Source organism: Pseudomonas sp. NPDC089401 (assembly GCF_044749485.1).
GTDB lineage: Bacteria > Pseudomonadota > Gammaproteobacteria > Pseudomonadales > Pseudomonadaceae > Aquipseudomonas.
Window position 1 is genome coordinate 57413 of the sequence record NZ_JBIVIA010000013.1, and the last position, 57671, is coordinate 115083.

Here is a 57671-nt window from a genome sequence, read left to right on the forward strand (position 1 = left end):
CTGTGCCCGCGCTGGCCGACAAGAACGGCGTGGTGGTGATCACTCGCGATGTGCAGACCCGCACCGCTTTCCGTGCCCCGCTCGCACCCGACCCGAACCCGACCACCGTCAATACCAACCCTTCCGCGCAGGTGCTCAAGCAGACCAACGAACTGAGTGATGGCGATTTCGCCAGCATCAGCAGCGGCGCAGGGATTTCCAACCTGGTCACCCAGCAGACCAACGGCATCGGCAGCAACATCAGCAACCAGACCCAGTTGCCCAACCTGGCCGCCGGCCGCGGTTCGGGCTCCGGCAACGGCATCTCGAACATGGTCAACTCCAGCGTGCAGCGCGGCCTGGCGCCCCTGCAGATCCTGACCGGAGGCCAATGAGATGAGGCAGACCCTGCTGATCCTGGCCTCGCTGTGCTGTGCCTCGGCCTTTGCCCAGTCCCCCATCATCGATAACGCCACCATCGACAGCTCAGGTGCCAACTATCAAGGCAACGTGGGCGTCAACCAGGCCGCCGGCGACCTGCAGCAGCAGAGCAACGCCCGCGCCCTGGCCACCGGCCGCGACGCCAACGCCATCACCGAGATCCGCCAACGCATGGGCGGCCAGGTCGATGGCGCGCGTGATACCCGGGCCAGCATCCAAGGCGATGCATTCAGCAACGGCAATGGCGCACTGGGCGTGAACCAGACCGCCGGCGCCGCCAACCAGCAGGCCAACGCACTGCGCATCAGCATCAGTGCCCAGCCGCAAAGTCTCGACGACAGCGTCCTCATGCAACAGAACGTGGCGCTGGTCAATACCTCCGATGCAACTGGCTCCGACACCGGCTATCGCCAGGTCAACACGAGTGACCAGGCCTTCACCGGTAGCCGTGGGGTGATCCAGTTGAATCAGAGCGCCGGGGTGGGAAACCGCATGGCCAACACCTTCAGCGTGCACGTTGCACAGTGATCCAAACAGGTAAGAACAACACTTAACCTAAAAGACGGAGAAACACCATGAAACCCTCGATGGCAATCAAGCCTCTGGTTTTCGCAATTGCTGCGATCATGGCTGTTGCAGCCCAAGCTGGCCAAAACGATCGTCGTGGCAACGACCATCACCACAATGGCAACCACAACCCGCCAGAGCGGATGGTACCGATCAATGCCACTGCCACGGCTACCGACCGGCAAACCAGCACCAACAACTTCATCCGCAACGAAGGCACCATCAACGAAGCTGAAATGAGCAGCTCCGCCACCGGCGCCAGCGGCAACGTGGGTGTCAACGTGGCAGCCGGTTCCGGCAACCAGCAGGACAACGCCGCCGCCATCGCCAACGCCGCTGCCGATGCTTCCGCCATCGACAACAGCTTCGTGTTCGGCACCGCCAGCGCCACTGCCCGGGTCAACCAGCAGAGCACCAACAACAAGGTGCTGAACTACGGCACCACCGCGTCGGCCAACATGAGCGGCTCGGGTAACGCCGGCAGCGGCAACATGGGCATCAACATTGCTGGTGGCGACCTCAACCAGCAGAAAAACACCATGGCCATCGCCAATGCTAACGCTGGGCTGGGCAACTCCACCGCCACCGCTTCGGCCAACCAGAGCGGCCCAGGCCTGACCGTGATCAACAGTGCCGACCGCACCTACCGTGTCGATACCCTGACGCTCACCACGACCCAGAGCGGATCGGCGTCGCGCAGCGGCCAGTTCGACTCGTCCGATGACAGAAGCGCGTCGTCGAGCTGGAGCAAGGCCGGTGCGCAAGCGGCAGCCAACAGCGGTTCGAGCAGCTGGAACTCGAGTGGTTCGAGCAGCTCGAGCGCCAGTGGCTCCAGCACCTCGAACGTCAACGGCAGCAACAGCTGGAACGCCAACGGCTCTGCCAGCGGCAACCACAGCTCGTCGAGCAACACCACCCTCAGCGCCTCGCTGGACGCCTCGGTGGAAGCCTCGCGCAGCCAGACCTTCGGCAACCGTACTCGCAGCCAGAGTGCCGACGCCTCGCTCAGCGCATCGCTCGATGCGTCGATCGACAAGTCGCACGAGAGCGCCTACGACTCTTCGTTCGAAAAAGCGTTTGATTCTTCCTTCGACAAGACTCGCAGCTCCTCCTATGACAAGTCTCGCGACTCGTCCTACGAGAAGGCTCACGAATCTGCCTACGAGAATGCTTCCGCCTCTGCGTACCAGAAATCGGGTGAGCAAGCCTCGGAATCTTCGCACGACGTGTCGAAGGGCTACAGTGAAAGCAGCTCTTACGACCTGAGCAACTCCGTGTCGTTCCAAGTGCTGACCCCGACCGGCTGGGCCAACCCTGTCACCAACACCGCAACCCTCAGTGGTTCGGTCAACGGCGGCAGCGGCAACCTCGGCGTCAACGTGGCAGCCGGTGTGGGCAACCAGCAAAGCAACTCGCTGGCCATCTCCAACACCTCGTTCTGACCGCTGGACTGAAGGCCCCCCTCGGGGGGCCTTTTCTTCCACATAACAAGAAGGCGCCCGATCATGCGCATTACCGCCTTGGCGTTGTTGCTGTGCCTCGCCAGCGTGAGCGAAGCTGCCCAGATGCCACTGTCCGTGATACCCGGCGGTGGTGTTGTGTTCAAACCGCTCCAGAGCGTGCGTGAACGCAAGTTCGCCGACCTGGTGCAACAGAAGACCGATTTCAGTTGCGGCGCTGCGGCGCTGGCAACCATTCTGCGCCAGGCCTACTGGCTGGACGTGGATGAAAACCACATCATCGAAGGCATGCTCGAGAACGCCGACCAGGACCTGGTCCGTACCCAGGGCTTCTCCATGCTCGACATGAAACGCTACGTCGAAAGCCTCGGCATGCGTGCCCGCGGTTACCGGGTCGCCCCGGAAACCCTGGAGAGCGTGCGCATCCCGGTGGTGGTGCTGATGGATATCCGCGGCTACAAGCACTTCGTGGTGCTGCAGCGGGTGGACAAAGGCTGGGTGTACATCGGTGACCCGGTACTGGGCCACAAGCGCTACAAGGTCGACGACTTCGTCAAAGGCTGGAACGGCATCATCTTCGCCGTGATCGGCCAGGGCTACGACAAGAACAACGTCTTGCTCGACCCACCCCTGCCGCTGACCGCCAAGAACCGCATCAACAGCTTCACGCCGGTCAAGGACGCGGAGCTGATGGACTTCGGGTTCATCCGCAGTGACTTCTTCTAATACCCTTGCTAGGGTCCGGGAGCATGCAATGAAGACTCCATTCTGGTTAGTCGCGGCGTGCATGGCCGCCAGCCTGCCAATCCAGGCCGAGACATTCAAACCGATCGAACTCAAGGACCACGAACTGGCCAACCTGCGCGGGCGTTTCGTGATGCCGGGCAGGATCGTCAGCTTCGGTGTGGTCATGAGCAGTACCTGGCAGAACGCCCAGGGCGAACTGATCGGCGCGACGACCGCGATGCAAGTGCAGCAGAACACCATCAAGCCGCAGTTCTACGTATCGATGATCGACGAGAAAGGCACCCCCACTCCCGCGCCGTCGACGCCAGCCCCCGCCCAGGGCACTGGCAGCGTCACCGGCGGCAATGGCCTGAACAGCACCCAGGGCGTCACCCAGGCGGTGCGCGCAGCGGGTGACTACAATACCGCCTACAACAACGTCGACATCAATGTGACCAAGGGCAATTCGGCCCCCGACACCCAGCCGCAAGGCCAACTGCTGGCCCCCGGCGCCACCCTCACCGGCGCCAACGGCGCGGGCTCGCTGAGCGTGTCCTCGAGCGGGACCGGCGGCGTGCAACTGAACATCGTCGCCAACAACAATCAGGGCAGCAGCCTGCAGCGCCTGGCCCAGGGTGGCCTGCTGCAGAACACCACACTGCTCGGCGGCGGCAACGATGTGCGCAACATCACCGCCCTCAATGTGGTCATGCGCGACAGAGCGCCCGCCGCCACCGCCATCAACAACCTCGATCAACTCAAAGGCCTACGCGGTTTCGGATACTGATCTACGCTCAGTCTCATCAAATAAGTAGTCAGAAGGGACGGCTATTCCATGCATCGATCGTTGACGTTCAGAGCAGTGGTTTGTCTGAGTACCTTGGCGCCAGCATCATTGCTGTATGCAGCAGACCCACAGGTCGAAGCGTTGAAACAGGAGCTGGTCCAGCTCAAGCAACGCTATGAAGCGCAGCAGAATGCCCTGATGGTGCTGGAACAACGCCTTCGTCAGGTCGAAGAAGCCCCTGCGGCACCTGCGCCCCGGCGCCTGACCAAGTCGCCGGCAGAGCCGGTCAAAGGTGGCCAGACCGTGGCCGCTGGCGCACCGGGTACCTCGGGCAGCTCCTACGGCCAGTCGCTGAAGGACGACTCGGAACCGGCGCAGAGCGTGTCCAACCTGTACGACGAAGCCAGTGGCTTCTTCGGCGGCGGCAAATTCAGTGTCGAAACCGGCCTGACCTATACCCACTACGACACCCGCGCCCTGGTGCTCAACGGTTTCCTGGCGCTGGACTCGATCTTCCTCGGCAACATCAACGTCGACCGTGTAAAGGCCGACAACTGGACCCTCGACCTCACGGCGCGCTACAACCTGGCGCAGCGTTGGCAGTTCGACATCAACGTGCCGATCATCTACCGCGAGTCCACCTACTCTTCCGGTGGCGCCGGTGGCGCCGGCCCGACCGTGTCCGATGCCACCGTCACCCGTGACCCGGAAATCGGCGACATCAACGTCGGCGTCGCCTACAAGTTCCTCGACGAGTCGGAAAACTGGCCCGATGCGGTCGCCACCCTGCGGGTCAAGGCCCCCACCGGCAAGGACCCGTACGGCATCAAGCTGCGCGAAGTCGCGGGCAACGACAACCTCTCCGTGCCTGAAGACCTGCCGACCGGCAACGGTGTCTGGTCGATCACGCCCGGCATCTCGCTGGTCAAGACCTTCGACCCGGCGGTGTTGTTCGGCAGCCTGTCCTACACCTACAACATGCAGGACTCGTTCAGCGATATCAGCCCGCAGGTCAACTCGAAGGTGCCGGGAGATGTGAAACTCGGCGATTCCTGGCAGATCGGCGGGGGCATCGCCTTTGCCTTGAACGAACGCATGAGCATGTCGTTCTCGGTGACCGACCAATTCGCCCGCAAGAGCAAGATCAAGCCCGATGGCGGCGACTGGCAGTCGATCAGCAACAGCGACTACAACGCCGCCAACTTCAACGTCGGCCTGACCTTTGCCGCCACCGACAACCTGACCATCGTCCCCAACCTGTCCATCGGACTCACCGAAGACGCCCCGGACTTCTCCTTCAGCCTGAAATTCCCGTACTACTTCTGATGAAGCAAGGGGCTGCCCGGCAGCCCCGCCAATTGGTAACCAGCCTTGTACCACGCCACTTTCCTGACGCCCAGCCTGATATCATCGAGCACAACTCTGTGACATCTTGATGGCAATAAGGAAATTTTCGTGATGAAGCTGCCTGGTCCTCCACGCACCCGGCTCCTCGCCCTGGCGACCCTGGTCATGGTGCTCCCCATGGCTGCGCGCGCCCTGCTGGGATGGTCCAACCCGCTCGGCTACCTGTCGGACCTCGCCCTCGGCAGCCTGCTGGTGCTGCTCCTGCATCGCCGCCCGTGGTGGCTCGCCCTGCCGCTGCTGCTGGCCTGGGGCGGGCTGTGGATCGCCTCGGCCGAGCTGGTCAGCGCAGTCGGCCGGCTACCGGTGGCGGCCGACCTGGGCTACCTGTTCGACCCGCAGTTCATGGAGAACTCCACCGGCGGCGGCTTTGCCCACGCCTGGCTGGGGCTGTCGCTGGGTGCCGGGCTGCTCGTCTGGGCACTGAGCCGCTGGCGCGCACGTGGTCAGCGGCAAGCACGGTTGCCGTACAAGGCCTGGGCTATCCCCGCCGTGCTGTTCGGCGCGCACTGGTGCAGCCAGCAGCTGGCCCCGAGCGATGCCGAGCAATGGCGCCAGTACAACCTGCCCCACCAGGCACTGTCCGCCGGCGTCGGTGAACTGCAACGGCGCGCCGAAGGCTGGCTGGGCCAGCCGGCGGCGCCCACACCGCTGCCCACCGCCGGGCTCACCCAGCACGACCTGACCGGCCAGCGCCTGCTGGCGGCGCCAGGCAAGGCGCGCAACCTGCTGGTCATCACCCTCGAGGGCATCCCCGGTGCCTACCTGCGGCCCAATCGCCAGGCCCTGCACAGCCGCTTCGACGACGACCCCATGCCCAACCTCGGCCGCTGGGCCGAGCGCGGCATGAACACCCCGGACTACGTGCTGCACACCCACCAGACCATCCGCGGCCTGTACGCCATGCTTTGTGGCGACTACGACAAACTGGCCAACGGCACGCCCAAGGGCATGGAACTGCTGACCCAGCAGCAGCGCAACCAGGCATGCCTGCCCGCGCAGTTGCGCCAGGCCGGGTTCACCACCCACTACCTGCAAGGCGCCGGCCTGCGCTTCATGGCCAAGGACCGCATCATGCCGCACATCGGCTTCGAGTCGGTGCACGGGCTGGAGTGGTTCAAGCAGGACAATTACCTGGCGTTCCCCTGGGGCAAGGATGACCGGGCCTTCTTCGAAGGCGCCCTGGACTACGTGGGCCAGCTGCAACAGCAGGACCGCCCGTGGATGCTCACCCTGTTGACGGTGGGCACCCACCAGCCCTACTCGGCGCCCGCCGATTACCTGGCGCGCCACGCCACCGCCAAGCAGGCGGCGGTGGCCTACCTGGATGACGCGATCGGTGCGTTTCTCGACAACCTCGAACGCCAGGGGGTGCTCAAGGACACCTTGGTGGTGGTCACCTCCGACGAGTCCCATGGCATCGACGGGGTGCGGCTGGCCTCTTCCTGGGGCTTCAACCTGACGCTCGCGCCGGATCAGGCGCAATTGCCGCACATCAAGCAAGGCACCTACGGCCACATCGACCTGGCCACCTCGCTGCTGGACTACTTCAACCTGCCAATTCCCGTGGCACTGGGCGGCCGCTCGCTGTTTCGCACCTATGACAGTGGCCGCGAGATGATTTCCTACACCAACGGCATGTTGCGCTACCACGATGGCCAGGGCGTGTTCACCGAGTGCGACTTTCAGCAGCGCTGCCGGCGCTATGCCAGCCAAGGCTTCATCGCCGACCGGGCCAAGTACCTCGGGCCCGCCGACAGCAGCCTGGGGCAGCAGATCGACACCCTGGCCACCACCCTCGATCAATCCTTGCTGCACACGCCGCTCAATCTGCGCTACCAGTTCGGCGGGCCTTCCGCGATCCAGTTGCAGGCGCGCATCAACGACGACTGGGCCGACAACCTGATCGGCGCGCAATACCTGGAAATGCCAGAGGGTTCGCGCACCCGCGTGCGGGTCAAGGTGCGGGCGCTCGACCCGCAGCACGCCGCCTATATCCGGCTGATCGCCAAGGAACGGGAGCAGGATGTGCCACTGGGCCTGCCGGAGGAGATCCGGGTCACGGCGGCCGAACCCCTGGAAATGGAGTTCGGCTTCGACAACCCGACGGTGCGCAAGGCGTTTTCCTTCCACCTTCTCGGCTATGGTGGCGGCGAAGTGGAAGTCAGCGATTTCAGCGTGATCACCGCATTGCCAGGCGAGGAAGAGCCGCTGGAGGACTTCGCCGACAGCCAGGCCGAGCAATCCAGCTGAACGCAGCCTTCAGCGAATCTGGTGCTTGTGCAGCAAGCGGTAGAAGGTCGGCCGCGAGACCCCGAGCACCTTGGCGGCGATACTCATGTTGTTGCTGTGGCGGTCCAGCACATCGCACAGCGCCTGGCGCTCGGCCCGGTGCTTGTAGTCTTCCAGGGTGCCCAGCGGCTGCTCTTCGGGTTCCAGGCCCAGCAGGCCAAGGTCCTGGGCCTCGATCTGACGGCCCTCGGCCAGCACCAGGCCGCGCCGCACCCGGTTGGCCAGTTCGCGCACGTTGCCGGGCCAATGGTGCCGGCCCATCGCGGCCAGCGCATGTTCGCTGAAGGACCGTGGCCTGCGCCCGGTTTCCAGGCTGTAGAAGTGTGAAAAATGGTTGGCCAGCATCGACAGGTCGCCATGCCGGTCGCGCAGTGGCGCCGTGACCACTTGCAGTACGTTCAGGCGGTAGTACAGGTCTTCCCGAAAGCGCCCTTGCTCGATGGCTTTCTCCAGGTCCACGTGGGTTGCCGCCAGCACCCGGACATCCACGGGAATCGGCTGGCTGCCACCGACCCGCTCGATGTGCTTTTCCTGCAGGAAACGCAGCAGGTTGGCCTGCAGCTCCAGTGGCAGGTCGCCAATTTCATCGAGGAACAAGGTTCCACCGTGGGCGGCCTCGATGCGCCCGACCTTGCGCTGGTGAGCCCCCGTGAACGCACCTTTCTCGTGGCCGAACAGCTCCGACTGAATCAGGTGTTCGGGGATCGCTCCGCAGTTGATGGCGATAAAGGGCATCTCGCAGCGTTGCGACTGCCGATGCAACGTGCGCGCCACCAGTTCCTTGCCGGTGCCGCTCTCACCACGGATCAGCACCGGGGATTCGGTCGGCGCCAGCTTGCCCAGCAGCTTGCGCAGCTCCAGGATGGGCCGGCTGTCGCCCAGCAGCTCGTGCTCCAGGCCGTCGACCCGCACCGCGCCCTTGCCGCGCAAACGCGCCATGCCAAACGCCCGGCCCAGAGTCACCAGTACCCGTGAGACGTCGAACGGCAAGGTGTGGAAGTCAAAAAACCATTCGCAGACAAAATCGCCAACGTTCTGCATGCGCAATTGTTCGGCACTGAGCACTGCAATCCATTCGGTATTGCTGCGCTTGATCATGTCCTTGACCGCATCTGGATGGCGCAGGTGCGATTCCTGCAGGCGCAGCAGGCCGACATCGCAGCGGTGCTCCAGGGCCAGGTCCAGGCTGCAACTGTGCACATCCCAGCCGGCAGGCTCCAGTCCCGGCAGCAAACGGTGGCAATCGTCGCAGGGGTCGACGATCAGCAAGCGACGAAGGGTGGCGGTATCATGCATGACCGTTCCTTGGCGCCAATTTGTGGTTTTTTACGTGAAAACAGTAAGTTGCGGCGCCTGATTAACAGTAGCAACGAACTTGACGCTGCCCACTACCGTCTGTCTGCTGGTGTTTGCCGCGTCAATGTGCCGCGGGAATTTTTCTTTTTTCATGGCGTCACAGGCGGCGCAGGAAAGATAAAACAGTGACCTGAAAAAAATTTACAAGCGCTGTGTGACTCCATGGCCAACTTGGAGCATCAGTACGAGTAACCCCGCACTGCAACGCGTGATAAACCTGAAGCGCCCTTGCAGTTACGCGGACCTTATTTCGATGTTTGGGACCATAGAGAGACCGAACCATGAATGCTCCGCTCCGTGTCAACGAAGCACTGCTGATCGCCGACCACGCTTTCGAGCCCTTCCAGTGCGTAGCCTGGGACGCACCCAACGGCACCGGCGAACTGAGCTTGGCAGTGATCGACCGGACCAGCACCCGCATCGGCAGCAAGCAAGTGTCCTCGCGCATCTATTCCGACCCTGCGCAATGGGCCAGCCTGATCGAGGAAGTGCGCGCCGAACTGTTCCAGAAAGGTTATGACCTGCAACCCTGGTCGATGCCCGAGTAATACAGATGCTCGTTGCAAGTGCGTGCCGGGCACGCACTTGAGTAACTTTCCCGATGCCGGACGGCACACTTTCTTATTGCGACAAAGTGTCGCGCAAGTACGCCCTGGGGTTGCTCAATCCTTTATCTTGAACTGCGCCAGGTGCTGATAATCGGCCTGTAGCTGCATGGCCAGTTGCCGCGCACGGCCCAGGCGTACTGGCGCCAATTCCATGTCTATCAACAGCGTCGCGCACGGCATCGGCTGCACGGCGTTCCAGCGCTGCAGGCGGCCGTCGGTCAATACCAGGCAGCGCTGGGGCTCGTGGGGATGGGCTTGCTGGCGTGCCTGCAGCCACCGGCGAGCTTGCTCCAGTGCGGCGATCAGCGGTGTTCCACCACCCGCCCCCAATGCCTTCAGCCAAGGCTGCAGCGCGGCGGACGCTTTGAGACCATGGCGCTGCCACTGCGGCACCCCGCCGCTGGCAGTCACCAGCGCCAGGCGGGCACGTTGCCGGTAGGCCTGGTCGAACAGTTCCGCCAGCAAACCCTTGGCCTGGGCCAACGCCTGATGGCGGCGGGTGGAGGCCGAGGCATCGACGATGACCAGCCACAACTCCGTGGCCTGGGCCTGGCGCTGCTGCCAGCAGAGGTCCTGGCGCTGCCGTGGCCGTCCTTTGAGCAAGGTCGGCAGCCACGCCACGCGGCCAGACGCCGCCGCGCGCGCGCGGCCACGGCTGGCACCTGCCAGCTTGCCGATACGTGGCGTGGCATCCGCCCTCCTGCTGCCGGGTTGGCGGATGCTCAGGGCTTTTTTGCCCAGTTCGGCACCTCGCGCCGGGTACCGTTGGCCACCGGCTGCGCGGGCAACGCCCCCCAATCACCCTGCCCGCCCTGGCTTTGCGTATCGCGACCCGCGCCGTCGGGCGGCGTCGATGGCGGCGCGGTTTCAGGCGCCGCGCGGCGACGGTGACGCAAGGCGAACTCGGCCACGGCCTCGACATCCACCTCCTCGATCGCCGCTGCGCCACGCCAGGCACAATGGGCACGGGCGGCGCGCAACCAGACCAGGTCGGCGCGCAGGCCATCGACCCCGGCGGCAAAGCAGCGTTCGGTGATCCAGGCCAGGGCCTGGTCGTCCAGGGCAATCGCGACCAGGGCCTGGCGCGCAGCCTGGCAGCGTGCCCGTAACTGGGCCTGGGCGTCAGCCCACTGGGCGCAAAAAGCCTGGGGGTCGCTGTCGAACGCCAGCCGACGGCGGATGATCTGCTGGCGCGCCTCGGGCGCCGGCAAACCGTCGAGCAGCACATTGAGCCCAAAGCGATCGAGCAGTTGCGGACGCAGCTCGCCTTCTTCAGGGTTCATGGTGCCGATCAGCACGAAACGGGCACTGTGACGGTGGGAAATGCCGTCGCGCTCGATGCGGTTTGTGCCGCTGGCGGCCACATCCAGCAGCAAGTCGACCAGGGTGTCTGGCAACAGGTTGACTTCATCGACGTACAGCACGCCGCCATCGGCCTGGGCCAGCACACCCGGAGAAAACTGCGCCTTGCCCTGCCCCAGCGCCGCGTCCAGGTCCAGCGTGCCGACCAGGCGCTCCTCACTGGCGCCCAGGGGCAAGGTGACGAACGGCCCTTCGCCGAGCAGGTCGGCCAGGCCGCGGGCCAGCGTGCTCTTGGCCATGCCGCGTGGCCCCTCGATCAGCACGCCGCCGATCTTGGGGTCGATGGCGGTCAGGCACAGGGCCAGCTTGAGATCGTCGGCGCCGACCACGGCCGCCAGCGGAAATTGCACGGGTTCACTCATTTCAAGCCTGTTCCTCGCCGTCGAGCAGTTGTTCCTCGAGCGCTTCGCGGTAGTCGCCGGGCTGCTCCCAAAGGCCGCGTTGCTGGGCCTCCAGCAAACGCTCGGTCAAGTCGCGCAAAGCCTGCGGATTGTGCTCGCGGATAAAATCGCGGGTCGCCGGATCGAGCACATAGGCATCGGCCAGCGCCTGGTAATGATGATCGTCGATCAAGTGCGTGGTGGCATCGAAGGCGAACAGGTTGTCGACTGTCGCCGCGATCTCGAAGGCACCTTTATAGCCGTGGCGCTTGACCCCGTCGATCCACTTGGGGTTCAGGGCACGGGCACGGATGACGCGGTTGAGCTCTTCTTTCAGGGTGCGGATGCGCGGCCGGTCTGCCTGGCTGTGGTCGCCGTGATAGCTGGCCACTGCGGCACCGGACAAGGTCTCCGACGCCGCCAGCATGCCGCCCTGGAACTGATAGTAGTCATTGGAGTCGAGCAGGTCGTGCTCGTGGTTGTCCTGGTTCTGCAGCACCGCCTGCACCTGGCTCAGGCGCTGGGCGAAGCGGGCGCGCGCCGGGGTACCTTCGTCGCGGCCACCGTAGGCGTAGCCGCCATGGTTGAGGTAGACCTCGGCAAGGTCGTCGCGGCTGTGCCACAGGTGCCCGTCGATGGCGTTCTGCACACCTGCGCCGTAGGCGCCCGGCTTGGCACCGAATACCCGCCAACCGGCCTGGCGTGCCGCTTCGTCCGCTGCCAGCCCCTGCCCTTCGAGTGCTTCACGCTCACTGCGCACCCGCGCCGCCAGGGGGTTGAAGTCTGCCGGCTCGTCCAGCGCCGCCACCGCCTGCACCGCGGCATCGAACAGGCGGATCAGGTTGCCGAAGGCGTCGCGGAAGAAGCCAGAGACACGCAGGGTCACATCCACCCGCGGGCGGTCGAGCAGGCTCAGGGGCAGGATTTCGAAATCGTCGACCCGCTGGCTGCCGTTGGCCCACACCGGGCGCACGCCCATCAGGGCCATGGCCTGGGCGATGTCGTCACCGCCCGTGCGCATGGTGGCCGTGCCCCACACCGACAGGCCGAGCTGACGCAGGTGGTCGCCATGGTCCTGCAGATGCCGTTCGAGGATCAGGTTGGCCGAGGCGAACCCGAGGCGCCAGGCGGTGGCAGTCGGCAGGTTGCGCACATCCACGGTGTAGAAGTTGCGGCCCGTGGGCAGCACGTCGAGGCGCCCGCGGCTGGGTGCGCCACTGGGGCCGGCAGGCACGAAGCGGCCAGCCAGGGCCGCCAGCAGGCCATTGATTTCGGCCGGGCCGCAGGCGTCCAGGTCGGGCGCGACCTGCTCGCGCAGGGCACGCAGCACCTCGTGGACCGCTTGCCACTGCGTCTCGTCAGGTACCTGCAGGCTGCCGTCCAGCGCCTGCTCGATCAGCTGCAAGGCCAGCAGTTCGAGGCGTTCGCGGGTGTCGCCGCAGGTGCGCCAGGCTTGCGCGCTCAGGCCCTGCAGCGCCGCCGGGCGCTGCCCGTCCCAGGCCTGGCCGAGGTCGCAATCGAGCGGGTCGAACCCTGGCACCAGCGCCTTGGCCAGCGCCCGCAGCAAGCTGGCGTTGCCACCACGGCCGTCGCCACGCTCGACCCGCAGCAACGCCAGCAGCGTGTCGCTACGCAGGCGCGCTTGCGGCGACTGGCCGAACACATGCAGGCCATCGCGGATCTGCGACTCCTTGAGGTCGCACAGGTAGGTGTCCAGGCGTGGCAGCCACACTGCCGCGTCGTCCAGCTGCCCTTCGAGCTGCAGTTCGCGGTCGATATGGTTGGCCTTCAGCAGTTCGAGGATGTCGCGCTGCAGTTCGCGGGCACGCCGCGGGTCGAGCAGTTGCGCCTCGTAGAATTCATCGGCCAGTTGCTCCAGGTGGCGCAGCGGGCCGTAGGTTTCGGCACGGGTCAGCGGCGGCATCAGGTGATCGATGATCACCGCCTGGGTACGCCGCTTGGCCTGGGCACCTTCGCCGGGGTCGTTGACGATGAACGGATAGATGTTCGGCAGCGGGCCAAGCAGGGCATCTGGCCAGCAACGCTCTGACAGGCCGACACCCTTGCCGGGCAGCCATTCCAGGTTGCCATGCTTGCCGACATGGATCAGCGCATCGGCTGCGTAGGTGTGACGCAGCCAGAAATGAAACGCCAGGTAGCCATGGGGGGGCACCAGGTCCGGGTCGTGGTACACCGCACTGGGATCGACCTGGTAGCCACGCGCCGGCTGGATGCCGACGAACGTCTGGCCGTAGCGCAGGCCAGCCACCATCAGCCGGCCGCTGCGATACATCGGGTCCTGCTCGGCTGAGCCCCAGCGCTCGAGCACGGCCTGGCGGTTGGCTTCGGGCAACCGGGCGAAGGCAGCGTGGTAATCCTCGAGGCTCAGGCTCTGGGCGCAGGGGCGTTGATCCAGGTGATCGAGGTCGTTGGTCACGCCACCGAGCAACTGCTGGATCAGCGCCGTGCCGCTGTCGGGCAGCCCGGCAACCGCGTAGCCCTCGGCCTGCAAGGCGTTGAGAATGTTCAAGGCCGCCGCCGGGGTGTCGAGGCCGACGCCGTTGCCGATACGCCCATCGCGGGTCGGGTAGTTCGCCAGCACCAGTGCCACGCGTTTCTGCCCGTTGGGCAGACGCGCCAGCTCGACCCAGCGCCGCGCCAGTTCGGCGACGAAGTCCATGCGCTCGGGGTGGGCGCGGTAGCAGACCACGTCGGACTGGCTGCGCTCACTGCGCCAGGCCATGTCCTTGAAGCTCACCGGGCGCGTGATGATGCGCCCGTCGAGCTCCGGCAGGACGATGTGCATGGCCAGGTCACGGGCCCCCAGGCCCTGCTCGCTGGCCTCCCAGCCCGGCTGGTTGTCCTGCGCGCAGATTGCCTGCAATACCGGGATGTCGCGGCGGAACGGGCGCAGATTGGGGCGCTCGGGGCTGGAAAGGGCAAAACCGGTGGTGTTGACCAATACCTCGGCCCCCACCTCGTCCAGCCAGCGTTCGACCTGTTCCAGGCAGGCGCTTTCCTTCAGGCTGGCCACGGCGATGGGCAGCGGGTTGAGCCCGGCCGCCTGCAAGCGCTGGCAGAACACATCGATGAAGGCTGTGTTGGCGGCCTGCAAGTGCGAGCGATAGAACAGCAACGGTGCCACCGGCTGCTGCGGGTCCCACTGGCCATACCAGTCCTCGAGCACGGCGCCGGGCTTGCCGGGGTGATACACCGACGTGCGCGGCAACGGCTGCGGTTCGTCCCAGGCGTAATCGCGGCCCAGCCACTGGCTGGCGAGGCAATTGAACAGGTTGACGGCGTTGGCCTTGCCGCCCTGACGCAGGTAGTGCCAAAGGCGCTCGGCCGGCGCGCCGGTGACGTTGCCCAGGCCGGTCAGTTCCGGATCCGGTCGGTCGTCGCCCGGCACCAGGATCAGTTGCACGCCACGCGCTGCCAGTTCGACAAGCTGCTCGACGCCGTAGCGCCAGTAGCCGACGCCGCCATGCAGCGACACCAGGATCACCTTGGCATGGCGCAGCACCTCATCGACGTAGAGGTCGACCGAGGCGTGGTTCTGCACCTGCATCGGGTTGGCCAGGCGCAGGCTGGGGTAGTCGTCCGGCAGTAGCTCGGCGGTTTCGGCGAGCAACGCCAGGTGCGAGTCGCCGCTGCAGAGAATCACCAGCTCGGCGGGTGTCTGGCCGAGGTCGGCGATGCTGTCGTCCGGCACGAAGCCGCCGGGCTGGGTCCGCAGCAGGTGCATGGATCAGGCGCCCAGGGTCTGGCGCAGGCGCGCCTCCAGCTGTGCAGCGTCGAGGTCCTGGCCGATCAGCACCAGGCGGGTGATGCGCGGCTCGTCGGCGCGCCAGGCGCGGTCGAAGTGCTTGTCGAAACGGCTGCCCACCCCTTGCACCAGCAGGCGCATCGGCTTGCCGGGGATGGCGGCGAAGCCCTTGGCACGGAGGATGCCGAATTCGCTCACCAGCTGGGTCAGGGCGTCGAGCAACAGGCTTTCTTCGGCCTCAGGCAGGTCGATCGAGATGGAGTCGAAGGCGTCGTGATCATGGTCATCGTGATCGTCGCCGTCGTGGTGGGAATCATGGTGGGTACGGCGGCCATCGATATGCGCCTCGGACTCGGCGCCCACGCCCAGCAGCACCTCCAGCGGCAGGCGGCCACTGCTGGCCTCGATCACCTTGACCGCCGGCGGCAGTTCTTCGGCGACTTCGCTGCGGACCTTGGCCAGGCCCGCGGCATCGATCAGGTCGGCCTTGTTCAGCACCACCAGGTCAGCACTGGCCAGTTGGTCGGCGAACAGCTCGTGCAGCGGCGATTCGTGGTCCAGGTTGGGGTCGAGCTTGCGTTGCGCGTCGACCTGCTCCGGGTAGGCGGCGAAGGTGCCGGCGGCCACGGCCGGGCTGTCGACCACGGTGATCACCGCGTCAACCGTGCAGGCATTGCGGATTTCCGGCCACTGGAAGGCTTGCACCAGGGGTTTGGGCAGGGCCAGGCCGCTGGTTTCGATGAGGATGTGGTCGAGGTCGCCACGGCGGGCCACCAGCTCGCGCATGACCGGGAAGAACTCTTCCTGCACGGTGCAGCACAGGCAGCCGTTGGCCAACTCGTAGACGCGGCCGCTGGCTTCTTCCTCGGTGCAGCCGATGCTGCACTGCTTGAGGATCTCGCCATCGATGCCCAGTTCGCCGAACTCGTTGACGATGACCGCGATGCGGCGGCCCTGGGCGTTGTCGAGCATGTGGCGGAGCAAGGTGGTCTTGCCCGAGCCGAGGAAGCCGGTAACGATGGTGACGGGGAGCTTGGCCAGTGTTTTCATGTCGCGTTGCCCTTGGCAGGTTGGCGCGGGCATGCGGGACGAGAGCCGCAGGCCTTGCCAGCCGGGCTCGTTCGCCACCGGATCACCCCGCCCGGTTGAAAGTCGAAAGCGTGACGAGGCAGGTCTCCTGGCTTGCACCGTTCCAGCGCCGCTGTCCGGGACAGGGCCTGGCGGGATGACGCCTTCCCGCGCCTTGGCGCAGTGGCTGTGTCGATCCGTTGCCGGTGCCTACAGTTGCGGGGGCAGCCGCGGCTTGAACCGCGTTCCCGTCTTAGCTTCGGCGTGGCCGAAGAACCTCGAAGCGGCAAGGCTACGCGGGGGGGCGCGGGTGGTCAACTGGCGGATGGGCGTGAGAGCTGCCAGAGGTCCGTCACCCTTGCAGCAACCAATTGACGCCTCCCCCGCCCCGTGCTCTCCTTACGCCTTGCGTCCAGGTGCCCCCATCGGGGGTGAAACGGGAAACCGGTGCGCCGCAGGCCCTCTCCAAGGGCCGGGCCAATCCGGTGCTGCCCCCGCAACGGTAAGCGAGCGAAGCGTCAAGACCACTGTGCCACGTCGTCCGGCATGGGAAGGTGACGCTTGCCAAGGAGCCCTGCTCTTCCTCGCAAGCCCGGAGACCGGCCTGACGTTCATGAACACCCCGCGGTGGGCGGGCGCTGTCGCATTCCCTCGGGCGCATTGCGCCCGGGAATGTCGCGCCTGTCCGTTGCCATCACACAACAAAGCAGAGGATCGCGTCATGCCCGTCACCAGTGCCAAACACAGCATCGCCACCCCCGTCACCCTCAGCCAGCGCCTGGTCATCGCCGTCGGCGCCAGCCTGCTCGGCCTTTGCCTGGTGTACTTCGCCGGCTTCTCGCACATCGAGGCGGTGCACAACGCCGCCCACGATACCCGTCACAGCGCCGCGTTCCCCTGCCACTGAGGCCTGCCATGATCACCCGTATCGCCCGCACTGCCGGGTTCAGCGGCCTGCTCGCCGCGCTGCTGTTGACCCTGCTGCAGAGCTTCTGGGTCGCGCCGCTTATCCTCCAGGCAGAAACCTACGAATCGGCCGCGCCTGCCGCCGAGCACCACGACCATGCCGGCGAAGCCGGCGCCGCCCATGAGCACAGCGCCGAAGCCTGGTCGCCGGAAGACGGCTGGCAGCGCGTCCTCTCGACCACGGGCGGGAACCTGGTCGTCGCCGTCGGTTTCGCCCTGATCCTCGCCGCCCTCTACAGCCTGCGCGAACCCGGCCGAGTCAGCACCGGCGCGCTCTGGGGCCTGGCGGGCTTCGCCGTGTTCTGCCTGGCGCCGACCCTGGGCTTGCCACCGGAGTTGCCTGGCACTGCCGCCGCCGACCTCGGCCAGCGCCAGGCCTGGTGGATCGGCACCGCCGCCGCCACCGCACTAGGCCTGGCCTTGCTGGTGTTCGCTCGCCACTGGCTGCTCAAGGTTGTTGGCGCAGTGCTGCTGGTTGTGCCGCACGTGATCGGCGCGCCGCAACCTGAAGTGCACGAGAGCCTGGCACCCGAAGCCCTGGAAACCCAGTTCAAGGTCGCCTCGTGGCTGACCAACGCCGCCTTCTGGCTGGCCCTGGGCCTGCTGAGCGCCTGGCTGTATCGTCGCTCCAGCCACGCCTGATGCCGCACGCCCACCTGCAACCGGCGCTGTACGCCGGTTTCGGTTGCCGCCGGGGCTGCTCGGTCGACGAACTTGCCAGCCTCCTGCAGCAGTCCTTGGCCTGCCAAGGCCTGCCGCTGGCTGCCGTGCAAGGCGTCGCCAGCATCAGCCTGAAAGCCGATGAGCCTGGCTTGCGCCTGCTGGCCGAGCGCCTCGGCGTGCCGCTGGTGCTGTTCGACGCCGCCCTGTTGCAGGTATTCGAGCCCCACCTGAGCCATCGTTCCGCGACCGCCTTTGCCCATTGTGGCTGCTGGGGCGTCGCCGAAAGCTGCGCACTCGCCCTGAGCGAACGCCTGCAAGGCAGCGCAAGGCTGGCGGTACCCCGACGTGCGACATCACGTGCGACCCTCGCCCTGGCCTGCGCCGTATAATCGCTTTCTTCTCGCCCCAAGGATTCACCATGACGGTCTATTTCATCGGCGCCGGCCCCGGCGACCCGGAGCTGATCACGGTCAAGGGCCAGCGCCTGATCCGCCAGTGCCCGGTGATCATCTACGCCGGCTCCCTGGTCCCCGCCGCCGTACTCGACGGCCACCAGGCCGAAACAGTCATCAACAGTGCCGAACTGCACCTGGAGCAGATCATCGAGGCCATTCGCGACGCCCATGCCAAGGGTCAGGACGTGGCGCGCGTGCACAGCGGCGACCCCAGCCTGTATGGCGCCATCGGCGAACAGATCCGCCACCTGCGCGAACTGGGCATCGACTACCAGATCATCCCCGGGGTCACCGCCACCGCCGCCAGCGCGGCCTTGCTGGGCTGCGAACTGACCCTACCGGACGTGGCGCAGACCGTCATCCTCACCCGTTACGGCGACAGCTCGCCGATGCCCGCCGGTGAGCAATTGGCCGACCTGGCCCGCCACGGCAGCACCCTGGCGATCCACCTGGGGGTCAAGCACCTGGCCCGCATCGTCGAGGCCCTGCTGCCCCATTACGGCGCCGACTGCCCCATTGCCGTGGTCCATCGCGCCACCTGGCCAGACCAGGACTGGGTGCGCGGCACGCTCGCCGACATCGTCGAGCGGGTCGCCGCCAGGGGCTTCAGGCGTACCGCGCTGATCCTCGTCGGCCATGTCCTGGGGGATGCGCCGTTCGCCGCCTCGGCCCTGTACCGCGCGGGCCATGCGCACCTGTACCGCCCTGGTAACTGAATATTGCCAAGCGGGCGGAGGCCGTTGCAGACTCCGGGCTCAACCCTGGACCGGAGTCTTGCCCATGCTCGCGCTACGCCCCAACTGCGAATGCTGTGATGTCGATCTGCCGGGGGACAGCCCCGACGCGCTGATCTGCTCCTTCGAGTGCACATTCTGCCGCAGCTGCGCAGACCGCCGCTTCCAGGGCCGCTGCCCGAATTGCACGGGGCAGCTACTGCCCCGCCCCACGCGTGTAGGCCAGGCCCTTCGCAACAACCCCGCCTCGACCGATCGGGTACTCAAGCCCCACCCGGCCTGCCAGTAACCGACAGGTCATTACCCACTGCCTGGCTGCCTTTTGATAGCAACTCCCGGAATTTTGTAGGACTTTTCAACAAACAACGCCGACTTATCCAACAGATCTATACTGCCCGTTACAACGCAGGTCGGAATGATCGTATGGTGCTGCGCGACAGAAAGAACTTGCAGCCGTATTCCAGGTTTTACCTGGGAAACGGACCACATTCCGACAGGAGCTACCTACATGACAACCGTTCTGATCGTTGATGACCATCCGATCGTCCGACTTTCCCTGCGCCTGCTGCTTGAGCGTGAACGCTTCCAGGTCGTTGGCGAAGTCGGTAACGGCAGCGAAGTGGCACAGGTAGCGCGAGAACTGCGGCCCGACGTCGTGGTACTGGACATCGGCCTGCCTGGGCTCGATGGCATGGAAGTCATCAAGCGCCTGCAGCAACTCGACCCGGCCCCCAGGATCATGGTGCTCACTGGCCAGGCCACCGACCTTTACGTACGCCGCTGCCTGGATGCGGGTATCGGTGCCTTCGTCACCAAGGACGAAGACCACGAGGCCTTGCTCTTCGCCCTCAAGGCGCTGATCAAAGGTTATTCGACCTTTCCGCAGATGGCGGTCAACAGCAACAACCTGGACAGCGAGCCCATGCGCCTGGGCAGCTTGTCGAACCGGGAAATGGAAGTGCTGCGACGCCTTGCCCGGGGCGAGAACAACAAGAACATCGGCGCCTGCATGAACCTCAGCGCCAAGACCATCAGCACCTATCGTGGACGCATCATGGACAAGCTCAAGACCGAGTCACTGGTGGAAATGGTGGACCTGGCCAAACGCAATCACGTCAATTGAGCGGTCACCAGCCATGAAGCGTGCGCTGGCCGGGCTGTTGCTGACCCTCTCCCTTGCCAGCCATGCGCTGGTCACGCTTGCAGAGGGGGAGCCTCGCCACCTGCTGGCCCGTGCCACCAGCGCTACCCCGCCACTGCCACTGGACGACCCGGATCGCCAGTGGCTTGCCAAGCGCAAAGTACTGTTGCTCGGCAGCTCGCGCCCCGATTACCCGCCTTTCGAAATCAACGTCAGCCTGGATGATTACGAAGGCCTCAGCGCCGATTACGCCGGGCTGATCGCGGAGAAGCTGGGCATACCGGTGGAGGTCAGGCGCTACGCCAGCCGCCATGAGGCCATTGCCGCCTTGCGCGATGGCCGCATCGACCTGCTGGGCAGTTCCAATGCCTTCGAGGCCGCCGACGCGCAACTGAGCCTCAGCCGGCCCTATGCCGACGATCTGCCGGTGATCGTCACCCGTGAAGGCCGAACACTCAAGGACGACAAGGCCCTGGGCAACTTGCGCCTGGCCATGGTCGACCATTACCTGCCCGGAGAGACCGTTCGCGCGCTGTTCCCGCAGGCGCAACTGAGCCTCTACCGCTCGACGCTGGCGGGCCTTGCGGCGGTCGAGCTTGGCGAGGCGGACGCCTACCTGGGCGACGCCATCAGCACCGACTTCCTGATCGGCAAAAGCTACCAGGGCACGGTGAAAATCGACCATTTCTGCCAGGTGCCGCCTGGCGCCTTTTCTTTTGCACTGGCCAATGACAACCAGCGTCTGGCCCGCCTGGTGGACGCCGCCCTGGCCTCGATCAGCGAAAGCGAGCGGCTGGGGATCCTGCGGCGCTGGAGCAGCGGCAACACCAGCCTCCTGCTGGAGCGCCACCTCTCGGCCCTGACCGCCGAGGAACAGGACTGGATCAAGCAACACCCGACGGTCAAGGTACTGATCGACCCCGCCCTCGCCCCGCTCACCTTCAACGATGCACAGCAGAACCCCAGCGGCATCACCGTCGACCTGCTCAAGCAGATCACCTTGCGCAGCGGACTGCAGTTCCAGATCGTCGAGCAGCACACCGTGCAAAAGATGGTCGAGCAGGTTGCCCAGGGCAAGGCGCAGATGATCGGGGCGCTGGGCTACGGGATGGAACGTGCGAGCCAATTGCGCTACACCCGGCCCTACCTGGTCAGCCCGAGGGTGCTGGTCACCCGCGACCAGGCGGCCTGGCCCATGCGCAGTCGAAACCTCGAGGGCCAGCGCATCGCTCTGCTGCGCGGCTCGCCGTTGCGCGCCCAGGTGCAGCGCCAGTACCCCGGCGCCAGGGTGGTCGAGGTCGACAACGCGCTGAGCCTGATGGAGGCCGTGGCCCGCGGCGATGCCGACGTTGCCTACAGCAGTCATATCAATGCGACCTACTACATCAACCATGCATTCAAGGACCAGCTCAGGATCGCCAGCGTGCTGGGCGATGATCCGGCCACCGCCGCCTTCGCCGTGGCCCCCGACCAACCCCAGCTGCAGGCCATTCTCGACAAGGCACTGCTGAGCATCCCCCCCGAGGAACTGGACCAACTGGTCAATCGCTGGCGCACCAGCGCCCTGGTCAGCGACGGGCCTTGGCGCAATTACCGGACACTGGCCTTGCAGGTGCTGGTGCTCTCGGCGCTGCTGCTGGCCGGCGTGGTGTTCTGGAACAGCTACCTGCGCAAGCTGATCCAGCAACGCACCGCCGCCCAGCAGGCGCTCCAGGCACAGCTGGGCCTGAGCCGCGGCCTGCTCGAACAACTGCGTCAGGCCAAGGACGATGCCGAGCAGGCCAGCCAGACCAAAAGCACCTTCCTGGCGACCATGAGCCATGAAATCCGCACCCCCATGAACGCGGTGATCGGCCTGCTCGAACTGGCCCTGGAGGACAGCCAGACAGGCCGCAGCGACCCCCAGACCTTGCAGACTGCGCACGATTCGGCCATTGGCCTGCTCGGCCTGATCGGCGACATCCTCGATATCTCCCGCATCGAATCCGGCCACATGACGCTGCAGCCGGTGGCCACCGACCTGGCCGAGCTGGTGCGCAGCACCCTGCGGGTGTTCGAGGGCAACGCCCGTGCCAAGGGCCTGCAGCTACAGAGCCAATTGCCCGCCACCCCTCTGTGGGTGCTGGCGGACCCCCTGCGGGTCAAGCAGATCCTGTCGAACCTGCTCAGCAACGCCATCAAGTTCAGCGATCGCGGCGAGATACACACCCGCCTGGCAACCCGTGGCGCCGACGGCAACCTTCACGTAGCCCTGTGCGTGCGTGATACGGGCATTGGCATCAGCGCGGCGGACCAGGCCCGCCTGTTCAATGCCTTCACCCAGGCCGACGGCCCGAGGGCCAGCCAGGGCGCGGGACTGGGCCTGGTAATCAGCCGGACCCTGGCAGAACTCATGGGCGGCACGCTGAACCTGCAGAGCGTCGAAGGCGTCGGCACCCGCGTCGAAGTCGAGCTGCAGCTGCCGGCCTGTGCCGCCCCCGCCTCGATCGAGCCCGGCAACCTCGCCGACGAGGTGGTCACACGGCCGTTGAAGATCCTGGTGGTGGACGATTACCCGGCCAACCTGCTGCTCATGGAGAAGCAGCTCAAGAGCCTGGGGCATGAGGTGACGCTGGCTGAACAGGGCGAGACAGCACTGGAAAGGTGGCAAGCCAGCCACTTCGACCTGGTGCTCACCGATTGCAGCATGCCGGTCATGGACGGCCACCAGCTGGCCCGGTCGATACGCCAACGGGAGCGCGATCAGGGGCGATCGGCCTGTTGCATCATCGGCATCACCGCCAACGCCCAGGCCGAAGAACGCACCCGCTGCCTGGCCAGCGGCATGGATGACTGCCTGTTCAAGCCCGTCGACCTGCGCACCCTGAAAGCCCATCTGCCGCAAATGTGGCTTGAAACCGCCCCGCCCGTGGCCAAGGCCAGCGGCTTCAACCTGAACGAACTGCGGCACCTGACCCAGGACGATGAGCAATTGACCCGCCACCTGCTGGAGCAGGTCGGGCAAAGCGCCGGCGAAGACCTGGCCGCGCTGCGCGCGTTGGGCACGGCGCCCGAGCCAGGTGCCTTGCTGGCCATTGCCCACCGCATCAAAGGGGGCGCCAAGATGCTCAAGGTACGCGGGGTGGTGAGTGACTGCGAAGCGCTGGAGCAGGCACTGACACAGGGCTTGCCCAGCCAGGCGCCGCGCCTGCGGCTCGAAAACAGCCTGCAGGCGCTGCAACGCGAACTGTCCGACGCCCTCAGTGCAATAGCAATGTCGAATTGATCTGGCTGATGGCATCGACCACGTGCCGCGAGCCTTGCTGGATTTCCATGATCACCGTGCCGGCCTCGTTGGCCAGGGCCACGCCACGCCCGGTGCGCTGAAGGCTCGATTGCATGCTGGCCACGGCCGTCAGCGACAGGTCGTGGTTCTGCCGCACCACATCGACGATTTCCAGCGTCGCCTTGCTGGTGCGGGCCGCCAGGCTGCGCACTTCATCGGCGACCACGGCGAAGCCGCGGCCGTGCTCGCCGGCGCGGGCCGCTTCGATGGCCGCGTTGAGGGCCAGCAGGTTGGTCTGGTCGGCGATGCCGCGGATGGTCAGGACGATCTGCCCGATCACGTCCGACTGCTTGCTCACTGCATCGATGGTGCGCGCCGCGTCATTGAGCTCCTGGGAAATCTGCTCGATCACCTCGACCGTCTGCTGCACCACTTCCGAGCCTTTGCGCGCGCAGGCGTCGGTCTGCACGGAGCTGGCGTGGGCGGCCTCGGCGGCGCTCTGCTGGGTGCTCACCTGGGAGGTGATGTCACTGGCGAACTTGACCACCTTGTACAGGCGGCCCTTGCTGTCGAAGATCGGGTTGTAGGAGGCCTCCAGATAGACGGTCTGGCCTTGCTTGTTGACCCGCTCGAAACGGTGCGAGTGGTACTCGCCACGGTTGAGCGAAGCCCAGAATTCGCGGTACTGCGCCGACTCCCGCTCGTGGGCCTGGCAGAACAGCCCGTGGTGGCGGCCCACCACCTCCTCAAGGCGGTAGCCCATGGTGATGAGGAAATTGTCGTTGGCCTTGATCACCCGCCCCTCGGGGGTGAACTCGACCACCGCCATGGACCGGCCGATTGCCTTGAGCAAACTTTCGCTTTCGTGTTCGTGCTTGACCCGCTGGCTGATGTCGGCGGCCACCTTGATCACGCTGGTGACCTGCTGGCGTTCGTCGAGCACCGGCATGTAGCTGGCCTCCAGCCAGACTTCACGGCCGGCCTTGTCGACCCGCTCGAAGGTGCCGCTGATGGCCTTGCCCTGCCCCAGCTCACGCCACAGCTGCTGGTATTCGGCGCTCTTGGCGTAGGCGGGGTCGCAGAACAGCCGGTGGTGCTTGCCGCGCAGCTCCTCGGCGGTATAACCCATCGCCTGGCAGAACTGGGCATTGGCATCGAGGATGGTGCCGTCTGCAGTGAACTCGATCATCGCCATGCTACGGCTGATGGCGGCGAGCTTGGCCTGGCTGTCGGCCAGGGCCTGGCGAACCCGTTGAATCTCGACCAGATCGGACTTGCGATGAAAATCGAACATGACACCGGCATCCTCTATGCGCAGGGTCTCCTGAGCATAGATCGGCATCGTAGCCGTGCAAGCAATCTGATATCACTTTGTAATTAGTCTTGCTCGGGGTGCTCAGGAACTCTCGCGCACCATCAATTCGAAGCCCAGGTCCTGCTGCTCGGCGGCCACCCGCTTGCCATCGAGCAAGGCCAGCAGCGCCTGCGCCGCACCCCGCCCCACGGCGGCGCGCGGCGTGCGGATCGAGGTCAGCCGCGGCACCATGTGCGCCGACGCCGGCAAGTCGTTGAAGCCGACCATCGCCACCTGCCGCGGCACCTCGATACCCTGGCGCAACGCCTGAAGCACGGCGCCCTGGGCCAGGTCGTCGTTACAGAAGAAGATGCCATCGACATCCGGCGTCCGGGCCAGCAACCGGCTGAACAGCTCGCTGCCCAGGGCGATGGACGACGGCTGCGGCGCCAGGATTTCCAGTTCGCTCGCCGGCATGCCAGCCTCGGCCAGGGCCTGGCGGAAGCCTTCGGCACGCTGCATCACCCGCGGGTCGAGCTGCGCGGCGATGAACGCCAGGCGCCGCCGGCCACGGGCGATCAGGTGCTGCGCCGCGGCACGCCCCGCCTGCTGCTGGGAGAATCCCACCGACAAGGCCCCGGCCTCGCCACCCAGCTCCATCATGTGCACACGGGGCACGCCACTGGCGGCCAGCATCTGTCGCGACGCCTCGCTGCGGTCGAACCCGGTCAGCAGCATGCCGCACGGCTGATACGCCAGGTAGTTGCGGATCAGGTTTTCTTCTTCGTCGACATCGTAGTGATAGTTGCCGATCAGCACTTCGAGCCCACGGGGGCGCATCACCTCGTGGATGGCCTCCAGGGTGTCGATGAACAGCTGGTTGGACAATGACGGGATCAGGACCACCACCGACTGGCTGCGTGCCGAGGCCAGCGCCCGTGCCGCCGGGTTGGCCACGTAACCCAGGGTCGCGGCGGCGGCAACGACCTTTTCCACCAGTTCCGGGGCGACCGTGCTGACCCCGCGCAGCGCGCGCGAAGCGGTAATCGGGGAAACCCCGGAAAGCCTGGCGACTTCAGCCAGCGTGGGACGACCGGTGGTACGAGAGCCTGAGCGCGACATGAGTGTTGTAATTTTACTACTTGCGGGAAAGGGGAACGGCCACTAAGGTAGCGCTGTCTCAGGACCCAGGCAATGTAATCTTTGCCGGTGGCCAGCACGCGCGCTCTGTCAAGCGTCCATACTGCGTGAGGACAAGATCAACAACATTGGGAAGGCAGCGTTTCGTCGATTGCGAGACAGCGCTGTCTCACCCCGCAGGAGGTACTGATGAATTCTCCCCTGTCCGCCATCGTGGTGATGGGCGTGGCCGGCTGCGGCAAGAGCTGCATCGGCGAAGCCATTGCCAGCAACAGCGGCGGTCGCCTGATCGAAGGCGACGCGTTCCACCCTGCCGAGAACATTCGCAAGATGAGCGCCGGCATCCCCCTGAACGACGACGACCGTGCCGGCTGGCTGGTACGCCTGGGCCAGGAGCTGCAAGCCACGGTCAAGGCCGGCGAACGGCCGATCCTCACCTGCTCCGCGCTCAAGCGCCGCTACCGCGACAGCCTGCGCGCGGCCATGCCTGGGCTGGGTTTCGTGTTTCTCGAACTGACCCCTGCCGAGGCTGAAAAACGCGTGCTCGCGCGCCCCGGCCATTTCATGCCGGCCAGCCTGATCGACAGCCAGTTCGCCGCGCTCGAAGCGCCCCATGGCGAGCCGTTGACCCTGCCACTGGACGCCACCCGGCCGATCGTCGAGCTGGCCGCGGCGGTCGACGCCTGGCTAAAGCCCTGCGGTGAGCGGGAGCTGGCGCGGACTGCCTGACCCGGCGGTTTTCCTTCTCACCCCAGATAGCGCTGTCTTGACGCCTGAGCGTGGCCAAAGCCCCATCAGGTGAAAGCTTCATTCATTGCAACGCCAAAACAACGATAAGATCGAGGCCTAAAAACCATGTTCGGATTGGCTACAGATACCTACCTGCTGCTCGACGCCCTGGTCACCATCGTCGGGCTGATCCTGCTGATCACCCATTTCAAGGTCCACCCCTTCGTCGCCCTGACCCTCGCCGCCGGCTTCCTCGGCCTGACCTCCGGCATGCCGGTGGCCAAGGTCATGAAGTCGTTCCAGGACGGGTTCGGCGGTGTGCTCGGCTTCGTCGGCATCGTCCTCGCCCTGGGCACCATGCTCGGCAAGCTGATGGCCGACTCCGGGGGCGCCGACCAGATCGCGCAGACGCTGATACGCGCCTTCGGCAAGAAGAACGTGCACTGGGCCATGATGTTCGCCGCCTTCCTGGTCGGCATCCCACTGTTCTTCGAGATCGGCTTCGTGCTGCTGGTGCCGCTGGTGTTCATCGTCGCCCGGCGCTCCGGGGTGTCGCTGATCAAGATCGGCATTCCGCTGCTGGCCGGCCTGTCGGTGGTGCACGGCCTGGTGCCACCGCATCCGGGCCCGCTGCTGGCGATCGGCATCTTCCATGCCGACATCGGCAAGACCATTTTCTATGGCCTGCTGGTGGCATTGCCGACCGCGATCATTGCCGGCCCGCTGTTCGGCAGCTTCATCGCCCGCCATATCCCGGGCAACCCGTCCCAGGAACTGATGGACCAGATCGCCAAGGAATCCGACCAGAACAACCTGCCCAGCTTCACCATCACCCTGGTCACCGTGCTGCTGCCGGTGGCGTTGATGCTGCTCAAGACCTTCGCCGACGTGGTACTGCCGGCCGAGCACATCGTGCGTCAGTGGATGGACCTGATCGGCCACCCGATCACCGCCCTGCTCGCCGCCCTGCTGCTGGCCTTCTACACCTTCGGCTCGGCACGCGGCTTCAGCCGCCAGCAGATCATGAAGATGCTCGACCAGAGCCTGGCGCCGACTGCGGCGATCGTGCTGATCGTCGGTGCCGGCGGCGGCTTCAAGCAGATGCTGGTGGATACCGGGGTCGGCAACGTGATCGGGCAGATGGCCGTGCAGGCAGAAATCTCGCCGATTCTGCTGGCCTGGCTGGTGGCCGCGGTGATCCGCATCGCCACAGGCTCCGCGACCGTCGCCACCATCACCGGTGCCGGTATCGTCGCACCGGTGATCGACCTGGTGCCCGGGGTCAACCGTGAACTGCTGGTACTGGCCACCGGCGCCGGTTCGCTGATCCTGTCCCACGTCAACGATGCCGGTTTCTGGCTGGTGAAGCAGTACTTCAACATGACCGTGGCCGAGACCTTCAAGACCTGGAGCATGATGGAGACGATTCTCTCGATCGTCGGCATCATCCTGATCATGGCGCTTTCGACGGTGGTGTGACCGTCGATCGGGATGATGGCACCTTGCAGCTGCGGACAGGGACGAAAGGAAGTACCTGCCCTGACCGTAGCCAAGGAGCCTGCCATGCCCCGTTCCAGCATCCTGCTGATCGCCCTGCTCGCCTCGCCACTGGCCTTCGCCGTCGGCACTGGCCCCACCTACCCTGATGACCCGCACAATCCGGCGCCGACGCCTGGCGTCGACAGCACCCTCAACCCGATCGAGAAGCCCATGCCGCGGGATACCGACCCGCGGATCCAGGGCAATGACCCAGAGAGCCCGCCCGCCAGGCAGGACGATGGCCGTGAGCTGCCAGGGATGGACGGCAGTGGCTCCGAAGGGACCGGGCAGCAAGGGGAAGGCAGCCAGCCCTGAGCTCACACAGGCCCTACATGGGCCCTACCACTGCCGCTTGTCCGGGCGGGTCAGCCCGAGCTTCTCGATCCGGTAACGCAGCATGTCCCGTGACAACCCGAGCATCCGCGCCGACTTGGTGACATTCCAGTCGGTGCGGTCGAGGGTCTTGCACACCAGTTCACGCTCCATGTCCGGCAGGCTGGTACCCGGCTCCGGTTCATGCCGCGGCAACTCGTACACCGTCGCCGTGGGCTGGGCCACCAGAGGCTCGTCGACCAGGGTCATGCACAGGTTCAACTGATGCGCCTGCACCACTTCGTTGGGTGCCAGCAGCACCGCCTGCTCGAGCATGTTGCGCAGTTCGCGCACGTTGCCCGGCCAGCTGTAGCTGAGCATCAAGGCCTCGGCCTCGGCGCTGAAACGCAGGTTCGGCTTGCCATAGCGGCGCCCGTGATGGGCCAGGAAATGCCGCGCCAGCAGCAGCACATCCTGCCCCCGGGCATGCAGGCGCGGCACCTTGAGGGCGATGATGCGCAAGCGGAAGAACAGGTCGCGGCGGAACTTGCCCTGTTGCACCATCTGCTCCAGGTTGCAGTTGGTGGCGCTGATCACCCGCAGGTCGACCTTGCGCTCCTTGACCGCGCCGATGCGCCGGATGCTGCGGTCTTCCAGCAGCTTCAGCAGCTTGGCCTGCAGCACCAGGTCCATCTCGCCGATCTCGTCGAGGAACAACGTGCCGCCATCGGCCGCTTCGACCAGGCCCACGCGGCGCTCCTTGGCATCGGTGAAGGCGCCCTTCTCATGCCCGAACAACTCCGCTTCCAGCAGATTGGCCGGGATCGAGGCGCAGTTGAACTCGATGAAAGGCCCCTTGCTGCGCGAGCCGTCGAAATGCAGGGCGCGCGCCACCAGTTCCTTGCCGGTGCCAGTCTCGCCCTCGACCAGTACCGGCGGCAGGTCATCGCTGGCCATGCGCCGCTCGGCATCGAGCACCTGGTGCAGGGTGTGCTTGAGTGTCAGCATCGCCGGCGACTCACCGATCAAGGCCTGCAACCCGGACTTCTGCGCCTCGCGCTCCTGGTAGAACGACAGGGTGCGTTCCATGCGCTCGGTAGCCAGGGCCTTGTCCAGGGTCAACTTGAGCTCGGCCAGCACCACAGGCTTGGTCAGGTAGTGGAAGGCGCCCTCCTTCATGGCCTGCACGGCGTCTTCGACATTGCCGTAGCCGGTCATCATGATCACCTTGAGCGCCGGCGCCTGCGCCACCAGCGTGCGCAACAGGTCGTGCCCGCTCATGCCGGGCAACGAGTTGTCGGTCAGCACCGCATCGGGCTGGCTGCGCTTGATCTGCTCCAACGCCAGTTCCGCGCTGTCGCAGAGCGTTACCTCATAACCCTTGAGGCTCAAGTAGGTACGAATGTTCTCGCCGAGGATCTCATCGTCCTCAACTACCAGGATGCTGTGCTCCATGATCCCCTCCCGCTGCGATATTGAAAGTGAGGCTGACGCGGGTTCCTTCCTCTTCCCGGCTGCTCAGGCTGACCGAGCCGCCAAAACGTTCCATGATGCGCTTTGCCAGTGCCAGGCCGACGCCGAGGCCGCCCTGCTTGGTGGTGAAGAACGGCTTGAACACCATCCGTTCCTGCTGCTGGCTCATGCCCTTGCCGGTGTCGCTGAGCAACAGTTGCGCACGCTGGCCGTCCTGCTCGGTGACCTGCGCATGCAGTTCGCCGCCCTTGGGCATGGCCTCCAGGGCATTGGCGAACAGGCTGTTGAGAATCTGCGTCAGTTGCAACGGCTGGCTGGCCACCCATTGCGCCGACGGCCCTTCGAAGCAGAAGCGCACGCCGTTGCGTTCGATCTGCTGGGCGAACGCCAGGCGCGTGTCCTCGATGGCGGCCACCAGGTCCACGGCCTCGGCCTGGTCACTGGTCGGCCGCAGCGATACCAGCAGTTCGCGCACCCAGCGCGACATGCGGTCGACCTGGCTGATGATGTCGGTGATGTTCTTCTGCGCCATGGGGCTGGCGATTTCCTGGGCCAGTTCGGCGCTGGAGCGGATGTTGGCCAGCGGGTTGCGCAGGCTGTGGGCCACCGCCGAGGACATCTCGCCCAGGGCCATGTAGGTTTCGCTGGCGACCAGGCGATCCTGTTGCTGCTGCAATATCAAGGCGGCGCGACGGACGATCCAGAACAGGCCGAAATAGATCAGTGCCCCGCCCACCAGGGTCGAGGCCCAGATCAGCACGTAACCGCGCTGGATACGCCGGATCAGGTCCTGCGGTTCCTTGTAGATCTCGACCATGGCCAGCACCTGCTCGCCCTGGCTGTCGAACAGGGGAATGTAGTTTTCGATGAACAGGTAACGCGGTTCACGCTCGAAGCGCTGCTCCTCGCGATCGTCCTCGGGCTTGTGGTAACTGGACGAAACCGACTTGCGCGAGCGGAAGGCAAGCTCCAGGTCGGCATCGTCCTCGATGCGCTTGCCGATCAGTTCGGGGTTGGTCGACCAGACGATGCTGCGGTCGCGGGCGTAGACGTTGGCCAGCAGGGTATCCGGCAGGTGCGCGACATGGTCGAGGAACTCGACCCGGGTCGACTCGGCCAGGGCCGGGCTGAACTGCAGGTGCTGCTGGTCGAGCTGCGGATTGAGCAACTCGCCCATGGTGCTGCCAGGCGGCAGCTGCGAATGACGCACCTCGGCCTGGGCCATGGACTGGATGAACTGGGCAGTGAGCATGGCATCGCGCTGCACGCTGTCACGCACCACGAAACGGGTGGAGACATAACCCAGGCCACCGGCCACCGCGGTAATGATCAACAGGCTGATCAGCGAGAACCAGCGCAACAGGTCGAAGCGCTGAAGCGGCGCCGCCAACCCACTGATGGGAAGGCTTGCCGGCTTGCCTGGGGCATCGTTATCCAGCATCTGCATCGCTTCGTTCCCGCGCACGGATTCCGTTCAGGAGGCCATCCAATGGATGCTACGGCTGGTAGCAAAATAATGGCCTTGTACCCAGCAACCATGAGCCGCTGGTCATCGCGAGTTCATCGCTGCAAAAACCTGGCCAGCGAACAAGAAAAAATGATTACCCTTATAAATCAAAGCATTGCATAGAAATCTGAAAAAACCTTTCAAGATCTCCCCCCACATTTGGGTAATTCTCACCCAAAAAACAAGAATTGTTTTAAATCAATCAGTTATCGCCAGAATGTAATGCTTTGGATGATGAATCGACCAATCGGAAATTCAGTGAAACGCGCGTGCCGTGCCCTTGGCTACTGCTCAACCTGACAGAACCGCCGAAGCGTTCCATGATCCGTTTCACCAGCATCAGCCCCACCCCCAGGCCATTCTGCTTGGTACTGAAAAATGGCCTGAAGGCCAGGCGCTGCTGCTGCTCGCTCATGCCCTTGCCGGTGTCGGAGAGGCGCAGGGTCAGGCTGCGTCGGTCGCGCTTGACCACCTCCACGCGCAGTCGATCGCCTTGCTCCATCGACTCCAGGGCATTGTCGATCACGCTGTCGAAGATCTGCCCGAGCAAGGCTGGCTGGCCGAGCACCTGGACTGCCGGCAACGTTTGCAGGTCGAGGGTGACGCCGCTGCGCGCCAGCGGCACGGCAAAGCGTTGCAGGCTTTCCTGCAAGGCCTGTGGCAGATCCACCGCCACCGCTTCGTCGGTCAAGGGCCGCAGCGACTGCAACAGCTGACGGATCCACTGCGACATGCGGTCGACCTGGCCGATGATGTCGTCGATGTTGCGCTGTGCCGGGCCTTCGTCGAACGCCTGGGCCAGTTCCGCGCTGGAGCGGATGCTGGCCAGCGGGTTGCGCAGGCTGTGGGCCACCGCCGAGGACACTTCGCCAAGAGCCACGTAGGTTTCACTGCTGATCAGCCGTTTCTGCTGCACCGCCATTACCCGCGCCGCCCGGCGCATGATCCCGTACAGGCCGATGTAGACCAGGGCCGCGCCCACGCTGATGGCTACCCATATCAGGATCAACCCGCGCTCGATGCGCTCGATCAGGTCGCGGGGTTCCTTGTAGATCTCCACCATGGCGGTGACCTGCTCGCCGTCGGCGTCGAACAACGGAATGTAGTTCTCGATGAACAACTGCTCGGGCGGGTTGATGAACTTCTGTTCGCTGCGGGACTGCTCGAAGTTGTGGTAGCTGGCCGAGACCCGCATCTTGTATTCGAACGCCCTGTCCAGGTCCTCGTCAGCCTCGATCAGCTTGCCCATCAAGGCCGGATTGGTCGACCAGATCACCGTGCGGTCCGGGGCATAGATGCTGGCCAGCAAGGTGTCCGGCAAGTGGGCGATATGGTCGAGAAACTCCCCCCGCGCCTCGCGCCGCGCCTGCGGGTCGACATCCGGCAAGGCCTCGCGGTCGGTACGCGGGTCGAGCAGTTCGCCCATGGTGCGCACGTTGGGGATCGACACATGACGCACTTCGGCGTCGGCGATGGAGGTGATGAACTGCGCCGTGAGCAAGGCGTCGCGCTCGATGCTTTCATCGATGATGAAGCGGCTGGAAATCAGCCCCAGGCCGGCCGCCACCGAAACGATGATCGCCAGGCTCACCCAGGCGTACCAGCGCAGCAGGTTGAATGGCTTGCGTGGCGTGACCACCTCGTTACCGGTGGATGCCTCTTGTGCGCTGGATCGGGGGGCGATGTCCATGTCGGACTCCACGGCTGGGCACCATCTGAAAGGTTATAGCCCAGAGTCGGGGAATCAGGCTCGATTTACCGATGCAAGGTCCGCTCACAGCGGCGAATCATCGGCCAGCCCCTGCAGCTTGCGATACTCGCGCAGCACCGTGGGCACGTAGCGCCGGGTCTCGGCGAACGGCGGTACCGCGCCACGCCGGCGCACGGCATCGGGGCCGGCGTTGTAGGCGGCCACGGCCAGGGTGATGTCATTGTCGAACAGGGTCAGCATGCGTTTGATGTAGCGCGCGCCGCCTTGCACGTTGTCCTCGGGGTCGAGGATATCCTCCACCCCCATCTCCTTGGCGGTGTCCGGCATCAGCTGCATCAGGCCGACCGCCCCGGCCGCCGAGCGGGCCTTGGGGTTGTAGCCGGACTCGGCCTTGATCAGCGCATGCAACAAGGCCTGGGGCACGTCGTACGCCAGTGCCGCCGCTGCCACCAGGTCGGCATAGGGGCGCCCAGTGATCAACTGCGCATCCGCCGGGCCGGCCTGGTCGATCCTGTCGCTGATCACCCGCTCGTAATGCCGCCCGGGCCGGTGCACGTTGCTCAACACATAGCCGCCCTGGGCATCGATGGAGATGTACACGTCGGCCTGGGCGGTCGCCGCCGCCAGCCAGAAAAAAGCCAGGATCAATTTACGCATGTCGGCTACCTCCCGCCCTGCCCCCGTTGTGGGGGAAATGCCCCGGAAAACCCGGGCTTTGCTCTCCTGTCGCAAGCACCGTGCCGCTTGCCATGGCGCATGCTGCAAGGCCCCGAGGCAGACGTGCACGGAGGTTGCATGAGGCTGCAAAAAGCCTGTTCCCATGCAGCGGAGGTCTTCACCATGCAGCGCAAACCCAACGCCCAACGTGGCTTCACCCTGCTCGAACTGCTGGTGGTGCTGGTGGTGCTCGGCCTGCTGGCCGGCATCGTCGCGCCCAAGTACTTCAGCCAGCTCGGCCGCTCCGAAGCCAAGGTGGCGCGGGCGCAGATCGAGGGCCTGAGCAAGGCCCTGGACCTGTACCGGCTGGAAGTGGGGCATTACCCCAACAGTGAGCAAGGCCTGCAGGCGCTGGTCGCCGCCCCCAGTGGCGAGGCGCGCTGGTCGGGGCCCTACCTGCAGAAGGCGGTGCCGCAGGACCCGTGGGGCCGCCCGTACATCTACCGCCAGCCGGGCGAGAACGGCGGCGAATACGACCTGCTGTCGATGGGCAAGGACGGCCAGCCCGGCGGCGAAGGCGAAAACGCCGAGGTCACCAACTGGTAATGAGGAGAACCGCCATGCGCTACAACCTCAAGGCCCTGGGCAGACAGGGCGTGGTGCAGCTGCAGGTCGAGGCCGAGGACGCCGAACAGGCACGTCGTCAGGCCGAAGGCCAGGGCCTGCGAGTGGTCAGCGTGCGTGGCAAGGGCCGAGCGCTGGCCTGGCGCCGGGCACAGGTGTTCGACCTGGTGCTGTTCAGCCAGGAACTGACCACCCTGCTGCGTGCCGGGCTGCCCTTGATCGACGCGCTGGAAAGCCTGGCGGAGAAAGCCCCGTCCGCCGGCACGCGCAAGGTCTTGGCTGAACTGGTGCGCCAGCTCTACGAAGGGCGCTCGCTGTCCCAGGCCCTCGGCCAGCAGCCGCGAGTGTTCCCGCCGCTGTACGTGGCGCTGGTGCAGTCCAGCGAGCGCACCGGCGCACTGGGGGATGCCCTGGCCCGCTACATCGGCTATCGCCAGCGCCTGGACCTGGTCCGGCAGAAACTGGTGGGAGCGTCGGTATATCCGCTGCTGCTGTTGTTGGTGGGCGGTGGCGTGGTGCTGTTCCTGCTGGGCTACGTGGTGCCACGTTTCAGCCTGGTGTTCGAAGGCATGGGCAGCGAGCTGCCGTGGCTGTCGCGGGTGCTGATGGACGTTGGCCTGTTCCTGCATGCCCAGCAGTTGCCGCTGGCAATGGCCACCGCAGGTGGCGTCGGCGCCCTGGTGATGCTGCGCCGCAACCCGGTGGTGCGGCGTTTCGGCGCCCGCCAGCTGCGCCGCCTGCCGGCCCTTCACCAGCGCCTGGTGATGTATGAACTGGCGCGTTTCTACCGCTCCCTGGGCATTCTGCTGCAGGGTGGCATTCCCATCCTCACCGCCATGGGCATGGCCAACGGCCTGCTCGGCAGCACCTCGGCCCAAGGCCTGGCGCAGGCCAGCCGGCAAGTGGGGGAAGGCTTGCCGCTGTCCGATGCGCTGGAGGCCGGGCAGTTGGTGACGCCGGTGTCGCTGCGCCTGCTGCGGGCGGGTGAGCAATCGGGGAACCTGGGAGAAATGCTCGAGCGCTGCGCGGACTTCCACGACCAGGAGATCGGGCGCTGGGTCGAGTGGTTCGTGAAGCTGTTCGAGCCGCTGCTGATGACGTTCATCGGCCTGCTCATCGGCTTTATCGTGATCCTGATGTACATGCCGATCTTCGAGCTGGCCTCGAGCATTCACTAGCCTGTTCCGGCCTCTTCGCGGGCAAGCCCGCTCCCACAGGGATAGCACCAGGCCCGAGGTGCGCCATACCTGTGGGAGCGGGCTTGCCCGCGAAGAGGGCTGGCTCAGTAGTCGAAGCGGTCCACCGCCCGCCGCCGCTCGTTGTCATCGCGCCGGTCATAGCTGGCGGTGGTCTGGATGTTGGCATGGTGCGCCAGCTTCTGTGCGATCGACAGGTCATGCTCCTCGATCACCCGGGTGATGAACGCTCGGCGGAAATCATGCGGCATGATCTTCACCCCCACCTGTGCCCCGCGCTGGCGGGCGATGTAGTAGATCGCGTGCTTGGTGATGCGGGCGCGGGTGATGTGGTTGCCGCGGCGGATGCGGTTGAACAGGAACGGGTCGTCCCTGGCGCCCTCGGGCAGGGCCTCGCGACGCAGGTCCAGCCAGGCCTGGAGCTTCTCGAACGCCCACGGCGGCGCATACTTGATCAATTGCCGGTTGCCCTTGCCGGTGACCTGCAGGCTGCGCGCCTCGAAGTCCACCTGGCTGAGGTCGATGTCCACCGACTCGGACTTGCGCATGCCGGTGCCATACAGCAAGGCGATGATCGCCGCATCGCGCACACCCTGGGGCCGCGGGTCGGCGGCGCACAGGTCCATCAGCTCACGGATCAGGCTACGCCGCAGGTTGCGCCCGGGCGGCAGGCGGCTGCCGCTGGCCGGTTTGACCTCGCGAATGCGCAGCAACCGCTCATGGTCGATCAGGCCCAGGCGCCACGCCTCGTTCATCACCCCGCGTACCGCGTTGACGTACAGCGACGAACTGTTCGGCGCATAGCCGTCCGTGCGCAACGCCGCCACCAGGCCGATCAGGTGGCCAGGCTCGAGCAGGTGCCAAGGCATGTCGGCGAGGTTGCACTCGACGAAGCCGAGACGGTCGGCGGCATCCTGGAGGATGTAGCGCATGGTCTGCTGGCTGGATGGGGCCAGCCGGGCCAGGTATTGCAGCAGTGGGCTTTGCGAAAGGTCGGACAAAACGTGAATCCTGAAGCAGGCAGCCGCGGCTCACCAGGCGGCCGCAGTGACAAGGTGACAATGGCGGCAAGATGCCCCAATTCGATGCCATTACCTTGATATTCAAGGTGTTGTCTGAATGGCAGGGAACGCGATAGTACCCCATCGAGGCCCGCTGTTCGAACGCCAGTGGTCTAGAGTGGTAGCCAAGCCCCCTGCCAGCGAGCCGCCATGGCTTTCCATCGCCTGAGCCGAACCCACCCGCGCCTGAGCATCGCCATCCTGGCCGGCATCGCCGGCGCCTGGCTGCTGCCCGCCAGCGACTGCGTCCAGCGTATCCTCGGTGGCTGGAACATCGGCGTCTGGCTGTACCTGCTGCTGGTGCTGTGGCTGACCTCGCGGGCCACCCCCGACAAGGTGCGCCAGGTCGCTCGGGTCGAGGACGAGAACGCCGGCCTGGTGCTGTTCACCGTCTGCTTCGCCGCCATCGCCAGCCTGGCGGCCGTGACCTTGCAACTGGTCTCCAGCCGCGGCCTGCATGGCAGCGCCCTGGCCGTGCACTACCTGTTTACCGGGCTGACCGTGGCGGGCTCATGGCTGCTGATCGGCTGTATCTTTAGCCTGCACTACGCCCGGCTGTTCTACACCGGCGACCGCCAGGCGCCGGCGCTGCGTTTCGCCGATGGCGAACGCAACCCGGACTACTGGGACTTCCACTACTTCTCGTTCACCCTCAACGTCGCCGTGCAGACATCGGACATCGGCGTCGGCGGGCGCGGCATGCGCCGGGTCGTGCTCGCCCACTCACTGGTAGGTTTCGTGTTCAACACGGCGATCCTGGGTTTCACCATCAACATCGCCGCCGGCCTGCTCGGCTAACACTCGCCGGGCACAGGCCGCGACCCTGCGGCAGGCCTCCTCCAGTTGCCCGGCCGCGAGTACCAGCCCCATGCGCAGGTGCCCCGCCGCGCTGGGCCCGAATGCATCGCCCGGCAACAGTGCCACGCCCTCCTCCAGCAACAGCCGCTGGGCGAACGCCTGGGCACCCAGCCCGGTGGCGCGGATGTCGAGCATCACGAACAGGCCTCCCGCCGGCCGCCGGGCGCGCACCCCAGGGCAATCGGCAAAGGCCGCGCAGACACGGTCGCGCCGTTCCCGGAACGCTTCGCGCATCCTGCGTACCACCGGCAGGTCCCGCTCCAGCGCCACGCAGGCGCCCTGCATGACGAACTCGGGCAGGCCGAACAGCATGACCACCGACAACTGCGCCAGGTGTGCCATCAAGGCGGGCGGGCCTATCACCCAGCCAACCCGCCAGCCACTCATGGCATGCGACTTGGACAGGCTGTCGATCAGCACGCAGCGTTCGGCCATGCCCGGCAAGCCGGCAGGGTCTGCTGCCTGGCCGTCGAACAACAGCCCGCTGTAGACCTGATCGCACAGCAGCCACAGGTCATGTTCGCGGCACAGCCGTGCGAGTTCCGCCATGTCGTCTGCCGAGATCACCGCGCCGGTCGGGTTGTGCGGGGTGTTCAGCAGCAGGCCGCGGGTGCGTGACGTGATCGCCCGCGCCACGGCCTGGGGGTCGAGCCGAAAGCCCTGCTCCGGGCTGGCCGCCACCGATACCGGGCGGGCCCCGCAGGCACCCAGCACCCCTTGGTAGGTGACATACGTCGGTTCGGCGACGATCACCTCGTCACCGCCCTCGAACAGGCATTGGCAGGCCGCGTACAGCGCGCACTGGGCACCGGGCAGCACCATCACCTGGTCAACCGTGACCTGTGGCCCGCTGCGCCGGGCGATGGCCTGGCGCAGCGCCAGGCTGCCACGCACATCGCTGTAATGGGTGTCGCCACGGCGCAGGCTGCGTACTGCCGCCTCGACGATGGCCGGCGGGGTATCGAAGTCGGGGTCGCCCACCGTCAGCAGGATGATCTCTCGCCCTTCGCGGCGCAGTGCCTGGGCCTGGTAGTGAATGTCCCAGGCAGCGGCTGCCTGGCCGGCGATACGTTGGGTGAGCGTGGAATAGCGCATGACTGTCTCCCTGTCTGCTACCGCTGGCACATCCCGCACCGCTGGTCCGAAAACGCCGTGCGCCGAATGTCGATAAAAATAGCAGAACCGGGCGGACATCCTGCAGGCAACAGGCGAGGAAAACGTTTGCCTGGCCATTTGCCGCCAAACGGCAGGCATGACACTTCTGTGACCGCCGTCATGCCTGGATGGATTGATCATGTTCAAGCCCGAACGGGTGCGCGATCGAGTGCTATGGTTAGGTTCCCGGCCGCTGCATCCGCGGCGCCGCTCACCCCGTCCAGGCAGGACAAGGAGGCTGGTTTGAACAAGATGACGTTCCCCAATGCCTGCCAGGTGATGCGCTGGCATTTTCACCCGCTGGGTTTCGAGGCCAGCATGGACGCCCCACGCAGCATGGTCGCACGCCTGTTCGACCGGGCCAGCGGGGTAACCCTGCTGGCTATTGCCGGCATCCCCTGCACCGCGATCATGGCGGCGGCGGATGTCGAGCGCATCATCGAGGCCGTGGAGGCCGAGATGGAGGCCTTCCTACCGCCGTTCAGCCTGCCAGACGCGGTCTAGACCAACGCTTCGCTCTCTTCGCGCAATGCCTGCAGCCTGCCCATGAACTGCTCGGCGGGCACCGGCTGGCCAAGCAGGTAACCCTGCAGCGAATCACACCCCAGGCGGGTCAGGAAGGCTTGCTGGCGGTCGGTTTCCACCCCTTCGGCGACAATCCGCAGGCCCAGTGCCTGGCCCAGGGCGACGATCGCCGAGACGATCGCCGCATCGTCACTGTCCTGCTCCAGGTCACGGACGAAACCGCGGTCGATCTTCAGCTCGTTGGCCGGCAGGCGCTTGAGGTACATCAGGCTCGAATAGCCGGTGCCGAAGTCGTCGATGGACAGGTCGACGCCCATGTCGGAAAGGCGCTGCAGCACCGTAAGGCTGGCATCGGCGTCATGCATGGCGGTGGTTTCGGTGATTTCCAGGGTCAGCCGGTTGGCCGGCAGGTCGTTCTCGCGCAAGGCGCGGGCGACGCTGTCGACCAGCCCGCCGTGGCAGAACTGGATGGCCGACAGGTTGACCGCCATGCGCCAGTGCGGGTGGCCCTGCTCCACCCACTGGCGCATCTGCCGGCAAGCCTCGTCCAGCACCCATTCGCCGATGGGGATGATCAGGCCGGTCTTTTCCGCCAGGCCGATGAAGCGGTCGGGCAGCAACAGGCCATGCTGCGGGTGCTCCCAGCGCAGCAGGGCCTCGGCACCGATCGGCTGGCAGGCCTGGGCATCGAACTTGGGCTGGTAGTGCAGGCGGAACTGGCGCTGCTCGAGGGCCTGGCGCAAGTCCTGGAGCAATTGCAACTGCTGGCGGGCATTGCTGTTCATCGAGGCGTCGAAGAAGCTGTAACCGTTCTTGCCGGCACTCTTGGCGTGGTACATGGCGGCGTCGGCATTGCGCAGCAGCTCAAGCTGGTCATGGCCATTGCCCGGGTACAGGACGATGCCCAGGCTGGCCGTCAGTTGCAGGTCATGCTCGGCGACGCGGAAGGTGCGCGATACCAGGTTGACCTGCTTGACCGCCACGTCCATGGCGTCGTCCGGCTCGTCCAGTTCGACCAGCAGGACGAATTCGTCGCCGCCGATCCGCGCCAGGGTGTCCTGACTGTGCAGATGGCCGCGCAGGCGCGCCGCCACGGCCCTGAGCAACAGGTCGCCAACATGGTGGCCAAAGGCGTCGTTGACCGGCTTGAAGCCATCCAGGTCGATGAACATCAGCGCAAAGCAACCGCCCTGCTCCGCCACCTTGCCGATGGCCTGGTCGATGCGGTCGGACAACAGCGTGCGGTTGGGCAGCCCGGTCAGGGTGTCGTGCAGCGCCAGCTGGGTCAGTTCCTGGTTGGCCAGGGTCAGCGAATGGGCAAGTTCCGCGGTACGCGACTCCAGGCGTGCATCCAGCACCGAGGTGAGCAAGGCCACCGCCAGCACCGCCAGGGTGAACACCAGCACCAGGTAGACCAGGCCCTCGCCCCGCAGGCCGCTGGCCAGTGCCCCGCAGAAGCTGCCCTCGGCAAAGTTGGCGGCGGCCATGCCGGTGTAGTGCATGCCGACGATGGCGACTCCCATCACCGTGGCCGCCAGGCCGCGGAACTGACGGACATACGGCGTGTGCTGGCGCAGGCGGAAGGCGATCCACAAGGCGGCAGCCGACGCGCCTACGGCAATCACCAACGAGGCGCCGAACAGCGCGGGATCGTAATCGATGCCGGGCAGCATGCGCATCGCCGCCATGCCGGTGTAATGCATGCAGGCGATGCCCGCACCCATGATCACGGCACCCAAGGCCAATGGCGGCCACGGCAGGCGCGGCTGGCTGACCAGCCACAGGGCGAAACCGCAGGACAACACGGCGATCAGCAAGGACAGCGCGGTCAGGCCGATGTCGTAGCCCAGGTCGATTGGCAGGCTGAAGGCAAGCATGCCGATGAAGTGCATCGACCATACGCCGACCCCCATCGCCAACGCGCCCCCGCCCATCCACAGATGCACGGCCCGCCCTTTTGCCGTGGCGATGCGGCCAGTCAGGTCGAGAGCGGTATAGGAAGCCAGAATGGCCACGCACAGCGAAATCAGCACCAGCGAGGAAGAATAACTACCGGTCAGCATTGGGAGTTCCAGCGACGGGACAGGGGCCCGCAAAAAACTGACGATTGTACTCAAGCGTTGGCGAAACGCACGGGGTTTATGCGCGAGATAATGGATCCAATAGCCCGGGATAGACGCTGTGGGCCTTGGTCTAGAGCTGTTTCACGGGGAATAGAGGCATATTGCCACTTGTCGCTTTGTGGATTGCCTTGGATGGCACGCGCGGCGCGCGTGTTCGCGGGTAAACCCGCTCCCACAGGAACCGCATGGCCATCGAGTTCATCGCAGTGGCTGTGGATCCTCAAGGCTCTTCGAAGGCCTGCCCGGCATCCCAGCCACCACCCAGCGCGGCAATCAGTTGCACGCTGGCCACCAGCCGCCCTTGCAGCAGGTTCAGCACGCTGCGCTCGTTGCTCAGCGCGGTGGTCTGCACGTTAACCACATCCAGGTAGCCGATCAGCCCGGCCCGGTACTGGTTCTCGGTCAAGCGCAGCGACTCGCGCGCGGCATCCAGCGCCTCCTGGCGCACCACCGCTTCGTCGCCATACACCCGCAGTTGCACCAGGTAGTTCTCGACTTCCTTGAAGCCATCGAGCACGGTCTGCCGGTACTGCGCCACGGTCTGGTCGTATACCGCCTGGGTCCGGTCCACCTCGGCGCTGCGCTTGCCGGCATCGAACAGGGTCAGGGCCAGCTTCGGCCCCACCGACCAGAAGCGGTTGGGCAGCTCGATCCAGTTGTTGAAGCTGCTGCTGGAGTAGCCGCCGCTCATGCTCAGGCTCAGGTCCGGGAAGTATGCGGCGCGGGCCACGCCGATATTGGCGTTGGCGGCCATCACGTTGCGCTCGGCCGAGGCAATGTCGGGGCGCCGTTCGAGCAGTTGCGAAGGCAGCGTCAACGGGATCTGTGGCAACCCTGGAATGGTCTTGCTGTCGGCCAGGGAAAACTGCGCCGGTGCCTTGCCCAACAGGACCGCAATGGCGTTCTCGAACTGGGCGCGCTGCCAGATCAGGTCGATCAGGTCAGCCTGGGTGCTTTTCAGCTGGGTCCGTGCCTGGGCCACCGCATCCGGGCCGGCGACGCCGGCACGGTACTGGTTTTCGTTCATCTGCAGCGAGCGCTGGTAGGTGGCGACAGTGGCCTCGAGCAAGCGCTTCTGCTCATCGATGACCCGTAGCTGCAGGTAGTTCTGCACCAGTTCCGACTGCTGGCTGAGACGGATCGAGGCCAGGTCGGCAAAGCTTGCCTCGGCACTGGCCTCGTTGGCATTCAGAGCCTCGCGCAGCTTGCCCCACAGGTCGACTTCCCAGCTGACGCCAAGCTGGGCGTTGTAGGTGTTGCGAATACCGCTGCTGTTGCTCGCCAGGCTCGAACTGGAGCTGCCGGTGCCCTGCGCCGAACGGGTCTTGCCGGCACTCAGGTCAAGGCTGGGGAACAGCGACGCCCGGCTGCTGCGCACCAGCGACTGGGCCTGGCGGTACTGGGCTTCGGACTGCGCGACGGTCTGGTTGTTGCGATTGAGTTCCTCGACCAGCGCGTTGAGCCCGGCATCGCCGTAGATTTCCCACCAGGCGCCACGGGCGATGGCATCGGACGGGTTGGCCTGGGTCCAGCCTTCGGCCTGCTTGTACTGCGCCGGAGTGCTCAGCTCGGGGCGCTGGTAGTCCGGGCTCAGGGTACAGGCGCTGAGCATGACCGCACACAGCCCGGTGCCGACCAGGCGCGAGCCTCGCCCGCGGGTCAGCTGCTGCAGGGCACGGTGAAGCGAAGTGTGGGCAAAGGTCATAGCGGCGTTTCCAGGGCGGCATCGGTGCGCACACCGCGCCAGTGGTTGAATCGGTGGCGCAGGCGGTCGAGGTACAGGTAGACCACCGGCGTCGTGTAGAGGGTCAGCAACTGGCTCACCACCAGCCCGCCGATGATGGTCAGGCCCAGCGGCTGGCGCATTTCCGCACCTTCGGCGCGGCTGAGCAGCAACGGCAAGGCGCCGAGGATGGCGGCCAGGGTGGTCATCAGGATCGGCCGCAGGCGCAGCAGGCAGGCACGGCGGATCGACTCTTCCGGGCTCATGCCCTGATGGCGCTCGAACTGCAGCGCCAGGTCGATCATCAGGATCGCGTTCTTCTTCACCACGCCGATCAGCAGGAACAGGCCCAGCAGCGAGATCAGGCTGAATTCGCCACCGGTGGCGTATAGCGCCAGCAAGCCGCCGACGCCGGCCGAAGGCAAGGTCGAGAGGATGGTCAGCGGGTGGATGTAGCTTTCGTAGAGAATGCCCAGCACCAGGTACACCAGCACCAACGCGCCGAGGATCATGAACGGCTGGCCCTGCTGGGTCTGGGCGAAGGCACTGGCTGTGCCGCCGAGCTTGGCGATCACCGCCTCGGGCAGACCGAGCTTGGCCACCTCGCGTTCCACCGCAGCCATGGCCTGGTCGGGGCTGTAGCCTTCGGCGACATCGAAGGCGATGTCCTCGGAGGCGAACTGCCCTTCATGGCTGACCCGGTCGTTGGCCAGGCTGTTCTCGTAGCGGGCGATGGTCGACAGCGGCACCCGCGCGCCATCGCTGGTGATCACCTGCACCTGCTCCAGGGTGCTTGGGTCCCAGGCATATTTCGGGTTGATCTCCAGCACCACCTGGTACTGGTTGAGGCTGTCGTAGATGGTCGAGATCTGCCGCTGGCTGTAGGCATTGTTCAGCACGGCGGTGACCATGGCCATGTCGATGCCCAGGCGCTTGGCCTGGTCGCGGTCGACCACCAGGGTCACCTGCTGGGTGCCGGAGCCGTCGCGGGCGTCGATGGCGGTCAGCTCGGGCAGCGCGCGCAGCGCCGCGACCACCTTGGGGAACCACTGGCGCAAGGCGGTGAGATCACCGCTTTGCAGGGTGTAGAGGTACTGCGAGGAGGTCTGGTCGCGCCCACCGCCGCCCAGTTGCAGGTCCTGGTCGGCCATCAGGAACAGCCGGCCGCCCGGCACCTTGGGCATTTCCTTGCGCAGGCGCTCGATGACCTTCTGTGCGTCCTCCCTGCGCTCGGCGATGGGTTTCAGGCGCACCAGCACGAAGGCATTGTTGGTGCCGCTGTTGCCGCCGATGAATCCAGCCACGCTTTCCACGGCCCGGTCCGCCAGCAGCGCCCTGCGGTAGATTTCCATCTTTGGCTGCATGACGCTGAACGACAGCCCGTCGTCGCCGCGGATGAACCCCTGCAGCTGGCCGGTATCCTGTTGCGGCATCAGGGTCTTGGGCACCACCACGTACAGCACGATGTTCAGGCCAATGGTCGCCAGCAGGCTGAGCAAGGTCAGGCGCTTGTGGCGCAGGGCCCAGCCCAGGCTGCGGTCGTAGGCGCCGACCATGCGCTGGTGGAGCCGGTCGCTCCAGCGCTGCAGGCGTGTCGGTTCGGCTCGCTGCGGCTTGAGCCAGCGCGCGCAGAGCATGGGGGTGAGGGTCAGCGACACCAGCAGCGAGACGATGATCGCCGCCGCCAGGGTGATCGAGAACTCCTGGAACAGGTTGCGCACGATGCCGCCCATGAACAGGATCGAGACGAACACCGCCACCAGCGAGACGTTCATCGACAGCAAGGTGAAACCGACTTCCCTGGCGCCGAGGAACGCCGCACGCATCGGCGGCTGGCCATCCTCGATGTGCCGCGAGATGTTCTCCAGCACCACGATGGCGTCGTCCACCACCAGCCCGGTGGCGAGAATCAGCGCCATCAGCGACAGGTTGTTCAACGAAAAGCCGCACAGGTACATCACCGCGAAGGTGCCGACCAGCGACACCGGCACCGCCAGGCTCGGAATCAGCGAGGCGCGCAAGCTGCCGAGGAACAGGTAGACCACCAGGATCACCAGCACCACGGCGATCAGCAGGGTGTGCTCGGCTTCCTTGAGGGTGGCCTTGATCACCGGCGAGCGGTCCATGGCCACGTTCAGCTGCACGCTGGCCGGCAGCAGCGACGCCAGGGCGGGCAGCTCTGCCTTGATCTGGTCGACGGTCTCGATGATGTTGGCGCCGGTCTGACGGTTGACCACCAGCAGCACGGCGTTCTGGTCATTGAAGAAGCCGCTGTTGTAGCGGTTCTCGACGCCGTCGGTGATGGTCGCCACGTCGGCCAGGCGCAGGATGGTGCCGTTCTGCTGGCGGATCACGATCGGCGCGTAGTCCTTGGCGGTTTCCAGCTGGTCGTTGGCGCGCACCTGCCAGTTGCGCTCGGCGTCCTCGACGAAGCCCATGGGCCGGCGCTGGTTGGCGTTGGATACCGCGGTGCGCACGTCGTCCAGGGCCAAGCCGTACTGGTTGAGCAACTGCGGTTCCACGGCGATGCGCACCGCCGGCAGCGAACTGCCGCCGATCTGCACTTCGCCGACCCCGCTGACCTGGGCCAGGCTCTGCGACAGGATGGTGTCGGCCAGGTCGTAGAGCTGGCCTTTCTGCAGCACGTCGGAGGTCAGCGACAGCACCATGATCGGCGCCTGGGACGGGTTGATCTTCTTGTACGTAGGCATGCTGCGCATGCCGCTGGGCAGCAGGTTGCGGGTGGCGTTGATCGCCGCCTGCACCTCGCGCGCCGCGCCGTCGATGTCGCGGCCCATCTCGAAGCCGATGACCACCCGGGTCGAGCCCTGGTTGGAGCTGCTGGTCAGAGTGGTGACCCCGGCAATGCTGCCCAGCTTGCGTTCCAGCGGCGTGGCCACGGTGGCGGCCATGACCTCGGGGCTGGCCCCGGACAGGTTGGCCTGCACCACGATCACCGGGAAGTCCATCTGCGGCAGCGGCGAAACCGGCAGCAGGCCGAAGCTGACGCCGCCCAGCAGCATGATCGCCAGGCTCAGCAGCATGGTTGCCACCGGCCGGCGAATGAACGGTGCGGACAGGTTCATGCCTCGGCCTGCTGCGCGTCGGTGGCCGGGCGCCAGCGCCGGGCCAGTCGGTCGAAATAGAGGTAGATGACCGGCGTGGTGAACAGGGTCAGCACCTGGCTCACCAGCAACCCGCCGACCATCACCAGGCCCAGCGGCTGGCGCAGCTCGGCGCCGGAGCCGGTGGCGAGCATCAGCGGCACGGCACCGAACAGCGCCGCCAGGGTGGTCATCAGGATCGGCCGGAAGCGCAGCAGCGCCGCCTGGTAGATCGCGTCGCGCGGGCTCATGCCCTGGTGACGTTCGGCCTCCAGGGCGAAGTCGATCATCATGATCGCGTTCTTCTTGACGATACCGATCAGCAGGATGATGCCGATGATGGCGATCATGCCCAGGTCGTTGCCGCTGAGGATCAGCGCCAGCAAGGCGCCCACCGCCGCCGACGGCAGGGTCGAGAGGATCGTCACCGGGTGCACGTAGCTCTCGTAGAGCACGCCGAGCACGATGTACATGGTCACCACGGCGGCGAGGATCAGCAGCAAGGTGCTCGACAGCGAGGCCTGGAAGGCTTCGGCGGCACCCTGGAAGCGGGTCTGCACGCCCAGCGGCATGCCGATGTCCTGCTGCACCTGCTCGATCACCTTGACCGCCTCGCCCAGGGAAGCGCCATGGGCCAGGTTGAACGACAGGGTCACCGCCGGGAACTGGCCGATGTGCGAGATGGCCAGCTGGGCCTGGCGCTGCTCGATGCGCGCCAGCGCCGACAGGCGCACCTGGCCGCCGTCGGTGGCCTTGACGTGGATCGACTCCAGCGCCGACGGGCCGATGAGCGCCGCGTCGCGGGACTGGAGCACCACGCGGTACTGGCTGGCCTGGGTGTAGATGGTGGAGATCTGCCGCTGGCCGAAGGCGTCGTACAGGGCGTTGGTGATCTGCGACACGCTGATGCCCAGGCGGCTGGCCATGTCACGGTCGATCACCAGGTACACCTGCAGGCCCTTGTCCTGCAGGTCGCTGGCCACGTCCTGCAGCTCGGCGCGTTGCTGCAGGGCCTGCACCAGCTTGCCGCTCCATTGCGCCAGCAGGTCGGCATCCGGTGACGACAGGCTGAACTGGTACTGGGTGCGGCTGACCCGGTCCTCGATGCTCAGGTCCTGTACCGGCTGCATGAACAGACGGATGCCGACCAGCTTGTCGAGCTGCGGTTGCAGGCGGCTGATGACCTCGCTTGCGGTGACGTCGCGCTCGCCGTGGGGCTTGAGATTGATCAGCAGGCGCCCGCTGTTGAGCGTGGCGTTGTCGCCGTCGACGCCGATGTAGGACGACAGGCTCTGCACTGCCGGGTCCTTGAGGATCACCTGGCTCAGGGCCTGCTGGCGCTCGCTCATGGCGGCGAACGAGGTCGACTGTGGCGCCTCGGAGATGCCCTGGATCACCCCGGTATCCTGCACCGGGAAGAACCCCTTGGGCACAGCCAGGTACAGCACCACGGTCAGTGCCAGGCTGGCCAAGGCCACCAGCAAGGTCAGCGGCTGGTGCTTGAGCACCCACTGCAGGCCACGGCCGTAGTGCTGGATCAGCCAGTCGATCCAGGCGCCGCTGGCGCGGTAGAAGCGGCCCTGCTCTTCTTCCTTTGGCTCGCGCTTGAGCAGGCGCGCGCACATCATCGGTGTCAGGGTTAGCGACACCACCAGGGAAATCAGGATCGCCACCGCCAGGGTGATGGCGAATTCGCGGAACAGCCGGCCGACCACGTCGGCCATGAACAGCAGCGGGATCAGCACGGCGATCAGCGAGAAGGTCAGCGAAATCAGGGTGAAGCCGATCTGTCTGGCGCCCTTGAGCGCGGCCTGCAACGGCGTCTCACCCTCCTCGATGTGCCGCGAGATGTTCTCCAGCATGACGATGGCGTCGTCGACCACGAAACCGGTGGCGATGGTCAGGGCCATCAGCGTCAGGTTGTTGATCGAGAAGCCGGCCAGGTACATCACGCCAAAGGTGCCAATCAGCGACAGCGGCACGGCGATCGACGGAATCAGGGTGGCGCTGAAACGGCGCAGGAAGACGAAAGTGACCATCACCACCAGCACGATGGCGATCAGCAACTCGTGCTGCACGTCCTTGACCGCGGCGCGGATGGTCTGGGTACGGTCGGTGAGCACCGACACGTCGAGGCCGGCCGGCAGGTTGTCGGTGATCGACGGCAGCAGCTGCTTGATGCGGTCGACCACGTCGATGACGTTGGCACCCGGCTGGCGCTGGATGTTCAGCAGCACGGCCTGGTTCTGGTTGGCCCAGGCGGCCAGGCGTTCGTTCTCGGCGCCGTCGACGATCTCGGCGACGTCCTTCAGGCGCAGCGGCGCGCCGTTCTGGTAGCTCAGGATCAGGTTGGCGTATTCCTCGGGGGAACGCAGCTGGTCGTTGGCGTCGAGCATCGATACCCGGGTCGGGCCGTCGAAGTTGCCCTTGGGCTGGTTGACGTTGGAGGCGCCGATCAGGGTGCGCACGTCGTCGAGGTTCAGGCCGTTGGCGGCCAGTGCATCGACGTTGACCTTGATCCGCACCGCCTGGCGCTGGCCGCCGGCGATGCTGACCATGCCCACGCCGCTGATCTGCGCGAGCTTCTGCGCCACGCGGGTGTCGACCAGGTCGTTGAGCTTGGGCAGCGGCAGGGTCTTGCTGGAGATGGCCAGGGTCAGCACCGGGGTGTCGGCCGGGTTGACCTTGTTGTACACCGGCGGTGCCGGCAGGTCGCTGGGCAGCAGGTTGCTGGCGGCGTTGATCGCCGCCTGCACCTGTTGCTCGGCGACGTCCATGTTCATGTCAAGGCTGAAGCGCAGGGTCAGTACCGAGGCGCCGCCGGAGCTGGTCGAAGCCATCTGCTCGAGGCCCGGCATCTGGCCGAACTGGCGCTCCAGGGGGGCGGTGACGGCACTGGTCATCACCTGCGGGCTGGCGCCCGGGTACAGGGTCATGACGCGGATGGTCGGGTAATCGACCTGGGGCAAGGCGGCGACCGGCAACAACCTGTAGGCGATCAGGCCGGCCAGGACGATGGCCAGCATGGTCAGCGTGGTGGCGACCGGGCGGAGGATGAACAGGCGCGACAGGTTCATGCGCCCGCCTTGGCTGCCGCTTTACCGGTTGGCGCCTGCTCGGCCTGGGCCGAACCCTTGGCGTCCTGGCCCTGAAGGTGCTGGCCCGGGGTGGTCGGCACTTGCGAGCTGTCTTCGACCACCTCGACCTTGGTGCCTTCGCGCAGGCGGTCGGTGCCTTCGAGCACCAGCCGCTCACCGGCCTTGAGGCCTTCGAGGATGACGCTGTTCTGGCCGTCGCTGGCGCCGACCTTGAGCTTGCGGATATTGACCGTGTTCTGCGCATTGACCACGTAGGCAAAGGTGCCGTCGTTGCCGAACTGCACCGCTGCCGCCGGGGCCATCACCACCTGCTTGAGGGTATCGGCCAGCAGGTGCACGTTGACGAACTGGTTGGGGAACAGGGCCTGGTCCTTGTTCTCGAAGCGGCCCTTGAACTTCAAGGTGCCGGTGGTGGTGTCGATCTGGTTGTCGATGCTGCCCAGCACACCGCTGGACTGCAGTTTGCTGTCGCTGCGATCCCAGGCCTCGACCGCCAGGCTGGCGCCGCTGCGGTAACGTTCGAGCACGGTGCTCAGCTCGGTTTCCGGCAGGGTAAAGGCGACGCTGATCGGCTCGGTCTGGGTGATCACCACCAGCGCCGTGGTGTCGTTGGCCGCCACCAGGTTGCCCAGGTCGAGCTGGCGCAGGCCCACGCGGCCGCTGATCGGTGCGCGAATCTGGGTGAAGTCGAGGTTCAGGCGGGCATCGTTGACCTGCGCCTGGTTGGTCTTGACCAGACCCTGGAACTGCCCCACCTGGGCTTCGGCGGTGTCGAGGGTCTGCTTGGCGATGCTGTCCTGGGCGAACAGGCCCTTGTAGCGCGCCAGGTCGACCTGGGCGTTCTTCAACTGCGCCTGGTTCTGCGCCAGGGTGCCTTCGGCCTGCTGCAGGGCGATACGATAAGCGCGCGGGTCGATTTCAGCGAGCAGGTCGCCGGCCTTGACCTGCTGGCCTTCCTTGAAGTGGATCTTGACCAGCTCGCCCGCGACCCGGCTGCGCACGTTGACCGTGTTGGTCGCGGTGACCGTGCCCAGGGCCTTGTAGTACAGCGGGAAGTCGCCCACTTTCACCGGTTCCACACGCACCGGCACCGGGTCGGTGGAGCCACCAAAGCCGGGGCGCCCGCCCATGCCCATGCCCTTGCCGCCTCGCCCACCACCGGCCGCCTTGTGCTCGGGCGCGGTAGCTGCGGGCCACAGCCACCAGGCCAGCAGCGCCACCAGAAGCAGGATCAGCAGGCCAACGAGCCAGCGACGGGGGGATCGGGAATTGGACACTTGCATGGGTTGAACGAACCTTGTTCGGATAGGGGGCTGGGAAGTGTGAACGATAAGCAATGGCACGCTTTTAGCAAAGTTCCTTTACCAGAGGTTTACCTTTGCCTGATGTTGCCAAGAGGCTGAACTTTAAATGAAAACGGCCCGGAACGTATTCCGGGCCGTTACAGGGTGTTGCTTGGAGCGGTATCGGGCTGACGAGTTCCTTGACCTGGGCCTGCCCTTTCGCGGGTAAACCCGCTCCCACAGGCACAGCACAGCTTTCAAGGCCTGTGCTGCACCTGTGGGAGCGGGTTTACCCGCGAAAGGGCCGGAGCAGGCTGACTCTACCCGCCCTGCCCCAGGCAACCCTTACTTCAGCACCGCCAGGGCTGCGTCATAGTTCGGCTCGTCGGCAATTTCGCCCACCAGCTCGCTGTGCAGCACCTTGTCGTTTTCGTCCAGCACCACCACAGCACGGGCGGCCAGGCCGGCCAGAGGGCCGTCGGCGATGGCGACGCCGTAGTTCTGCAGGAATTCGGCGCCACGCAGGGTCGACAGGTTCTTCACGTTCTCCAGGCCTTCGGCACCGCAGAAGCGCGCCTGGGCGAACGGCAGGTCGGCCGAGATGCACAGCACCACGGTGTTGGCCACATCATTGGCCTGGGCATTGAACTTGCGCACGGAGGTGGCGCAGGTCGGGGTGTCGACGCTCGGGAAGATGTTCAGCACCTTGCGCTTGCCGGCGAAGTCCTGCAGCGAGGTGTCGGCCAGGTTGCCGGCTACCAGGGAGAAGGCAGGCGCCTGGGCACCGGCTTTAGGCAGTTCGCCCTTGACCTGTACCGGGTTGCCTTTGAGAGTCACTTGAGCCATGGCGGAAATCCTTATGCGGGGGTTGAAAAGGATCCTGAGTTAAGCATGAAGCGACGCAAGTGCCTATAAGGAAACGTGAAATTGTTTTATTTCCGGACGATTCCTGTGGACAAAAAAATGTCCGAGCGGCCACAACCAACTCGGACACTTCTTATAACGGGCAGCCTATCAGCCGATCAGGCCATACACCACCGAGGTCAGTGCCACCAGGCCGACCACCACCACGAACACGTTCGACAGCGCGCCGCTGTACTTGCGCATCGACGGTACGCGGCGAATGGCGTACATCGGCATCAGGAACAGCAGCACGGCGAGAATCGGGCCGCCCAGCGATTCGATCATGCCCAGGATGCTCGGGTTGAGGGTGGCGACGATCCAGCACACCACCAGCATCAACGCAGCCACCACGCGATCCAGGGCCTTGGCCCCAGGGCGCGCGCCGGTCTTCGCGATGATGCCCTTGAGGCCTTCGCTGGCGCCGATGTAATGGCCCAGGAACGACTTGGCGATGGCGACGAAGGCGATCACCGGTGCGGCGAAGGCGATGGTCGGGTTGCTGAAGTGGTTGGCCAGGTACGACAGGATCGACAGGTTCTGCGCCTTGGCTTCGGCCAGCTGGGCACTGCTCAGGGTGAGCACGCAGCTGAACACGAAGAACAGCACCATCACCACCATCAACAGGTGGGCGCGGCGCAGGATCTGGCCGCTGCGCTGATCGGCGTGCTCGCCATAGCTGCGCTTCTGGTCGACGGCGAAGGCCGAGATGATCGGCGAGTGGTTGAACGAGAACACCATCACCGGGATGGCCAGCCACAGGGTGTGCAGGAAGGCCGGAGCCGCCGGCACCTGGGAGGCGCTGTCGAGAATGCCGCCGGTCCAGTGCGGGACCAGGTACAGGCCCAGCAGGGCCAGGGCAACGATGAACGGGTAGACCAGCAGGCTCATGACCTTGACCGTGGCCTGTTCGCCGCAGCGCACGATCGCCAGCAGGCCGAGGATCAGCAAGAACGACAGCAGTGCCCGGGGCGGTGGCGCCAGGTGCAGCTGGTGCTCCAGGAAGCTGCTGACGGTGTTGGTCAGGGCCACGCTATAGATAAGCAGGATCGGGAAGATCGCGAAGAAGTACAGCACGGTGATCAGCGCACCGGCCTTGATGCCGAAGTGTTCCTCGACCACCTGGGTGATGTCGCCGCCATTGCGCCCGGACAACACGAAGCGGGTCAGCGCCCGGTGGGAGAAGTAGGTCATCGGGAACGCCAGCACGGCCAGGATCAGCAATGGCCAGAAACCGCCAAGGCCGGCGTTGATCGGCAGGAACAGGGTCCCTGCGCCGATGGCTGTGCCGAACAGGCCCAGCATCCAGGTGGTGTCGTTACGCGACCAGCTGCCGAGTGTGGCGGGGGTCGATTCTTCGAAGCGTTGTTCAACGCTTGGGGCCTGCTCATTCATTCCGGGTGAAGCTCCACTCGCAAGACTGCAACAGGCTGAGAATGGCGAAATAGACGTTTCGCCCAACTCAACCGGGAAAGAGGGGCGCGATTGTGCACTGAAAGGTTGCACTTGCGAAGCCCCGTCCGAGGGACGGTTGCACTTGTCTTTACAAGCGGGTTGTGCCGATGGCGCCCGCTTGCCAGGCATTCATAGCAAAAAGCCGCCCCCACAGGGCTGTGGGGGCGGCTTTTTGTCGCGAGCGGCGGGTTACTTCTGAACGGCGGCAAACGCCTCGGCCACCTGCTTGAGGTTGTCCGGGCGCAGGCCCGACATGCACACCCGGCCACTGTCGATCAGGTACACGCCGAACTCGTCACGCAGGCGACGCACCTGCTCGACGCTGAAGCCGGTGTAGCTGAACATGCCGCGCTGGCGCAGGAAGAACTGGAAGTCCTGGCCCGGCAGCAGTACCGCCAGGGCATCGACCAGCGCCTGGCGCATGTCGAGGATACGCTTGCGCATCACTTCCACTTCCGCCGCCCACTGGGCGTTCAGGGCGGCATCGCCAAGCACGCCGGCAACCAGCTGGGCACCGAAGTTGGGCGGGCTGGAGTAGTTGCGGCGCACGGTCGCCTTGAGCTGGCCGAGCACGCTCTGGGTGGTGGCTTCGTCGTCACAGACCACCGACAGGCCCCCTACCCGCTCGCCGTACAGCGAGAAGATCTTGGAGAACGAGTTGCTGACCAGGCACGGCACACCGGCACGGGCCATTTCGCGAATGGCATAGGCATCTTCCACCAGCCCTTCGGCGAAGCCCTGGTAGGCGATGTCGAGGAACGGGATCAGCTGGCGCGCCTTGACCACCTCCACCACTTGCTGCCACTGGGCCGGCACCAGGTCGGCACCGGTCGGGTTGTGGCAGCACGGGTGCAGCAGCACGATGCTGTTGGCCGGCAGGCCCTGCAGGGCCTGGAGCATGCCGTCGAAGTCGACGCCACGGCTGGCCTGGTCGAAGTACGGGTAGGTGTGCACCTTGAACCCGGCCCCTTCGAAGATCGCGCGGTGGTTGTCCCAGGTCGGGTTGCTGACCCAGACTTCGGACTGCGGGAAGTAGCGCTTGAGGAAGTCGGCACCGACCTTCAGCGCGCCGGAACCGCCGACGGTCTGCACGGTGGCCACGCGCTTGCCGGTCACGGCCGGGTGATCGGCACCGAACAGCAGCGCCTGGATCGCCTGGCGGTAGCTGGCCAGGCCTTCCATCGGCAGGTACAGCGAGGCTTCGTGATCTACGCCCGCCATGCGCTTCTCGACCGCATCGACCGACGCCAGCTGCGGCACCACGCCGGCCTCGTCGTAATACAGGCCGATACTCAGGTTGACCTTGGCGGCGCGCGGGTCGGCCTTGAAGGTTTCCATCAGCGAGAGAATCGGGTCGCCGGCATAGGCATCGACATGTTTGAACACAGCGTGCAGCTCCTTGGATCAGGACAGTTCGGAAAGGCTGACCCGAGGATACCCGCAGTTGCGCCCGAGGAACATCACTTGCGTGCAAGGTTGTCTATGCAACATTGCACAGCCCCCACAGGAAAACGCGTCACCCTGTGGGAGCGGGTCCACCCGCGAAGAGGCCGGCTCAGCCAAGCAAGTCTTTCAGGCCTTGCAATTCCTGCCCAGTCACCGCCACCCCTTCGCGCCCAGCCACTTCACGCTCCCGGTAGCGCCGCTCCCCTGGCATCCGCGACAACCCCGCCGCCTGCATCTGCTCCACCAGCTCCCGGCTGCGCAGGGCAAAGCGCTCGCCCTCGGCCTTGCCCGGATCGATGACGATGATCAGTTGCCCGGTCCACGGCGTCTTCGCCCCGGGGTGCCCCGACCAGTCGAACTCCCAGGAGAAATGCCCACCGGTCAACGCCGCCGCCAGCAGCTCGACCATCATCGACAGCGCCGAACCCTTGTGCCCGCCGAACGGCAACAGCGCCCCGCCTTCGAGGATCGCCTTGGGATCAGTGGTAGGCCGGCCTGCGGCGTCCACCCCCATCCCCTCCGGCAGCGGCTGGCCGGCACGTGCGGCGATCTGCACGTCGCCATGGGCCATGGCGCTGGTGGCCATGTCGAAGACGATCGGCTCATGCCCGGCGCAGGGCGCGGCAAAGGCGATCGGGTTGGTGCCGAACAGCGGCTTGCGCGCGCCGTGGGGCACCACGCAGGTCATGCTGTTGACCACGCTCAGCGCCACCAGCCCTTCCTCGGCAAACGGCTCGACATCGGGCCACAGCGCGGCGAAATGGTGCGAGTTGTGGATCGCCAGCACAGCGATGCCAGCCGCCCGTGCCTTCTCCACCAGCAGTGCCCGCGCCGCTGCCAGTGCCGGCTGGGCAAAGCCGCCCTGGGCATCCACCCGCACATAGCCCGAGGCGACATCGCTCACCTGCGGCACGGCCTGGCCATCGACCCACCCACTGGCCAGCGTCGAGACGTAACCCGGGATGCGGAACACTCCATGACTGTGGGCGCCATCGCGCTGGGCGCTGGCGCAGTTGTGCGCGAGCACCTCGGCGACCGCTTCGCTGCAGCCGTGGCGCTGGAGAATCCCGCGCAACAGGGCCTGCAACTGGGCGAAAGGCACGCGCACGACCGGATCGGTGGACAGTACGGACATCTGTAGCTCCTTTGTTGGATTTGGCATGGCGACAGGCGTAACGGCACTTCAGTTCACTACAGTACCTGCGCGTTGCCCTGGAACTCAAAAAACCATCGACTACATGGCGCTCAACCCATGCGGGAGCGGGTTGAGCGACGAAGCGGCCGCCGGCTCATTGCACCGCTGCAATGAGCCGACTGCATCGTTAAATATAATTGACCAAGCCCCCTGCCAAACCCTTGCCGGCTGAGGCTCGCAAGGGTTTAAGCCCCCGTATTCAGGCGCCTGGGCGCCATTTTGCTCGTTTGACATATCGAACGGCTCTGGCAAGCTATCGATAAGCCCCGACCGGCATCGACCATTGACGAGCCGGCAGTGCTCGGGACTTCAGGCAGCACTTCAAGGCCAAGGCCGTGCGCCTGCACAACAACGACAGGCAGAGCCCTGTCATAAGGTGACATATGTCCAACAGCAACATTGGCAACAAGCAACCTTCCCTGCGCAAACCCGTCGTCCTGATGACCATGGGCAGCCAAGAGCGCAAAGGCCATGACTATCAGGTCATGACCCACAAATACATCACCCCGCTGGTCGACTTCGCCGATTGCGTCCCGGTCCTGGTGCCCACCTGCTGTGGCATCGACGACCTCGAGACCTATCTGGACATGGCCGACGGCGTGTACCTGACCGGCGCCGGCAGCAACATCGACCCGGCCCTGTATGGCCAGGAAAACCAGACCCCCGGCAAAGGCCAGGACCAGAACCGCGACCTGTTCGACATCCCGCTGGTCAAGGCGGCGATCAAGCGTGGCCTGCCGATCTTCGGCATCTGCCGCGGCATGCAGGAAATCAACGTGGCCCTGGGCGGCGACATCTACCAGAAGGTCTATGCCGAACCTGGCTTCAACGACCACCGGGAAAACCCGGAAGACCCGGTCGAGGTGCAGTACGCCCAGGTCCATGGCGTGAAGATCAAGCCGGGCAGCTGGCTGCGCGACACCCTGGGTACCGACGAAATCCGCGTCAACTCGCTGCACGGCCAGGGCCTGCGCAAGCTGGGTGCGGGTATCGAAGCCATCGCCCACGCCGAAGACGGCCTGGTCGAAGCGATCCACGCCCCGAGCATCTCGCCGTTCCTGTTTGCCGTGCAGTGGCACCCGGAATGGCAAGCGGCGAAGAACCCGGACTCGATCAAGATGTTCCAGGCCTTCGGCGACGCCTGCCGCGCCCAGGTGCGCAAAGCCCAGATCAAGCGCCAGCAGGCCGCCTGATCCGTCAGTTTCCTCTTCGTTGCTTTTGATCGCGGGGCGGCGCAAGGTCGCCCCCGTTTTCCCGGTCACCCTCTGCTGGTCCCAGAACACTTCCCGTGGAAGCGGGCGGCGGGCTTGTGCCTGTCTCCGCGATCGTTTTTTCCTTTCCCCTACAGAGATACGATGACTGATTATGGGTAATCCGGGATTCGGGTTGTCCTTCAAGTCTCTGTTCGCCAGTGCCGGCCTCTTCGCGGGTAAACCCGCTCCCACAGATGCAGCGCATTACCTGTGGGAGCGGGTTTACCCGCGAAGAGGCCAGCCCAGGCATTCCTCCATCTTGCCGGACACCCCTCACAAAAATTTCTGCAAAGGGGACTAGTCATCGTACAAGTTGTACGATAACTTACCTCAATCGCAAGACAACACCCTTCACCCAAGCGCCACAGGATGCCTACAACAATGACTCCACAAGAACTGAAATCCATCCTCTCCCACGGCCTGCTGTCTTTCCCGGTCACCGACTTCAATGCCCAGGGCGACTTCAACCAGGCTGGCTACATCAAGCGCCTGGAGTGGCTGGCCCCTTACGGCGCCAGCGCGCTGTTCGCCGCCGGTGGCACCGGTGAGTTCTTCTCCCTGGCCGCCAGCGAGTACAGCCAGGTGATCAAGACCGCGGTCGACACCTGCGCTACCTCGGTACCGATCCTCGCCGGCGTCGGCGGCTCCACCCGCCAGGCCATCGAGTACGCCCAGGAAGCCGAGCGCCTGGGGGCCAAGGGCCTGCTGCTGCTGCCCCACTACTTGACCGAAGCCAGCCAGGACGGTGTCGCCGCCCACGTCGAAGCGGTGTGCAAATCGGTGAAGATCGGTGTGGTGGTATACAACCGCAACGTCTGCCGCCTCAACGCCAACCTCCTGGAACAACTGGCCGAACGTTGCCCGAACCTGATCGGCTACAAGGATGGCCT

General features: G+C 65.4%; 47 protein-coding genes, 1 pseudogene and 2 riboswitches (2 of these 50 running past the window's edge). Of the genes and pseudogenes, 25 read left to right on the forward strand and 23 right to left on the reverse strand.

The features are described from left to right. From ACIP21_RS24505 to ACIP21_RS24535, 7 genes are all read left to right on the forward strand, one after another. Positions 1-374, forward strand: partial view of a hypothetical protein gene (locus tag ACIP21_RS24505; protein WP_400693215.1) — the 3' portion only. The gene continues 70 nt to the left of window position 1, outside the view; only the last 374 of its 444 coding nucleotides appear in the window; its start codon lies beyond the left edge, outside the window; the stop codon is at positions 372-374. Between the two features lies 1 nt (position 375). Continuing rightward, the gene (locus ACIP21_RS24510; protein ID WP_400693218.1) at positions 376-948 is read left to right on the forward strand and encodes an adhesin; all 573 of its coding nucleotides are present in this window, start codon (positions 376-378) and stop codon (positions 946-948) included. Between the two features lie 47 nt (positions 949-995). Beyond that, positions 996-2429, forward strand: coding sequence for a heme utilization protein (locus ACIP21_RS24515; RefSeq protein ID WP_400693220.1), 1434 nt, complete (start codon positions 996-998; stop codon positions 2427-2429). Positions 2430-2492: 63 nt separating this feature from the next. Further along, a complete protein-coding gene (locus tag ACIP21_RS24520) occupies positions 2493-3173 on the forward strand; it encodes a C39 family peptidase (protein ID WP_400693223.1) in 681 nt (226 codons plus the stop codon). 28 nt (positions 3174-3201) lie between these two features. Beyond that, positions 3202-3960, forward strand: coding sequence for a hypothetical protein (locus tag ACIP21_RS24525; protein WP_400693225.1), 759 nt, complete (start codon positions 3202-3204; stop codon positions 3958-3960). A 48-nt stretch (positions 3961-4008) separates the two neighbouring features. Further along, positions 4009-5286, forward strand: a complete 1278-nt coding sequence (locus ACIP21_RS24530; protein WP_400693227.1) for a hypothetical protein — start codon at positions 4009-4011, stop codon at positions 5284-5286. A 132-nt stretch (positions 5287-5418) separates the two neighbouring features. Then, positions 5419-7617 (forward strand): LTA synthase family protein, encoded by a 2199-nt coding sequence (locus ACIP21_RS24535; protein ID WP_400693230.1) that lies wholly within the window; start codon positions 5419-5421, stop codon positions 7615-7617. A gap of 9 nt (positions 7618-7626) precedes the next feature. On the opposite strand, the gene ACIP21_RS24540 is transcribed toward ACIP21_RS24535, so the two are convergent. Next, complete coding sequence (locus ACIP21_RS24540; RefSeq protein WP_400693232.1) at positions 7627-8952, reverse strand: sigma 54-interacting transcriptional regulator; 1326 nt, start codon at positions 8950-8952, stop codon at positions 7627-7629. Here ACIP21_RS24540 and ACIP21_RS24545 point away from each other — a divergent pair. After that, a complete protein-coding gene (locus tag ACIP21_RS24545; RefSeq protein WP_400693234.1) occupies positions 8947-9141 on the forward strand; it encodes a hypothetical protein in 195 nt (64 codons plus the stop codon). The two genes, ACIP21_RS24540 and ACIP21_RS24545, sit on opposite strands and share 6 nt — an antisense overlap. Before the next feature lie 152 nt (positions 9142-9293). Further along, the gene (locus tag ACIP21_RS24550; protein ID WP_400693237.1) at positions 9294-9560 is read left to right on the forward strand and encodes a hypothetical protein; all 267 of its coding nucleotides are present in this window, start codon (positions 9294-9296) and stop codon (positions 9558-9560) included. A 114-nt stretch (positions 9561-9674) separates the two neighbouring features. Here ACIP21_RS24550 and ACIP21_RS24555 read toward each other — a convergent pair whose 3' ends face one another. The 4 genes from ACIP21_RS24555 to cobW all read right to left on the reverse strand — a co-directional run bounded on the left by ACIP21_RS24555 (position 9675) and on the right by cobW (position 16178). Beyond that, positions 9675-10241 (reverse strand): VWA domain-containing protein, encoded by a 567-nt coding sequence (locus ACIP21_RS24555; RefSeq protein WP_400693395.1) that lies wholly within the window; start codon positions 10239-10241, stop codon positions 9675-9677. Between the two features lie 101 nt (positions 10242-10342). Continuing rightward, positions 10343-11344: an ATP-binding protein gene (locus ACIP21_RS24560; protein WP_400693240.1), complete on the reverse strand. Its 1002-nt coding sequence runs from the start codon at positions 11342-11344 to the stop codon at positions 10343-10345. Between the two features lies 1 nt (position 11345). Then, complete coding sequence (gene cobN, locus ACIP21_RS24565) at positions 11346-15107, reverse strand: cobaltochelatase subunit CobN (protein ID WP_400693243.1); 3762 nt, start codon at positions 15105-15107, stop codon at positions 11346-11348. Positions 15108-15110: 3 nt separating this feature from the next. Beyond that, positions 15111-16178 (reverse strand): cobalamin biosynthesis protein CobW, encoded by a 1068-nt coding sequence (cobW, locus tag ACIP21_RS24570; protein ID WP_400693245.1) that lies wholly within the window; start codon positions 16176-16178, stop codon positions 15111-15113. Between the two features lie 99 nt (positions 16179-16277). Further along, a riboswitch (cobalamin riboswitch) is annotated at positions 16278-16492 on the reverse strand. Positions 16493-16593: 101 nt separating this feature from the next. Then, positions 16594-16819: riboswitch (cobalamin riboswitch) on the forward strand. 98 nt (positions 16820-16917) lie between these two features. Between cobW and ACIP21_RS24575 the strand changes: the two genes are divergently transcribed. The 7 genes from ACIP21_RS24575 (at position 16918) to ACIP21_RS24605 (ending at position 23420) form a co-directional block, all read left to right on the forward strand. Then, complete coding sequence (locus tag ACIP21_RS24575) at positions 16918-17103, forward strand: CbtB domain-containing protein (protein ID WP_152957551.1); 186 nt, start codon at positions 16918-16920, stop codon at positions 17101-17103. Between the two features lie 8 nt (positions 17104-17111). Further along, positions 17112-17804 (forward strand): CbtA family protein, encoded by a 693-nt coding sequence (locus tag ACIP21_RS24580; RefSeq protein WP_400693249.1) that lies wholly within the window; start codon positions 17112-17114, stop codon positions 17802-17804. Then, positions 17804-18214 carry a cobalamin biosynthesis protein gene (locus ACIP21_RS24585; RefSeq protein WP_400693252.1) on the forward strand — a complete coding sequence of 137 codons (411 nt, stop codon included), beginning with the start codon at positions 17804-17806 and terminating at the stop codon, positions 18212-18214. Before ACIP21_RS24580 ends, ACIP21_RS24585 begins: the two co-directional genes overlap by 1 nt. A gap of 29 nt (positions 18215-18243) precedes the next feature. Continuing rightward, complete coding sequence (gene cobM / locus ACIP21_RS24590) at positions 18244-18996, forward strand: precorrin-4 C(11)-methyltransferase (protein WP_400693254.1); 753 nt, start codon at positions 18244-18246, stop codon at positions 18994-18996. A gap of 64 nt (positions 18997-19060) precedes the next feature. Continuing rightward, complete coding sequence (locus tag ACIP21_RS24595; RefSeq protein WP_400693256.1) at positions 19061-19303, forward strand: DUF1272 domain-containing protein; 243 nt, start codon at positions 19061-19063, stop codon at positions 19301-19303. Positions 19304-19522: 219 nt separating this feature from the next. Beyond that, on the forward strand, positions 19523-20137 hold the full coding sequence (locus ACIP21_RS24600) for a response regulator (RefSeq protein ID WP_400693259.1): 615 nt from the start codon (positions 19523-19525) through the stop codon (positions 20135-20137). A 13-nt stretch (positions 20138-20150) separates the two neighbouring features. Continuing rightward, positions 20151-23420 (forward strand): transporter substrate-binding domain-containing protein, encoded by a 3270-nt coding sequence (locus ACIP21_RS24605; protein WP_400693261.1) that lies wholly within the window; start codon positions 20151-20153, stop codon positions 23418-23420. On the opposite strand, the gene ACIP21_RS24610 is transcribed toward ACIP21_RS24605, so the two are convergent. The 3 genes and pseudogenes from ACIP21_RS24610 to ACIP21_RS24620 all read right to left on the reverse strand — a co-directional run bounded on the left by ACIP21_RS24610 (position 23395) and on the right by ACIP21_RS24620 (position 25836). Next, the gene (locus ACIP21_RS24610) at positions 23395-23934 is read right to left on the reverse strand and encodes a methyl-accepting chemotaxis protein (protein WP_400693398.1); all 540 of its coding nucleotides are present in this window, start codon (positions 23932-23934) and stop codon (positions 23395-23397) included. The two genes, ACIP21_RS24605 and ACIP21_RS24610, sit on opposite strands and share 26 nt — an antisense overlap. Further along, positions 23932-24762: pseudogene (locus ACIP21_RS24615) on the reverse strand (PAS domain-containing protein); the annotation flags it as partial. The gene ACIP21_RS24610 and the pseudogene ACIP21_RS24615, both read right to left, overlap by 3 nt. A 54-nt stretch (positions 24763-24816) precedes the next feature. Beyond that, complete coding sequence (locus ACIP21_RS24620) at positions 24817-25836, reverse strand: LacI family DNA-binding transcriptional regulator (RefSeq protein ID WP_400693264.1); 1020 nt, start codon at positions 25834-25836, stop codon at positions 24817-24819. A 207-nt stretch (positions 25837-26043) separates the two neighbouring features. Between ACIP21_RS24620 and ACIP21_RS24625 the strand changes: the two genes are divergently transcribed. The 3 genes from ACIP21_RS24625 to ACIP21_RS24635 all read left to right on the forward strand — a co-directional run bounded on the left by ACIP21_RS24625 (position 26044) and on the right by ACIP21_RS24635 (position 28437). Then, positions 26044-26583: a gluconokinase gene (locus ACIP21_RS24625; RefSeq protein ID WP_400693266.1), complete on the forward strand. Its 540-nt coding sequence runs from the start codon at positions 26044-26046 to the stop codon at positions 26581-26583. A 126-nt stretch (positions 26584-26709) separates the two neighbouring features. Further along, positions 26710-28062, forward strand: a complete 1353-nt coding sequence (locus ACIP21_RS24630) for a GntP family permease (protein WP_400693269.1) — start codon at positions 26710-26712, stop codon at positions 28060-28062. A gap of 84 nt (positions 28063-28146) precedes the next feature. Beyond that, positions 28147-28437, forward strand: a complete 291-nt coding sequence (locus tag ACIP21_RS24635; RefSeq protein ID WP_400693272.1) for a hypothetical protein — start codon at positions 28147-28149, stop codon at positions 28435-28437. Between the two features lie 24 nt (positions 28438-28461). Here ACIP21_RS24635 and ACIP21_RS24640 read toward each other — a convergent pair whose 3' ends face one another. The 4 genes from ACIP21_RS24640 to ACIP21_RS24655 form a co-directional block, all read right to left on the reverse strand. Next, the gene (locus ACIP21_RS24640) at positions 28462-29889 is read right to left on the reverse strand and encodes a sigma-54-dependent transcriptional regulator (protein ID WP_400693275.1); all 1428 of its coding nucleotides are present in this window, start codon (positions 29887-29889) and stop codon (positions 28462-28464) included. Continuing rightward, positions 29864-31354 carry a sensor histidine kinase gene (locus ACIP21_RS24645; RefSeq protein ID WP_400693278.1) on the reverse strand — a complete coding sequence of 497 codons (1491 nt, stop codon included), beginning with the start codon at positions 31352-31354 and terminating at the stop codon, positions 29864-29866. The genes ACIP21_RS24640 and ACIP21_RS24645 overlap by 26 nt, the downstream gene beginning before the upstream one ends. A gap of 262 nt (positions 31355-31616) precedes the next feature. Then, entirely contained in the window at positions 31617-33104 is a 1488-nt protein-coding gene (locus tag ACIP21_RS24650; RefSeq protein ID WP_400693281.1) for a sensor histidine kinase, read from the reverse strand. 84 nt (positions 33105-33188) lie between these two features. Next, positions 33189-33782: a transglycosylase SLT domain-containing protein gene (locus ACIP21_RS24655; protein WP_400693284.1), complete on the reverse strand. Its 594-nt coding sequence runs from the start codon at positions 33780-33782 to the stop codon at positions 33189-33191. Positions 33783-33965: 183 nt separating this feature from the next. Between ACIP21_RS24655 and gspG the strand changes: the two genes are divergently transcribed. Together gspG and ACIP21_RS24665 are read left to right on the forward strand one after the other, a co-directional pair. Beyond that, complete coding sequence (gspG, locus tag ACIP21_RS24660) at positions 33966-34388, forward strand: type II secretion system major pseudopilin GspG (RefSeq protein ID WP_400693286.1); 423 nt, start codon at positions 33966-33968, stop codon at positions 34386-34388. 14 nt (positions 34389-34402) lie between these two features. Continuing rightward, positions 34403-35584, forward strand: a complete 1182-nt coding sequence (locus tag ACIP21_RS24665) for a type II secretion system F family protein (RefSeq protein ID WP_400693289.1) — start codon at positions 34403-34405, stop codon at positions 35582-35584. 104 nt (positions 35585-35688) lie between these two features. On the opposite strand, the gene xerC is transcribed toward ACIP21_RS24665, so the two are convergent. Continuing rightward, a complete protein-coding gene (gene xerC / locus ACIP21_RS24670) occupies positions 35689-36603 on the reverse strand; it encodes a tyrosine recombinase XerC (protein WP_400693292.1) in 915 nt (304 codons plus the stop codon). A 210-nt stretch (positions 36604-36813) separates the two neighbouring features. Here xerC and ACIP21_RS24675 point away from each other — a divergent pair, with 210 nt between their 5' ends. Next, positions 36814-37461 (forward strand): DUF1345 domain-containing protein, encoded by a 648-nt coding sequence (locus tag ACIP21_RS24675; protein ID WP_400693295.1) that lies wholly within the window; start codon positions 36814-36816, stop codon positions 37459-37461. Here the strand turns inward: ACIP21_RS24675 and ACIP21_RS24680 are convergent. Beyond that, entirely contained in the window at positions 37387-38616 is a 1230-nt protein-coding gene (locus ACIP21_RS24680; RefSeq protein ID WP_400693298.1) for a pyridoxal phosphate-dependent aminotransferase, read from the reverse strand. The genes ACIP21_RS24675 and ACIP21_RS24680 overlap by 75 nt on opposite strands. A 303-nt stretch (positions 38617-38919) precedes the next feature. Here ACIP21_RS24680 and ACIP21_RS24685 point away from each other — a divergent pair, with 303 nt between their 5' ends. Further along, positions 38920-39180: a DUF1652 domain-containing protein gene (locus ACIP21_RS24685; RefSeq protein ID WP_400693300.1), complete on the forward strand. Its 261-nt coding sequence runs from the start codon at positions 38920-38922 to the stop codon at positions 39178-39180. Here the strand turns inward: ACIP21_RS24685 and ACIP21_RS24690 are convergent. The 9 genes from ACIP21_RS24690 to ACIP21_RS24730 all read right to left on the reverse strand — a co-directional run bounded on the left by ACIP21_RS24690 (position 39177) and on the right by ACIP21_RS24730 (position 55468). Further along, entirely contained in the window at positions 39177-41264 is a 2088-nt protein-coding gene (locus ACIP21_RS24690; protein WP_400693302.1) for a putative bifunctional diguanylate cyclase/phosphodiesterase, read from the reverse strand. The two genes, ACIP21_RS24685 and ACIP21_RS24690, sit on opposite strands and share 4 nt — an antisense overlap. A gap of 280 nt (positions 41265-41544) precedes the next feature. Beyond that, entirely contained in the window at positions 41545-43029 is a 1485-nt protein-coding gene (locus ACIP21_RS24695; protein ID WP_400693305.1) for an efflux transporter outer membrane subunit, read from the reverse strand. Further along, positions 43026-46133, reverse strand: coding sequence for an efflux RND transporter permease subunit (locus ACIP21_RS24700; protein ID WP_400693307.1), 3108 nt, complete (start codon positions 46131-46133; stop codon positions 43026-43028). The genes ACIP21_RS24695 and ACIP21_RS24700 overlap by 4 nt, the downstream gene beginning before the upstream one ends. Further along, on the reverse strand, positions 46130-49228 hold the full coding sequence (locus ACIP21_RS24705; protein WP_400693310.1) for an MdtB/MuxB family multidrug efflux RND transporter permease subunit: 3099 nt from the start codon (positions 49226-49228) through the stop codon (positions 46130-46132). The genes ACIP21_RS24700 and ACIP21_RS24705 overlap by 4 nt, the downstream gene beginning before the upstream one ends. Further along, positions 49225-50532 carry an MdtA/MuxA family multidrug efflux RND transporter periplasmic adaptor subunit gene (locus ACIP21_RS24710; protein WP_400693313.1) on the reverse strand — a complete coding sequence of 436 codons (1308 nt, stop codon included), beginning with the start codon at positions 50530-50532 and terminating at the stop codon, positions 49225-49227. Before ACIP21_RS24710 ends, ACIP21_RS24705 begins: the two co-directional genes overlap by 4 nt. Positions 50533-50877: 345 nt before the next feature. After that, entirely contained in the window at positions 50878-51378 is a 501-nt protein-coding gene (gene tpx / locus ACIP21_RS24715; protein ID WP_400693316.1) for a thiol peroxidase, read from the reverse strand. 168 nt (positions 51379-51546) lie between these two features. Beyond that, positions 51547-52827 (reverse strand): serine/threonine transporter, encoded by a 1281-nt coding sequence (locus ACIP21_RS24720; RefSeq protein WP_400693319.1) that lies wholly within the window; start codon positions 52825-52827, stop codon positions 51547-51549. A gap of 249 nt (positions 52828-53076) precedes the next feature. Beyond that, complete coding sequence (locus tag ACIP21_RS24725) at positions 53077-54273, reverse strand: aromatic amino acid transaminase (protein ID WP_400693322.1); 1197 nt, start codon at positions 54271-54273, stop codon at positions 53077-53079. 169 nt (positions 54274-54442) lie between these two features. After that, positions 54443-55468, reverse strand: coding sequence for an Ldh family oxidoreductase (locus ACIP21_RS24730; RefSeq protein WP_400693325.1), 1026 nt, complete (start codon positions 55466-55468; stop codon positions 54443-54445). Between the two features lie 443 nt (positions 55469-55911). On the opposite strand from ACIP21_RS24730, the gene ACIP21_RS24735 reads away from it, so the two are divergent. Both ACIP21_RS24735 and kdgD read left to right on the forward strand, forming a co-directional pair. Beyond that, complete coding sequence (locus tag ACIP21_RS24735; protein ID WP_400693327.1) at positions 55912-56721, forward strand: gamma-glutamyl-gamma-aminobutyrate hydrolase family protein; 810 nt, start codon at positions 55912-55914, stop codon at positions 56719-56721. A gap of 441 nt (positions 56722-57162) precedes the next feature. Next, positions 57163-57671 carry the 5' portion of a 5-dehydro-4-deoxyglucarate dehydratase gene (kdgD, locus tag ACIP21_RS24740; protein ID WP_400693330.1) on the forward strand. 403 nt of this gene lie beyond the right edge of the window, so only the first 509 of its 912 coding nucleotides appear in the window; it begins with the start codon at positions 57163-57165; the stop codon falls past the right edge of the window.

What these genes read in the sequence shown, in the direction of transcription:
- ACIP21_RS24510 (WP_400693218.1), top strand. Translation starts at nt 376, where the DNA reads ATGAGGCAGACCCTGCTGATCCTGGCCTCGCTGTGCTGTGCCTCGGCC.
- ACIP21_RS24515 (WP_400693220.1), top strand. Translation starts at nt 996, where the DNA reads ATGAAACCCTCGATGGCAATCAAGCCTCTGGTTTTCGCAATTGCTGCG.
- ACIP21_RS24520 (WP_400693223.1), top strand. Translation starts at nt 2,493, where the DNA reads ATGCGCATTACCGCCTTGGCGTTGTTGCTGTGCCTCGCCAGCGTGAGC.
- ACIP21_RS24525 (WP_400693225.1), top strand. Translation starts at nt 3,202, where the DNA reads ATGAAGACTCCATTCTGGTTAGTCGCGGCGTGCATGGCCGCCAGCCTG.
- ACIP21_RS24530 (WP_400693227.1), top strand. Translation starts at nt 4,009, where the DNA reads ATGCATCGATCGTTGACGTTCAGAGCAGTGGTTTGTCTGAGTACCTTG.
- ACIP21_RS24535 (WP_400693230.1), top strand. Translation starts at nt 5,419, where the DNA reads ATGAAGCTGCCTGGTCCTCCACGCACCCGGCTCCTCGCCCTGGCGACC.
- ACIP21_RS24545 (WP_400693234.1), top strand. Translation starts at nt 8,947, where the DNA reads ATGCATGACCGTTCCTTGGCGCCAATTTGTGGTTTTTTACGTGAAAAC.
- ACIP21_RS24540 (WP_400693232.1), bottom strand. Translation starts at nt 8,952, where the DNA reads ATGCATGATACCGCCACCCTTCGTCGCTTGCTGATCGTCGACCCCTGC.
- ACIP21_RS24550 (WP_400693237.1), top strand. Translation starts at nt 9,294, where the DNA reads ATGAATGCTCCGCTCCGTGTCAACGAAGCACTGCTGATCGCCGACCAC.
- ACIP21_RS24560 (WP_400693240.1), bottom strand. Translation starts at nt 11,344, where the DNA reads ATGAGTGAACCCGTGCAATTTCCGCTGGCGGCCGTGGTCGGCGCCGAC.
- cobN (WP_400693243.1), bottom strand. Translation starts at nt 15,107, where the DNA reads ATGCACCTGCTGCGGACCCAGCCCGGCGGCTTCGTGCCGGACGACAGC.
- cobW (WP_400693245.1), bottom strand. Translation starts at nt 16,178, where the DNA reads ATGAAAACACTGGCCAAGCTCCCCGTCACCATCGTTACCGGCTTCCTC.
- ACIP21_RS24575 (WP_152957551.1), top strand. Translation starts at nt 16,918, where the DNA reads ATGCCCGTCACCAGTGCCAAACACAGCATCGCCACCCCCGTCACCCTC.
- ACIP21_RS24580 (WP_400693249.1), top strand. Translation starts at nt 17,112, where the DNA reads ATGATCACCCGTATCGCCCGCACTGCCGGGTTCAGCGGCCTGCTCGCC.
- ACIP21_RS24585 (WP_400693252.1), top strand. Translation starts at nt 17,804, where the DNA reads ATGCCGCACGCCCACCTGCAACCGGCGCTGTACGCCGGTTTCGGTTGC.
- cobM (WP_400693254.1), top strand. Translation starts at nt 18,244, where the DNA reads ATGACGGTCTATTTCATCGGCGCCGGCCCCGGCGACCCGGAGCTGATC.
- ACIP21_RS24595 (WP_400693256.1), top strand. Translation starts at nt 19,061, where the DNA reads ATGCTCGCGCTACGCCCCAACTGCGAATGCTGTGATGTCGATCTGCCG.
- ACIP21_RS24600 (WP_400693259.1), top strand. Translation starts at nt 19,523, where the DNA reads ATGACAACCGTTCTGATCGTTGATGACCATCCGATCGTCCGACTTTCC.
- ACIP21_RS24605 (WP_400693261.1), top strand. Translation starts at nt 20,151, where the DNA reads ATGAAGCGTGCGCTGGCCGGGCTGTTGCTGACCCTCTCCCTTGCCAGC.
- ACIP21_RS24620 (WP_400693264.1), bottom strand. Translation starts at nt 25,836, where the DNA reads ATGTCGCGCTCAGGCTCTCGTACCACCGGTCGTCCCACGCTGGCTGAA.
- ACIP21_RS24625 (WP_400693266.1), top strand. Translation starts at nt 26,044, where the DNA reads ATGAATTCTCCCCTGTCCGCCATCGTGGTGATGGGCGTGGCCGGCTGC.
- ACIP21_RS24630 (WP_400693269.1), top strand. Translation starts at nt 26,710, where the DNA reads ATGTTCGGATTGGCTACAGATACCTACCTGCTGCTCGACGCCCTGGTC.
- ACIP21_RS24635 (WP_400693272.1), top strand. Translation starts at nt 28,147, where the DNA reads ATGCCCCGTTCCAGCATCCTGCTGATCGCCCTGCTCGCCTCGCCACTG.
- ACIP21_RS24640 (WP_400693275.1), bottom strand. Translation starts at nt 29,889, where the DNA reads ATGGAGCACAGCATCCTGGTAGTTGAGGACGATGAGATCCTCGGCGAG.
- ACIP21_RS24645 (WP_400693278.1), bottom strand. Translation starts at nt 31,354, where the DNA reads ATGCAGATGCTGGATAACGATGCCCCAGGCAAGCCGGCAAGCCTTCCC.
- ACIP21_RS24650 (WP_400693281.1), bottom strand. Translation starts at nt 33,104, where the DNA reads ATGGACATCGCCCCCCGATCCAGCGCACAAGAGGCATCCACCGGTAAC.
- ACIP21_RS24655 (WP_400693284.1), bottom strand. Translation starts at nt 33,782, where the DNA reads ATGCGTAAATTGATCCTGGCTTTTTTCTGGCTGGCGGCGGCGACCGCC.
- gspG (WP_400693286.1), top strand. Translation starts at nt 33,966, where the DNA reads ATGCAGCGCAAACCCAACGCCCAACGTGGCTTCACCCTGCTCGAACTG.
- ACIP21_RS24665 (WP_400693289.1), top strand. Translation starts at nt 34,403, where the DNA reads ATGCGCTACAACCTCAAGGCCCTGGGCAGACAGGGCGTGGTGCAGCTG.
- ACIP21_RS24675 (WP_400693295.1), top strand. Translation starts at nt 36,814, where the DNA reads ATGGCTTTCCATCGCCTGAGCCGAACCCACCCGCGCCTGAGCATCGCC.
- ACIP21_RS24680 (WP_400693298.1), bottom strand. Translation starts at nt 38,616, where the DNA reads ATGCGCTATTCCACGCTCACCCAACGTATCGCCGGCCAGGCAGCCGCT.
- ACIP21_RS24690 (WP_400693302.1), bottom strand. Translation starts at nt 41,264, where the DNA reads ATGCTGACCGGTAGTTATTCTTCCTCGCTGGTGCTGATTTCGCTGTGC.
- ACIP21_RS24695 (WP_400693305.1), bottom strand. Translation starts at nt 43,029, where the DNA reads ATGACCTTTGCCCACACTTCGCTTCACCGTGCCCTGCAGCAGCTGACC.
- ACIP21_RS24700 (WP_400693307.1), bottom strand. Translation starts at nt 46,133, where the DNA reads ATGAACCTGTCCGCACCGTTCATTCGCCGGCCGGTGGCAACCATGCTG.
- ACIP21_RS24705 (WP_400693310.1), bottom strand. Translation starts at nt 49,228, where the DNA reads ATGAACCTGTCGCGCCTGTTCATCCTCCGCCCGGTCGCCACCACGCTG.
- ACIP21_RS24710 (WP_400693313.1), bottom strand. Translation starts at nt 50,532, where the DNA reads ATGCAAGTGTCCAATTCCCGATCCCCCCGTCGCTGGCTCGTTGGCCTG.
- tpx (WP_400693316.1), bottom strand. Translation starts at nt 51,378, where the DNA reads ATGGCTCAAGTGACTCTCAAAGGCAACCCGGTACAGGTCAAGGGCGAA.
- ACIP21_RS24720 (WP_400693319.1), bottom strand. Translation starts at nt 52,827, where the DNA reads ATGAATGAGCAGGCCCCAAGCGTTGAACAACGCTTCGAAGAATCGACC.
- ACIP21_RS24730 (WP_400693325.1), bottom strand. Translation starts at nt 55,468, where the DNA reads ATGTCCGTACTGTCCACCGATCCGGTCGTGCGCGTGCCTTTCGCCCAG.
- ACIP21_RS24735 (WP_400693327.1), top strand. Translation starts at nt 55,912, where the DNA reads ATGTCCAACAGCAACATTGGCAACAAGCAACCTTCCCTGCGCAAACCC.